This window comes from Pseudoalteromonas sp. AS84 (assembly GCF_038900255.1).
In the GTDB taxonomy this organism is placed as follows: Bacteria; Pseudomonadota; Gammaproteobacteria; order Enterobacterales; family Alteromonadaceae; genus Pseudoalteromonas.
Genome location: NZ_JBBMQY010000004.1, coordinates 57,672 through 115,342 on the forward strand (window position 1 = coordinate 57,672; position 57,671 = coordinate 115,342).

At 39.5% G+C, this 57,671-nt stretch carries 59 protein-coding genes and 1 tRNA gene (2 of these 60 cut by a window edge); 21 read left to right on the plus strand and 39 right to left on the minus strand.

The genetic code is table 11. The features are described from left to right. The 3 genes from WNY79_RS05975 to WNY79_RS05985 form a co-directional block, all read right to left on the minus strand. Positions 1 to 106, minus strand: partial view of an ATPase gene (locus WNY79_RS05975; protein ID WP_342875378.1) — the 5' portion only. Its footprint begins 344 nt before the window's first position; 106 of the gene's 450 nt are visible here — the first part of the coding sequence; it begins with the start codon at positions 104 to 106; the stop codon falls past the left edge of the window. Between the two features lie 87 nt (positions 107 to 193). Further along, positions 194 to 1,042: an alpha/beta hydrolase-fold protein gene (locus WNY79_RS05980; RefSeq protein WP_342875379.1), complete on the minus strand. Its 849-nt coding sequence runs from the start codon at positions 1,040 to 1,042 to the stop codon at positions 194 to 196. A 29-nt stretch (positions 1,043 to 1,071) separates the two neighbouring features. Then, on the minus strand, positions 1,072 to 2,082 hold the full coding sequence (locus tag WNY79_RS05985; protein WP_342875380.1) for an RDD family protein: 1,011 nt from the start codon (positions 2,080 to 2,082) through the stop codon (positions 1,072 to 1,074). 223 nt (positions 2,083 to 2,305) lie between these two features. On the opposite strand from WNY79_RS05985, the gene WNY79_RS05990 reads away from it, so the two are divergent. Together WNY79_RS05990 and WNY79_RS05995 are read left to right on the plus strand one after the other, a co-directional pair. Continuing rightward, positions 2,306 to 2,881, plus strand: a complete 576-nt coding sequence (locus tag WNY79_RS05990; RefSeq protein WP_342875381.1) for a hypothetical protein — start codon at positions 2,306 to 2,308, stop codon at positions 2,879 to 2,881. A gap of 17 nt (positions 2,882 to 2,898) precedes the next feature. Next, positions 2,899 to 3,447 (plus strand): hypothetical protein, encoded by a 549-nt coding sequence (locus WNY79_RS05995; RefSeq protein WP_342875382.1) that lies wholly within the window; start codon positions 2,899 to 2,901, stop codon positions 3,445 to 3,447. A 63-nt stretch (positions 3,448 to 3,510) separates the two neighbouring features. On the opposite strand, the gene WNY79_RS06000 is transcribed toward WNY79_RS05995, so the two are convergent. Continuing rightward, positions 3,511 to 4,599: an alkene reductase gene (locus tag WNY79_RS06000; protein ID WP_342875383.1), complete on the minus strand. Its 1,089-nt coding sequence runs from the start codon at positions 4,597 to 4,599 to the stop codon at positions 3,511 to 3,513. Positions 4,600 to 4,779: 180 nt separating this feature from the next. Between WNY79_RS06000 and WNY79_RS06005 the strand changes: the two genes are divergently transcribed. Together WNY79_RS06005 and WNY79_RS06010 are read left to right on the plus strand one after the other, a co-directional pair. Further along, positions 4,780 to 5,556, plus strand: coding sequence for a hypothetical protein (locus tag WNY79_RS06005; protein ID WP_170072151.1), 777 nt, complete (start codon positions 4,780 to 4,782; stop codon positions 5,554 to 5,556). Between the two features lie 67 nt (positions 5,557 to 5,623). Beyond that, complete coding sequence (locus WNY79_RS06010) at positions 5,624 to 6,148, plus strand: CIA30 family protein (RefSeq protein ID WP_342875384.1); 525 nt, start codon at positions 5,624 to 5,626, stop codon at positions 6,146 to 6,148. A 21-nt stretch (positions 6,149 to 6,169) separates the two neighbouring features. On the opposite strand, the gene WNY79_RS06015 is transcribed toward WNY79_RS06010, so the two are convergent. From WNY79_RS06015 to WNY79_RS06035, 5 genes are all read right to left on the minus strand, one after another. Next, a complete protein-coding gene (locus WNY79_RS06015; RefSeq protein ID WP_342875385.1) occupies positions 6,170 to 6,706 on the minus strand; it encodes a hypothetical protein in 537 nt (178 codons plus the stop codon). Positions 6,707 to 6,851: 145 nt separating this feature from the next. After that, positions 6,852 to 7,106 (minus strand): hypothetical protein, encoded by a 255-nt coding sequence (locus tag WNY79_RS06020; protein WP_076924816.1) that lies wholly within the window; start codon positions 7,104 to 7,106, stop codon positions 6,852 to 6,854. Between the two features lie 27 nt (positions 7,107 to 7,133). Then, complete coding sequence (locus tag WNY79_RS06025; RefSeq protein WP_342875386.1) at positions 7,134 to 7,613, minus strand: FKBP-type peptidyl-prolyl cis-trans isomerase; 480 nt, start codon at positions 7,611 to 7,613, stop codon at positions 7,134 to 7,136. A gap of 2 nt (positions 7,614 to 7,615) precedes the next feature. Then, the gene (locus WNY79_RS06030; RefSeq protein ID WP_342875387.1) at positions 7,616 to 10,051 is read right to left on the minus strand and encodes an AAA family ATPase; all 2,436 of its coding nucleotides are present in this window, start codon (positions 10,049 to 10,051) and stop codon (positions 7,616 to 7,618) included. A 77-nt stretch (positions 10,052 to 10,128) separates the two neighbouring features. Then, complete coding sequence (locus WNY79_RS06035; protein WP_024598225.1) at positions 10,129 to 10,587, minus strand: hypothetical protein; 459 nt, start codon at positions 10,585 to 10,587, stop codon at positions 10,129 to 10,131. 175 nt (positions 10,588 to 10,762) lie between these two features. Here WNY79_RS06035 and leuS point away from each other — a divergent pair, with 175 nt between their 5' ends. From leuS to lipA, 13 genes are all read left to right on the plus strand, one after another. After that, positions 10,763 to 13,351 (plus strand): leucine--tRNA ligase, encoded by a 2,589-nt coding sequence (gene leuS, locus WNY79_RS06040; protein ID WP_342875388.1) that lies wholly within the window; start codon positions 10,763 to 10,765, stop codon positions 13,349 to 13,351. A gap of 1 nt (position 13,352) precedes the next feature. Next, positions 13,353 to 13,844 carry an LPS assembly lipoprotein LptE gene (gene lptE, locus WNY79_RS06045; RefSeq protein ID WP_010554703.1) on the plus strand — a complete coding sequence of 164 codons (492 nt, stop codon included), beginning with the start codon at positions 13,353 to 13,355 and terminating at the stop codon, positions 13,842 to 13,844. Continuing rightward, positions 13,844 to 14,881, plus strand: coding sequence for a DNA polymerase III subunit delta (gene holA, locus WNY79_RS06050; protein ID WP_342875389.1), 1,038 nt, complete (start codon positions 13,844 to 13,846; stop codon positions 14,879 to 14,881). Before lptE ends, holA begins: the two co-directional genes overlap by 1 nt. A 21-nt stretch (positions 14,882 to 14,902) precedes the next feature. Beyond that, on the plus strand, positions 14,903 to 15,538 hold the full coding sequence (gene nadD / locus WNY79_RS06055) for a nicotinate-nucleotide adenylyltransferase (RefSeq protein ID WP_294120518.1): 636 nt from the start codon (positions 14,903 to 14,905) through the stop codon (positions 15,536 to 15,538). Positions 15,539 to 15,593: 55 nt separating this feature from the next. Next, positions 15,594 to 15,911, plus strand: coding sequence for a ribosome silencing factor (rsfS, locus tag WNY79_RS06060; protein ID WP_007585564.1), 318 nt, complete (start codon positions 15,594 to 15,596; stop codon positions 15,909 to 15,911). A gap of 37 nt (positions 15,912 to 15,948) precedes the next feature. Continuing rightward, positions 15,949 to 16,419 carry a 23S rRNA (pseudouridine(1915)-N(3))-methyltransferase RlmH gene (gene rlmH, locus WNY79_RS06065; protein ID WP_007585562.1) on the plus strand — a complete coding sequence of 157 codons (471 nt, stop codon included), beginning with the start codon at positions 15,949 to 15,951 and terminating at the stop codon, positions 16,417 to 16,419. Between the two features lie 9 nt (positions 16,420 to 16,428). Next, entirely contained in the window at positions 16,429 to 18,297 is a 1,869-nt protein-coding gene (gene mrdA, locus WNY79_RS06070) for a penicillin-binding protein 2 (RefSeq protein ID WP_342875390.1), read from the plus strand. After that, positions 18,294 to 19,400 carry a rod shape-determining protein RodA gene (gene rodA / locus WNY79_RS06075; RefSeq protein WP_342875391.1) on the plus strand — a complete coding sequence of 369 codons (1,107 nt, stop codon included), beginning with the start codon at positions 18,294 to 18,296 and terminating at the stop codon, positions 19,398 to 19,400. Before mrdA ends, rodA begins: the two co-directional genes overlap by 4 nt. After that, on the plus strand, positions 19,400 to 20,164 hold the full coding sequence (locus WNY79_RS06080; RefSeq protein ID WP_121954930.1) for a septal ring lytic transglycosylase RlpA family protein: 765 nt from the start codon (positions 19,400 to 19,402) through the stop codon (positions 20,162 to 20,164). Before rodA ends, WNY79_RS06080 begins: the two co-directional genes overlap by 1 nt. Positions 20,165 to 20,217: 53 nt before the next feature. Further along, positions 20,218 to 21,381, plus strand: a complete 1,164-nt coding sequence (locus tag WNY79_RS06085; RefSeq protein ID WP_024598218.1) for a serine hydrolase — start codon at positions 20,218 to 20,220, stop codon at positions 21,379 to 21,381. A gap of 175 nt (positions 21,382 to 21,556) precedes the next feature. Then, positions 21,557 to 21,835 (plus strand): DUF493 family protein YbeD, encoded by a 279-nt coding sequence (ybeD, locus tag WNY79_RS06090; protein ID WP_002958517.1) that lies wholly within the window; start codon positions 21,557 to 21,559, stop codon positions 21,833 to 21,835. A gap of 19 nt (positions 21,836 to 21,854) precedes the next feature. Then, complete coding sequence (lipB, locus tag WNY79_RS06095) at positions 21,855 to 22,508, plus strand: lipoyl(octanoyl) transferase LipB (RefSeq protein WP_010554695.1); 654 nt, start codon at positions 21,855 to 21,857, stop codon at positions 22,506 to 22,508. Next, complete coding sequence (lipA, locus tag WNY79_RS06100) at positions 22,505 to 23,470, plus strand: lipoyl synthase (RefSeq protein WP_002958515.1); 966 nt, start codon at positions 22,505 to 22,507, stop codon at positions 23,468 to 23,470. Before lipB ends, lipA begins: the two co-directional genes overlap by 4 nt. Before the next feature lie 80 nt (positions 23,471 to 23,550). Here lipA and WNY79_RS06105 read toward each other — a convergent pair whose 3' ends face one another. Further along, the gene (locus WNY79_RS06105; RefSeq protein ID WP_342875392.1) at positions 23,551 to 24,837 is read right to left on the minus strand and encodes a VCBS domain-containing protein; all 1,287 of its coding nucleotides are present in this window, start codon (positions 24,835 to 24,837) and stop codon (positions 23,551 to 23,553) included. A gap of 256 nt (positions 24,838 to 25,093) precedes the next feature. On the opposite strand from WNY79_RS06105, the gene WNY79_RS06110 reads away from it, so the two are divergent. Continuing rightward, on the plus strand, positions 25,094 to 25,333 hold the full coding sequence (locus WNY79_RS06110) for an RNA-binding protein (protein WP_007585551.1): 240 nt from the start codon (positions 25,094 to 25,096) through the stop codon (positions 25,331 to 25,333). A 106-nt stretch (positions 25,334 to 25,439) separates the two neighbouring features. On the opposite strand, the gene WNY79_RS06115 is transcribed toward WNY79_RS06110, so the two are convergent. Beyond that, complete coding sequence (locus WNY79_RS06115; protein ID WP_007585545.1) at positions 25,440 to 25,589, minus strand: hypothetical protein; 150 nt, start codon at positions 25,587 to 25,589, stop codon at positions 25,440 to 25,442. Between the two features lie 142 nt (positions 25,590 to 25,731). Between WNY79_RS06115 and WNY79_RS06120 the strand changes: the two genes are divergently transcribed. Continuing rightward, positions 25,732 to 27,351 (plus strand): M28 family metallopeptidase, encoded by a 1,620-nt coding sequence (locus WNY79_RS06120; RefSeq protein ID WP_342875393.1) that lies wholly within the window; start codon positions 25,732 to 25,734, stop codon positions 27,349 to 27,351. 35 nt (positions 27,352 to 27,386) lie between these two features. Here the strand turns inward: WNY79_RS06120 and WNY79_RS06125 are convergent, their stop codons facing one another. From WNY79_RS06125 to WNY79_RS06245, 25 genes are all read right to left on the minus strand, one after another. Next, on the minus strand, positions 27,387 to 28,334 hold the full coding sequence (locus tag WNY79_RS06125) for a PDC sensor domain-containing protein (protein WP_342875394.1): 948 nt from the start codon (positions 28,332 to 28,334) through the stop codon (positions 27,387 to 27,389). A gap of 232 nt (positions 28,335 to 28,566) precedes the next feature. Continuing rightward, entirely contained in the window at positions 28,567 to 28,782 is a 216-nt protein-coding gene (locus WNY79_RS06130; protein WP_076924807.1) for an EF-hand domain-containing protein, read from the minus strand. Between the two features lie 80 nt (positions 28,783 to 28,862). Further along, complete coding sequence (locus WNY79_RS06135) at positions 28,863 to 29,069, minus strand: calmodulin (protein ID WP_342875395.1); 207 nt, start codon at positions 29,067 to 29,069, stop codon at positions 28,863 to 28,865. A 170-nt stretch (positions 29,070 to 29,239) separates the two neighbouring features. Beyond that, complete coding sequence (locus WNY79_RS06140; RefSeq protein WP_024605574.1) at positions 29,240 to 29,452, minus strand: calmodulin; 213 nt, start codon at positions 29,450 to 29,452, stop codon at positions 29,240 to 29,242. Positions 29,453 to 30,067: 615 nt separating this feature from the next. Next, positions 30,068 to 30,283, minus strand: a complete 216-nt coding sequence (locus tag WNY79_RS06145; protein WP_294120501.1) for a TIGR02450 family Trp-rich protein — start codon at positions 30,281 to 30,283, stop codon at positions 30,068 to 30,070. Positions 30,284 to 30,355: 72 nt separating this feature from the next. Then, entirely contained in the window at positions 30,356 to 30,709 is a 354-nt protein-coding gene (locus tag WNY79_RS06150; protein ID WP_342875396.1) for a cupredoxin domain-containing protein, read from the minus strand. Positions 30,710 to 30,729: 20 nt separating this feature from the next. Further along, positions 30,730 to 32,976 (minus strand): heavy metal translocating P-type ATPase, encoded by a 2,247-nt coding sequence (locus tag WNY79_RS06155; protein WP_342875397.1) that lies wholly within the window; start codon positions 32,974 to 32,976, stop codon positions 30,730 to 30,732. Further along, positions 32,966 to 33,409 carry a MerR family transcriptional regulator gene (locus tag WNY79_RS06160; protein ID WP_076924803.1) on the minus strand — a complete coding sequence of 148 codons (444 nt, stop codon included), beginning with the start codon at positions 33,407 to 33,409 and terminating at the stop codon, positions 32,966 to 32,968. Before WNY79_RS06160 ends, WNY79_RS06155 begins: the two co-directional genes overlap by 11 nt. A 672-nt stretch (positions 33,410 to 34,081) precedes the next feature. Continuing rightward, positions 34,082 to 34,579, minus strand: coding sequence for a DUF2059 domain-containing protein (locus WNY79_RS06165; protein WP_024598210.1), 498 nt, complete (start codon positions 34,577 to 34,579; stop codon positions 34,082 to 34,084). Between the two features lie 130 nt (positions 34,580 to 34,709). Then, positions 34,710 to 35,042, minus strand: coding sequence for a Na+/H+ antiporter subunit G (locus WNY79_RS06170; RefSeq protein WP_024598209.1), 333 nt, complete (start codon positions 35,040 to 35,042; stop codon positions 34,710 to 34,712). Positions 35,043 to 35,051: 9 nt separating this feature from the next. Further along, positions 35,052 to 35,321 (minus strand): K+/H+ antiporter subunit F, encoded by a 270-nt coding sequence (locus WNY79_RS06175; RefSeq protein ID WP_007378493.1) that lies wholly within the window; start codon positions 35,319 to 35,321, stop codon positions 35,052 to 35,054. Continuing rightward, positions 35,315 to 35,851, minus strand: a complete 537-nt coding sequence (locus tag WNY79_RS06180; protein WP_024598208.1) for a Na+/H+ antiporter subunit E — start codon at positions 35,849 to 35,851, stop codon at positions 35,315 to 35,317. The genes WNY79_RS06175 and WNY79_RS06180 overlap by 7 nt, the downstream gene beginning before the upstream one ends. After that, a complete protein-coding gene (locus WNY79_RS06185) occupies positions 35,851 to 37,368 on the minus strand; it encodes a monovalent cation/H+ antiporter subunit D (protein ID WP_170072132.1) in 1,518 nt (505 codons plus the stop codon). The genes WNY79_RS06180 and WNY79_RS06185 overlap by 1 nt, the downstream gene beginning before the upstream one ends. Then, positions 37,365 to 37,718, minus strand: coding sequence for a Na+/H+ antiporter subunit C (locus WNY79_RS06190; protein WP_024598206.1), 354 nt, complete (start codon positions 37,716 to 37,718; stop codon positions 37,365 to 37,367). Before WNY79_RS06190 ends, WNY79_RS06185 begins: the two co-directional genes overlap by 4 nt. Continuing rightward, complete coding sequence (locus WNY79_RS06195; protein ID WP_024598205.1) at positions 37,718 to 40,510, minus strand: monovalent cation/H+ antiporter subunit A; 2,793 nt, start codon at positions 40,508 to 40,510, stop codon at positions 37,718 to 37,720. The genes WNY79_RS06190 and WNY79_RS06195 overlap by 1 nt, the downstream gene beginning before the upstream one ends. 216 nt (positions 40,511 to 40,726) lie before the next feature. Beyond that, positions 40,727 to 41,902, minus strand: coding sequence for a hypothetical protein (locus WNY79_RS06200; RefSeq protein ID WP_342875398.1), 1,176 nt, complete (start codon positions 41,900 to 41,902; stop codon positions 40,727 to 40,729). Next, positions 41,889 to 42,767, minus strand: coding sequence for a lipoprotein NlpI (gene nlpI, locus WNY79_RS06205; protein ID WP_024598203.1), 879 nt, complete (start codon positions 42,765 to 42,767; stop codon positions 41,889 to 41,891). The genes WNY79_RS06200 and nlpI overlap by 14 nt, the downstream gene beginning before the upstream one ends. 141 nt (positions 42,768 to 42,908) lie before the next feature. Then, positions 42,909 to 45,035 carry a polyribonucleotide nucleotidyltransferase gene (gene pnp, locus WNY79_RS06210; RefSeq protein WP_342875399.1) on the minus strand — a complete coding sequence of 709 codons (2,127 nt, stop codon included), beginning with the start codon at positions 45,033 to 45,035 and terminating at the stop codon, positions 42,909 to 42,911. Between the two features lie 395 nt (positions 45,036 to 45,430). Then, on the minus strand, positions 45,431 to 45,700 hold the full coding sequence (gene rpsO / locus WNY79_RS06215; RefSeq protein WP_002958490.1) for a 30S ribosomal protein S15: 270 nt from the start codon (positions 45,698 to 45,700) through the stop codon (positions 45,431 to 45,433). A 153-nt stretch (positions 45,701 to 45,853) separates the two neighbouring features. Further along, a complete protein-coding gene (gene truB / locus WNY79_RS06220; protein WP_342875400.1) occupies positions 45,854 to 46,813 on the minus strand; it encodes a tRNA pseudouridine(55) synthase TruB in 960 nt (319 codons plus the stop codon). Beyond that, positions 46,797 to 47,282 (minus strand): 30S ribosome-binding factor RbfA, encoded by a 486-nt coding sequence (gene rbfA, locus WNY79_RS06225; protein WP_342875401.1) that lies wholly within the window; start codon positions 47,280 to 47,282, stop codon positions 46,797 to 46,799. Before rbfA ends, truB begins: the two co-directional genes overlap by 17 nt. 157 nt (positions 47,283 to 47,439) lie before the next feature. Continuing rightward, complete coding sequence (infB, locus tag WNY79_RS06230; RefSeq protein ID WP_294117543.1) at positions 47,440 to 50,100, minus strand: translation initiation factor IF-2; 2,661 nt, start codon at positions 50,098 to 50,100, stop codon at positions 47,440 to 47,442. Between the two features lie 25 nt (positions 50,101 to 50,125). Next, on the minus strand, positions 50,126 to 51,625 hold the full coding sequence (gene nusA, locus WNY79_RS06235; protein WP_007585502.1) for a transcription termination factor NusA: 1,500 nt from the start codon (positions 51,623 to 51,625) through the stop codon (positions 50,126 to 50,128). A 39-nt stretch (positions 51,626 to 51,664) separates the two neighbouring features. Next, complete coding sequence (rimP, locus tag WNY79_RS06240) at positions 51,665 to 52,120, minus strand: ribosome maturation factor RimP (protein WP_024598198.1); 456 nt, start codon at positions 52,118 to 52,120, stop codon at positions 51,665 to 51,667. A 281-nt stretch (positions 52,121 to 52,401) separates the two neighbouring features. Next, positions 52,402 to 52,478 (minus strand) — tRNA-Met (locus WNY79_RS06245). Between the two features lie 432 nt (positions 52,479 to 52,910). On the opposite strand from WNY79_RS06245, the gene WNY79_RS06250 reads away from it, so the two are divergent. Both WNY79_RS06250 and WNY79_RS06255 read left to right on the plus strand, forming a co-directional pair. Beyond that, on the plus strand, positions 52,911 to 53,372 hold the full coding sequence (locus WNY79_RS06250; RefSeq protein ID WP_342875402.1) for a globin: 462 nt from the start codon (positions 52,911 to 52,913) through the stop codon (positions 53,370 to 53,372). Positions 53,373 to 53,814: 442 nt separating this feature from the next. Further along, on the plus strand, positions 53,815 to 55,371 hold the full coding sequence (locus WNY79_RS06255) for a cryptochrome/photolyase family protein (protein ID WP_342875403.1): 1,557 nt from the start codon (positions 53,815 to 53,817) through the stop codon (positions 55,369 to 55,371). Between the two features lie 60 nt (positions 55,372 to 55,431). Here WNY79_RS06255 and WNY79_RS06260 read toward each other — a convergent pair whose 3' ends face one another. The 3 genes from WNY79_RS06260 to WNY79_RS06270 form a co-directional block, all read right to left on the minus strand. After that, positions 55,432 to 55,878: an Hsp20 family protein gene (locus tag WNY79_RS06260; RefSeq protein WP_007585496.1), complete on the minus strand. Its 447-nt coding sequence runs from the start codon at positions 55,876 to 55,878 to the stop codon at positions 55,432 to 55,434. Between the two features lie 229 nt (positions 55,879 to 56,107). After that, entirely contained in the window at positions 56,108 to 56,638 is a 531-nt protein-coding gene (locus WNY79_RS06265) for a redoxin domain-containing protein (RefSeq protein ID WP_024598195.1), read from the minus strand. Positions 56,639 to 56,751: 113 nt separating this feature from the next. Next, positions 56,752 to 57,671, minus strand: the 3' portion of a protein-coding gene (locus WNY79_RS06270; protein ID WP_342875404.1) for a sigma-54 dependent transcriptional regulator. Its footprint extends 478 nt past the window's final position; only the last 920 of its 1,398 coding nucleotides appear in the window; its start codon lies off the right edge, out of view; the stop codon is at positions 56,752 to 56,754.

Here is a 57,671-nt window from a genome sequence, read left to right on the forward strand (position 1 = left end):
CTGCGGCTATTGTTAGCGCGTACACACTGATACCACCGAGTGTTGCTATTACAAACCCTATCCCCCAAAAAAAGCCCTTTATAGCCTCATTAAAATTATTACTCATTTAATTCCCTTTTAATTTTTCACTACTAAATTTCGTTAACGATATACCCAACCCCCCCTTTCACTAATCTAGTATATAAATTAAAACTTATTTTTGTAATAAGCTTTTTAAACCATAGTACCAACTAAGCGCTGCCACCGTGCCATGAGTTTCTTCTTCAAAGTAACGTTGATTTATATATAAACTGTTACTCGGGTGCGCTTTTAGTTTTTTAGCAAGCTCTAAGCCCCATTTATAATTAGCCTCTCCAATTTCACCAAAAGCTGCATTATTAGCAAAAGTAAAATATACATTGCCTTTAAGCTGCTTGTTTATAAGTTGTTGTTCGTCAAAATAACGATTGAGATAATTATTATCCCAAAGGTAGGTTGCATCAATAATTAAGTAATCAGTAAATAAAGAGTGATTGGTAAGTAAAACATAACTTGCGAACAAGCCGCCGAAAGATTCCCCAATTAATACCCGCTTATTTGATGTACGGTAATTTTTATTAATGAAGGAAATAAGTTCTTTTTCAAAAAAAGCGGTGTAGTTTGCGGCATTGCCAATGTTTTCAAATTTTTCGAGTAGCTTGCCGTTAAAAGTCCAATCGACATTGGTAGGGGTAAAGTCGCGCTCTCTTATCGCATTTTTACTGTTAGGAACAGCGACAATAATTGCTTGTTGAATTTGTTTTTCTAGCCGCTCAGTACTGAGTGCTTCAACAAGCCCCGCTAAGGCTTTTAAATGGGTTGTGTCGCCATCAAGCAAGTAAATAACAGGATATACTCGTTCGAGGTTTTGCTTGTAGCTTGGCGGTAAATAAACACTATAACTGCGCTGCTCACCTAAGATAATAGACTTAAGCTGATGTGTTTTTGCTAACACAATATTTTCTGACGCATACGAAGCTGTAATAAAATACAGATAACTAAACGCCATTAATAAAGCTTTCATAACCATCCTTGTAATTAATAAGAGCAAACTTAACTTTTTACAGTACCTTCTACCGTTTCAACGTTTACAACTTGATTCAAGTTACCTTTAATAACCACAGTGGCTGATATTTTATCTTGAATTGCTTGCCTGTTTGGGTCCCAATATATCTGCAGAAACCCCAATAACCCGGTAGCAAAACCTGCACCGTAGCCGCCGTAGCGACCAAAACAGTCTAATAAACCTAATGGCTCACCGCTTAGGGCGACAACACGGATATTACAAACCTTTTTACCCGGTGTTTGGCCGCGCCAAAGCAACGAGAACAACGTAAAGTAAACAGCAGCCCAACCAAAACCTAAGCCTAAGTCTTGAATAATGCCTTTGCTCCACTGCAAAATACTATTTGTGGTTGTTTGTGTAGGTTTTTCTTCTATTAACTGTGCAGGCTTTATTTCGTTATTTTCACTGAGTGCTAATAGTTGTAAAAGTACGGTAGCAAGTTGTGGGTTTTGTAGGTCATCCATTTCTGCTAATTTGGGAACTTCCCCTATTAAATTATCAAGTGCGTTTTGTTGGCAAGGTTGATCACAGCTGTCATCGGCTGTTTGCGCTAAATAAGTATTTACGCGTTGTTTTTCTGTGGCGGTAAGCTGAATTTCATCTTGTATTTTTACGCCCTGAACAGCCAAACCTTGATCAGCGTTATCGTCTTCTAGGTAATCTATGCCAATTGAAAGCATAGTAAGTGCGCTTACAAATAAAATACTTGCTGCCGTTACTTTTAAGATTCTTCGCCACACACTCGACATTTTTGGGAGGTATTGCTGAGCCGTACCTTTATAAAAAGCCATTGCAGCGACAAATGCTATTAAAGCCGCGCTGAGCTTGGCTGCTAAAAATATCAGTGCAACATCAATAATAATCGCTAATGCACGCCTACTAGGTGTAGCCAAAGGCAAGCCTAGTAAAGCACTGTCAATTTTAAAGGCGTAGGGTGTAATAACTTCTCGGGTTTCAGAATTTGATAATTCTAATTGTTCTATCTCTTTGGCTTTCATTTATTTTCTTGTTATTAAAATAGGTAACCCGGTTAACTTACGCGTTTTTTATTTTTTGCTCAAGATTAACTCTGCTTTATTTTGAAGAAAATCGACCTCACAAATACTAAAAGTTACAACCGTTTACAAATATAAAGTTAACATAATTTACAAAAGTAACTATTGAACATATATTGATGCTGAAACTGCTTTCACACTAAAAATTAAATATATGGAGTATATTTTGAAGTTATTAACTAACATGTTTTTCTTGTTTTCGGTCCTTATTTTGAGTGGCTGTGCTCACCAGATAAGTTTAAATCCAGACACTGAAAAACTTCAGGTTACAGAAAATAAATCAGCATCAGTTGTAGGTTATTATATTTCTGAAGATGATATAAAAAAACAAGTAAAAACACCTGGCGGTGGTGGCGATAATGTTAGTTACAAACCTTATAAAGACACAGAAGCAGCGCTGTATACTGTGCTTTCTAATAAATTTGAAAACGTCTATAAGCTTGAATCATTAACTGATAGTACATTTTTAAAAGATAAGAAAATTGAGTATGTATTCATACCGACAATAACCACGCAATCTAGCTCAGATAGCTTATTCACATGGCCTCCTACAGAATTTACCTTCACGCTAAACTGTAAAACTTTAAATAATAATGGTGATATAGCATGGAATAGTGAAGTTAAAGGTTTTGGCAACGCTGAATTTGATGAGTTTAAAAATGATTTTTCTTTATCTGCAAAACGTGCAACGGAAGAAGCATTTAACAAACTAGTTGTAGAACTTGATCAATCAAATTTATAAATAAGGACAGAAATAAAATGAAGTATAAAAGTTCACTAGGTTTAATCGCGGCTTTATTTTTAAGTGCATGTACCATTCAAGTTCCACCTTATAGTGCAGATATCAGCAACGTTTCTAAACTAAAAGAAGAGTCTAATACACCCGTCTCAGTCGGAACAATTGAATCTGAAAAAAAATTAAATAAGATATCACTTCGAGGCTCTCCTCTTGTTTCATCTGTAGGCAACAGTTATGGAGCATATATTGAGAGCGCTTTAATACAAGAATTAAAACTGGCTAAACTTTGGTCTGGCGTTGCTAAAAAGCAAGTGACTGGCAAGGTTATTGATCAAGATATTGATGTAACAGGGTTCTCAGAGGGGAATTCATTTATAAAAGTAAATTTTGTTGTTTCAGAAGACGATGCAATTTTATTTGAGAAAGTAATTTCAGCTGAACATAATTTCGACTCTTCATTTATTGGAGCAATTGCAATCCCAAATGGTCAACGAAGCTATGTAGAGCTTGTTCAAAAATTACTTAAGAACTTGTATTCTGACGAAGAGTTTATTACTGCAATTCAGTAAGTACTCTCTGTGCAATTAAAACAAATAAGGAGCTGTATGTTACAGCTCCTTATTTATATAAATTTAATTTGTAACTGGATAATCGGTATAGCCTTGCTCTGCACCACCAAACAAAGTGTCGGGGTTGTGGCTGTTAATAGGCTTGCCTTGCTTTAAGCGTGCTGGTAAGTCTGGGTTTGATACAAATGGGCGACCAAAGCCAATCATGTCGGCCCAACCTTCGCTAAGTGCTTTGTCTGCACGTTCTTTGGTGTACTTGCCTGCGTAAATTAATACACCGTTGTAGGCTTTACGAATGGCGTGTTTAAACTCAACACTCATTAAAGGTGCATCATCCCAATCTGCTTCAGCTATATGCATGTAACCTACGCTAGCTTTATTTAATGCCTCAGAAACCGCTAAATAAGTTTCCTCAGGGTTTTCGTCTACTGTGCCATTAAGGGTTGTTAACGGGGCTAGTCTTACGCCTACCTTGCTGCTATCAATTTCGTCGCTAACAGCATTTACGACTTCAATTAAAAAGCGTATACGGTTTTGCACGCTGCCACCATATTCATCGGTGCGAGCATTTGACTCTGAGTCTAAAAATTGGTTAATAAGGTAACCATTTGCAGCATGAAGCTCTATGCCATCAAATCCTGCATTAACTGCATTTTTAGCAGCTTGACGAAATTCGCCTATGACTTGCGTAATATCTTGTTTGCTCATCTCGCGTGGTAACTGAGTATCTACAAAACCCGGTGTGCCGTTTGTATCTACAAATACTTTTACGTCTTTTGCAGCAATGGCCGAGGCTGAAATAGGCTGCACGCCACCGGTGTTGTCACTGTGAGTTACACGACCAACATGCCAAAGCTGAGCAAACATCACGCCACCAGCGCTATGTACTGCACTTGTTACTTTACTCCAGCCTGCAACTTGCTCATTTGAATAAATACCCGGAGTCCAAGCGTAACCTTTACCAAGCTCACTAATTTGCGTGCCTTCGCTTACAATTAGCCCGGCACTTGCGCGCTGTGCGTAATATGCTGCCATTAAGTCGTTAGCTATATCGCCAGGCTGTGTTGAACGCGAGCGGGTCATTGGGGGCATAACAATACGGTTTTTTAATGTTTTACCTGCAAGTTCTATTGGTTCAAAAAGTAATGTCATAATGCCTCCTAAGTTTGATTGCGTTCATAATAACGTAACCAAGCACCTGCAAAAACAACAGAAACTGCAAAATAGTTTTGCTGTATCTGCAATAAAGCCACAAAGTAAAACACATTAACTTTAGGTGAACTAAATGTATTTTATTGACTCATAACAGCACTATTATGTTGAGGGTTTGATGTGAATAAAGGGAATGCATGGCCGTGGGTTATCTCGTTTTGTATACACGCTATTGTGTTGTACTTTTTGTTTTCGCAATCTATTAAAGTTGCGCCGCCAAAGGAAAAGGAAAGCGCAATAATACAGGCCTATGTTACAGTTAATTTAGCTAGCCTACCTAGGCCAAGCCCAGTTGTTACAACAACCAATGCGCCCGATATAAAACCTGTAAATACTAAAACAGATGCACCGAATGCAGTGACCTCTAACACTACACCTATAAAAAAAGATTCTACAAAAGCCAAAGTAAAGGTGACTAAAAAAATAAAAGCCAAAACCACCACGTTACAAAAGGCACAAACAGAGCTTAAAAATGACTCTGTTAAACCTACTGAACCCCAGTCAGCTGCGCCTTCAGAGCCTCCAACAAAAGCTTCTCAAACATTTAAAAAGCTAAATCCATATGCGCCGCTATTTGGCTCACCTGTAAATAATATGACTCATAAAAAAATGGTCTCCTTTGGTGAAGACAATGGCTCTGCAAGTGATGAGATAAACAATAAGCCGACTATTAAAACGCCAGTAAAATCTGACAACTCAGAAGTTATTAGCCAAAATACAACAGGCACACGACGGTTAGAAAAATTTAACGGTAAATGCTATTTAATTGATACTTCAACCGTATTTGGTAGTAATGGCATGCCTCAAGGTAGCGGTAAACCCTGTCCTGAGGATAAAACTGATAAAGAAATTATGTTTGAAAAAATCATGAAAAAATGGAGCCGTAAAAATAATTAGCTTTAAATAAGTGAACAAATAATATGTTTATTCGTATTGATAAGCTTAAAGTATTTAGGAGTAAGCCATGATCACCAAACAACTATCATCACTTTTTGTATTTAATTTATTAGTTGTAAGTGCACAAGCGAATGCAAACCAGCGCTGGTACGTTGTTAACGACTCAGTAATGGGTGGGGTATCAAATAGCCAAGTAAACCAAACTGCTAAAAGTTTAATATTTGAAGGGAATATATCGCTTGAAAACAACGGTGGTTTTGCATCAATACGTACAGAGCTAAATACACAAAGCCAAAATACTAAAGCTATAGCGGTGCGTGTTAAAGGCGATGGACAAACCTATCAGCTTAGGCTCAGAACTACCAATTACCTCGATGGCGCAGCGTACACCCACTCATTTAAAACAGTAAAAAATGAATGGGTAGATATAAACTTTGCTCCGAGTGATTTTATTTTAACGTATCGCGGTCGCGTGCTTGAGCAGCAGGTTATTATTGATCTTGACGATATAAAACAGCTAGGCTTTATGATTGCAGGCAAACAAGAAGGTAAGTTTAAACTTGAAGTGGGTAAAATTGAGTTTAAAAGCTAACCCACCAGCATGTTGGTGGCGCTAAATAGTATAGTCGTCGCCTCGCCTTTTCATTTCACTAATAACCAGCTCAACCATTTGTTGTTTTATTGCTGCTTGTTCTGACTTTAGCTCACCTAATTGCAGCTCAAGCCTATCGATTTGATCTTGCTGTTGCGTGTTTTTATATTTTTTTGCACCTAGGTGCACTGCATCTAAAGTTAAATTGGCATCACTTTCATTTATCTCATTGGCGCTACTATCTATGGTTAAACTACGTTGAACTGGGCTTTGTTTAAGTTTGTTAATTTGTTCTTGCAGCGCAATAACTCGCCCAGTGAAGTGCTTGTATACTTTTTCGAGGTTTTTATATTGATTGCTAAACGTAGCGTTATCTTCACTGTATTCTTGCGCTTTGGTATCTAGAAACTTTGATAACACATATTTTGGCTCTTCCTCATTTTCTTCCTCGCTCTTTTCTTCACTCGCTTTTTCAACAGCTAGTTTATCTGATTGCGCTAAAGGTTGAGTATTTGAGCTGTGTACTTGGTATGGAATGGGAGCCGCTGAAACCTTCATTATTTTGTCCCTAAAATAGTTTACCTTTTTTATAGGTATCGACCTCGTATTAAAATCCTTGAGTAAATTTTATTGTTAGCTAAAAGCAAAAAGCCCCACTTTATTAAAGTAGGGCTTATACCAATTTATTAAACTAACTCGTTGCTTACTTAGTGCTTTGGTTATCTTGTGAGAGCGCAATAAGTGCAAGTGCCGCATTTAGGCGGGTATTTAAATTATTATAAATAGTCATGCCAAACACACCAATAATACAAACCATTAAACCCATTTGTAGGTTAACGCTCATCTCTAGTAAAAAAACAGCTGCAACGAGTAAGCACAGCGCTAATGCATAAATAATAGATTGAAAGGTAAAGTTAATATCACCCTTGGCTATTTTAAGTAATTCGTCTTTATTCATAACTTACTTCCTTGTTATTTAATTTAATCACTCAGACTCAATTGCCAGTAACTCTACTTCAAAAATAAGTACTGAGGCAGGAGGAATACTCCCTACACGCTTTTCGCCGTACGCTAATTGGTGCGGTACATATAACGTGTATTTATCGCCCGGGCTCATAAGTTGTAAACCCTCAGTCCAGCCTTTAATAACTTGATGTAAACCAAAGCTAATCGGTGTTTTACGCTCTACTGAGCTGTCAAACACAGTACCGTCGATTAGTGTGCCGTGGTAATGCACGTTAACTATACTTGTTAGGCTCGGTGTGTTCTCACTCTTACCTTTTTGCACTATTTTGTACTGCAAGCCAGAAGTCGTTTCTACTACGCCCTCTACCTTTGCGTTAGCGGCTAAATAGTCTGCACCTATTTGTGCATTTATGCCTGCTTGTTGTTTTGCTTTTTTACTATTTTGAAATATTAAAAAACAAAAAATGGCGATAACTACCGCCAAAATTATATTAATCATCATTAACCTTTTTCGTTGTCTAGCTTTTCATTATCTGGCTCTTCGTCTTTTTCGTCATCATCGCCATTTACTATGTCGGCAATCTCTTTAAGACGAGCAAGCGCAATACCGTTTACTGAGTTTTCTGGATACTGGTCATCAATAATATCGCCAGCTTCTATATCCATTAATAAGTTAAGCGCTTGGTCTACGGTTTCAACTGCGTAAATATTAAATTTACCCGCATCAACCGCATTAAGTATTTCATCATCAAGCACTAAGTTAACTTGGTTTGATTTAGGAATGATAACGCCTTGCGAACCTGTTAAACCACGCATTTTACACAGTTTAAAAAAGCCTTCTATTTTTTCGTTTACGCCGCCAATGGCTTGTACATCACCATGTTGGTTAATAGAGCCTGTAAGCGCAATTGATTGGCTAATAGGTAGGCTTGTAATAGACGAAATAAGCGCACACAACTCTGCTAAAGATGCGCTATCACCATCTATGTAGCCATAGCTTTGCTCAATAGCAATATTAGCGCTAAGCGTTAAACTAAAGTGCTGCGCGTATTTATTTCCTAAATAACCGGTAAGCAACATAACGCCTTTTGAGTGAATTGCTTTACCAAGCTCAGCTTCGCGTTCAACATCTATTACGCCATCGGCGCCCGCATAAACCGTTGCGGTAATACGTGCAGGTGTACCAAACGAGGTATCGCCAATGTGCAGTACCGTTAGGCCATTCACTTTGCCAATGGCTTGACCGCTAGTAGCAATAAGTGTGTGGCCTTCTTTTATATCACTGAGCATATTTTCGCTAATTTGGCCGGTACGGTATTGCTTGCCTTCAATGGCTTCGTCAATATGGTGCGCGTCAATAACGGTTAATTTATCTTGTTTTGCGTAGTAACTCGCTTCTGCAATAAGTTCAAGCACATCAGCAAAACGCGCTGATAATTTATTTTGATGCTCAGCTTGGCGGTAACTAAATTTAAGTAAACGCACCATAGCAGCCTGCGTTGCAGTGCACTTTAATGTTTGCTCGCAATACTCGGTTACTTTAGTAATAAACTGATATTGCAATTTATCGCTACTTGGCAAGTAGTAATCAAAGTCGGCCAATACTCTAAATAGCTCTGCAAATTCTTCGTCATATTCACCTATGGTGTAGTACAACTCACGCGAACCTAATAAAATAATTTTAACATCAAGCGGTATAAGCTGCGGGCGAAGTGTAAAGCTAGTGCCTACTGTGCTGTCTTGATACGGTAAGTCGTTTTTAATTTGATGTGTTTTTAACGCGAGTTTTAAACCATCCCATACTTGTGGGTTTGCCATGATTTTTTCAGCGTCCATAATTAAATAACCGCCATTAGCACGGTGCAATGCACCGGCCTGAATTGAGCGATAACAGGTAATTAAAGAGCCTTGCGAAGTTGAGTACTCAATTTTGCCAAATATATTGCCAAATGTTGGGTTAGGCTCGTACACAACCGGTGCTGCGTCGTCCTCTTTAAACTCAACTAAAATATTAGGTGCAAAAAAGTCGGTTAGCATGCCTTTGCGATCAAAGTCTTCTTTGCTTTCTTCACTTTCATCTTCGTCATCGAGCCATTCAAGTACCGCGTCTATAATTTCAACGCGTATATCTTTTAAATAACGCAGTACGCCAATGTGAGTTGCGTATTTATGTTCTAAGTCTTTTAAAAGTGGTTTAGTGGCTTGCTCTGCAGTCGATTTTTTAAGATTGCGTTGTTTTTCTTTTGATTCGCGTTTCCAACGTGGTAGCTCTATTAACGCTTCTATTAGTGCATCTTCGAGTTTTTCTATTTTTTCAAAAAACTCTTCACGCAACGTTTCTTCAAGTTCGCCAAATTCACTGTCGCTTAACTGTTTACCATCAACAAGTGGTGCAAACCCTACAGAATTTTTTTCTTCGACTAACGCAACGCTTTGTTCAAGTGCGGCAATTTCTACTGCGGTAATAGCACTATCGTAGGCATCGTTAAACTCACGATCGATTGATTTTTTCTTACGCTGATACGCTGGGTTATCAAATGCCGCAGGAAAGGTGTCGAGTACTTCATCTAAAAATGAATCTATATCGTCACTAAGTTGCTTACTTTGGCCCGGTTGCATAAACAGCGCAATAGGTTCTCTGTGGTCATCGTAATTATTTACGTATAACCATTCGTTTGGCGTTGAGCGGTCTTTTGCGTGTTGTTTAAGTTTGTCTTTAACAAGCGTAAAGCGCCCGTGAGCGGCCTCGCCCATTACATAAACGTTGTAACCCGGCAGTTCCATCCCTAATGAAAAGTCTAAAGCACTTTGGGCGCGTTGTTGCCCTATAAACGTAAGTTGCTCTGGGTATGGATTGCTCATACACGTGTTTACGTGATTAGTAGAAATACTCGGTGCGAGCTTTGAAACAGATAGTGGCAGCAATTTTTTCGTCATTCTAACTTCTTTTTTTACCAGCATATTCGCTGGCCTTTGGGCGTATTAAGTGGCCCGCAGCCACTTAATACTTATATTTAAGGGTGCAGTGCCTTACGACTAAAATAGATTCCATCACATTCAATACACGGTGTAATTTGTGTAGCGTGATAAACATCGTAACTATGGGTGCAATTCTTACATACTAATGTGCCCATGGCTATCCATTCGCCTGCGTGATACACACCATTGTGCTTAAAATCTTGGCTAAGAGATTGCCACTCAAGTTGAGTTTTATCTTCTATGTGCGAAAGTTCAAACCAAAGAGACTCTTTAAGCTCTTGCCATGCAAGCGAATTATAGTGTGATTCGTTTTCTTGGACATGTTCTATATCGCGCTGTAAGTAACTTTTGTATAACCCGTACTTTTCTTGTCCTAAATCTTTAAGTGCCTGCTCAGATTCAACAAACCGAGTAACTGTATCTTTTACTTCGTGATCTTTTACATCTTTTAGCCAGTTGGTTAAATCGCTGAGCCATGCTTTATAATCTGCCATTTTATACTCCTTCAAAATTGCTGTTAAATCACCCTATAACTTAGATAAGTATAGGTTAACCTGAACTGAAGGTTATAATTTATCAAAACCGCGTTTTTGACGCTGTGAATAGCACTTTATTTGGGGTATCCTAATGGCAATTTTTTATTAGTTTGCAAGAAGTCTGGAACCATAGATGCAAGAGCAATATAACCCGCAAGATATAGAGTCAAAAGTACAAAGCTACTGGGAAGAAAACCAGGTATTTAAAGTCACTGAAGATGAGAGCAAAGAAAAGTATTACTGCCTTTCTATGTTCCCTTATCCGAGTGGTCGACTGCATATGGGTCATGTGCGTAACTACACCATTGGTGATGTTGTTTCTCGTTTCCAGCGCCTGCAAGGCAAAAACGTAATGCAACCTATGGGTTGGGATGCGTTTGGTTTACCTGCAGAAAACGCTGCTATTAAAAACAAAACAGCACCAGCTAAGTGGACATACGAAAATATTGATTACATGCGTACCCAACTTAAGCAATTAGGTTTTGGTTATGACTGGGATCGCGAAATTGCGACATGTCATCCAGAATACTACAAGTGGGAGCAGTGGTTTTTCACTAAGCTTTACGAAAAAGGCCTAGTGTATAAAAAAATGTCGACAGTTAACTGGGATCCAGTGGATCAAACCGTATTAGCTAACGAGCAAGTTATTGACGGTCGCGGTTGGCGTTCAGGCGCTGTGGTTGAGCAAAAAGAAATTCCACAGTGGTTTATTAAAATAACCGACTACGCACAAGAGCTACTTGACGATTTAGACAAGTTAGAAGATTGGCCAGAGCAAGTTAAAACAATGCAGCGCAACTGGATTGGCCGCTCTGAAGGGTGTGATATTGAATTTAAACGCACCGATAACGACGAAACATTTAGCGTATACACAACACGTCCAGATACCTTTATGGGTGTTACGTATGTTGCTGTTGCCGGTGGTCACCCTATTGCGCAAGAAGCCGCTAAAAATAGCGATGCTATTGCAATGTTTGTTGAAGAATGCAAAAACACCAAAGTTGCCGAAGCAGACATGGCAACAATGGAGAAAAAAGGCATTGCAACAGGCTTTTACGCCACTCACCCATTAACGGGCGAGCAAGTACCAATTTGGGTTGCTAACTTCGTATTAATGCATTACGGCTCAGGCGCAGTAATGGCAGTACCTGCACACGACCAACGCGACTTTGAATTTGCAACAGCGTACGGCTTAGATATAAAACAAGTCATTGCGCCTGCTGAAGGTTCAGATCTTGAAGTAAACCTAAAAGAATCAGCATTTACCGATAAAGGCGTACTTGTAAACTCGGGTGAATTTAACGGCCTAGATTTTGAAGCTGGTTTTAAAGCGATTGCCGATAAATTAGAAGCACTAGGCGTTGGTGAGCGTAAAGTAAACTTCCGCCTGCGTGACTGGGGTGTGAGCCGTCAGCGCTATTGGGGTTCTCCAATTCCAATGCTTAGCGATGAAGATGGTAAAGAACTTGCCGCAACAGAAAATATGCTACCAGTTCGCTTACCAGAAGATGTGGTAATGAACGGTGTAACGTCACCACTTAAAGCAGACCCAGAGTGGGCTAAAACAACAGTAAATGGCGCACCTGCGTTTCACGAGACTGATACGTTTGACACCTTTATGGAATCGTCTTGGTATTACGCACGCTACTGTAGCCCTCGCTACGACGAAGGCATGCTAGACCCCGCTGCTGCTAACTATTGGTTACCAGTAAACCAATACATTGGTGGTATTGAGCACGCTATTTTACATTTATTGTACTCGCGCTTTTTCCATAAATTATTACGTGACTTTGGTCTAGTAAACTCAGACGAGCCATTTGACCGCTTACTTTGTCAAGGTATGGTACTTGCTGAAACATTTTATCGTAAAGATGAAAAAGGCGGCGACATTTGGATTTCGCCAAGCGATGTAAACACCGAAACCGACGATAAAGGCCGCGTAACTAAAGCATGGCATAAGGAAGACGGCGAGCCGGTATTCTCATCAGGCATGAGCAAAATGTCTAAGTCTAAAAACAATGGTATAGACCCACAACATGTAATTGCCCAGTATGGTGCAGATACAGTGCGTTTATTCATGATGTTTACAGCACCACCAGAGCAAACGCTTGAATGGTCAGACTCGGGTGTTGAAGGCGCGCATCGTTTCTTAAAACGTGTATGGAAATACGCGGTAGACGTTAAAACAGTAGGTTACCAAGCACTTGATAAATCAACGCTAACTAACCCGCAAAAAGTACTACGTCGCGACTTACACAAAGCCATTGCTAAAGTGACTGATGATGTTGAACGTCGTCAAACCTTTAACACAGCTATTGCAGCTATTATGGAGCTTTCTAATAAGTTATTAAAAGCACCACTGAGCGACAAACAAGATGTAGCGATTGCTAACGAAGCACTTGAAGCATTAATTATTATGCTTGCACCTATTACTCCGCATTTATCGCATGAGCTTTGGAAAGAGCTTGGTAAAGAAGGTGAAATTTTAGATGCGCCATGGCCAAAAGTTGACGAGTCAGCGCTTGTTGAAGATGAAAAATTAATCATCGTGCAAGTAAACGGCAAGCTTCGCGCTAAGTTAACAGTGGCAGCTGATGCAACTCAAGAGCAAGTAGAAGCCCTTGCGTTTGCAGAATCTAACGTCACTAAATTTACTGATGGCTCAACCATTCGTAAAATCATTTACGTACCAGGCAAGCTACTTAACGTGGTAGCTAACTAATATGGCTGCATTTAACGCCATTAAAAATGGACTAGCCTTAGTGCTAGTCTGTTTTTTGTTATCAAGCTGTGGTTTTCATTTAAAAAAAGCCTCTAGCCTGCCTGATAACTTAAAACAGCTAACACTTGTAGGCGATGACGAAAAATCGACTTTATTCACTGAGCTTAAAAAAGAGCTTAAAGCGAGTAACGTAGAGTTAGTATCGTCAGCTAAAGATAAAGCCCAATTGTATTTACGCAAAGAAAGCATTGAACGCCAAACACTTTCGCTGTTTCAAAACGGCCAAGTTGCTGAATACGAGCTCGCTTATGGCGTATCGTATGTAGTTAAACGCCCAGGTGAAAAAGCGATAGAAAAACGTTTTGAGCTTTATCGTAATTACCAAGACGATCCGGATCATGCATTAGCAAAAGCAAAAGAGCTTGAGCTACTTATTAGCGAAATTCGTGAGCAAGCTAGTCGTCGTATTGTTAGAGAGCTGTCGCAACTATAATGCGCTGCTACGCTAATCAACTACCGAGCGAATTAAATAAAGGGCTAAAGCCCTTTTATTTAGTATTTGGAGAAGAGCCTTTTCAAGAAGCACAGTGCGTACAACAAATTCGCGACAGTGCTAAGCAACAAGGTTTTGATGAAGTAATTAAGTTTACTTTAATGCAAGGATTCGATTGGCAAGAAATCATAGCCCAGTACCAAAGTATGTCGTTGTTTAGCGCGCGCACTATTATTGAGCTTGATTTAAACCAACAAAAGCCAGGCGTTATTGGCAGCAATACCTTTAAAAAAGTGGTTGAACTCGTTAACCCCGATACTATTTTAATTGTTAAAGGCGCTAAACCTAGCCAAGAAGTACAACGTGGAGCATGGTTTAAAGCCCTTGATAAGCAAGGCGTATTTGTTCCTTGTTACCCGCTTACAGGCACGCATGTAAAACGATGGCTTGACGATCAATGCCAACGTTTATCGCTTAATGTACAAAACGACGCCAAGGTAAGCTTAATTAATGCCACTGAAGGCAACTTATTAGCGTGTTTCCAGGAGCTTGAAAAGCTCTCGCTACTGCACGGCAATGCATTAATTACTCAGCAATTAGTAATGCAAGGTCTGTTAAATCAAGCTAAATTTGATATTTTTGATTTAAGTGATGCACTGTTAAATGGCCACGCCAAACAAGCTATAAAAGTATTAAATAAACTTGCCAGCGATAACACTGAAGTCGTGAGCATATTGTGGGCTATAACTAAAGAGCTTAATACACTAATAAGTGTGCAACTTGGTTTATTAAATGGCGAACCTATCGCTAATTTATTTAAACAAAAAGCAATTTGGAAAAACCAACAAGGTCCAGTTCAAAACGCAATTAACCGTTTAAATATGCACACGCTTGAGCAAATAAACAGTGATGTAGCGTTATTTGATGCCAGTTACAAGCAAGGTAATTTAATTGCACCTTACCAAGCGCTTGCTCATATTTGTATTAAGTTTTGCCAGCCGCTCAACATTCCTATGCCGTGCCACGCGGTTAATTAATAAATAACTAATGGGTGTTAAATGATCGCAATTTTTGGTGGCACTTTCGACCCAGTCCATTTAGGCCATCTAAATATGGCGCAGCAATGCGTAAATGCGTTTAATTTAGATACGCTTTACTTTATGCCCTGTGCACTCCCTGCTCATAAAGCAGCTCCGGGTATTAGTACACAGCACCGAATTAATATGCTCAACGCAGCCATTGCACCTTATCCTCATTTTGAACTCGATTTAAGAGAACTTAATCGAACCGGTCCATCGTATTCGTTGCTGAGCCTGCAAGAACTTCGTAAAGAGCACCCCACTACACCTATTTTATTTTTAATTGGTATGGACTCATTTAACAACCTAGATAAGTGGTTTGAGTGGAAGGCAATAACGCAGCTTTGCCATATTGTGGTGTATCAACGCCCTGCTCAAAATTGCACTGTAAAAGGTGAGCTTAAAAGCTATATGCAACACGCAAATGCCAGCGAAGTAGTAACACTTAAACACTCACTTGCAGGTAAACTTTATTTTTTACCGGGCGAAATGCTCGATGCGGCCTCAAGTACAATTCGTAAGCAGCTGAAAAAAAGTAATAAAAAGAATGAACTATTACCCGATGCAGTGAGTCATTACATAGAAGTGCATCAGCTCTATCAAATTGATGCTTAAAAACTCCTAGCGTGTTAAAATGCGCGCCATTAAATTTTTAAATTGAGACAAAACCTTGGATTCAAAACAACTACTCGCCTTTGCTATGGACAAAATTGACGATATGAAAGCGCGTGACATCGTTCATATTGACGTAACTGGAACATCAGATATCACAGATTACATGGTAATTTGTTCTGGTACTTCTAAACGCCACGTACAGTCAATTGCCGATCATTTAGCAAAAGAAGCACGTCACGCAGATTCAGAACCATTAGGTTATGAAGGTGAAGGCGACGGCGAATGGGCACTGGTTGATTTAGGTGATGTGGTTGTACACGTGATGCAAAACGAAGCACGTAGCTATTACGATCTAGAAAAACTGTGGGGCTAAACGCTCACTCATTTTAGACAATGCTTGGAAGTAATACGTGAAAATACAAATGATTGCTGTTGGTACCAAAATGCCAGCATGGGTAGAAACGGGATTTGCAGAATATCAGCGCCGTTTCCCTAAAGATATGGCCCTAGAGTTAATTGAAATTCAAGCCGGAAAACGTGGTAAAAATGCAGATATAAAACGCATTTTACACATTGAAGGTGAAAAAACATTAGCGGCTATTCCAAAAGGCAATCGTATTGTAACGTTAGAGGTAACAGGGAAAGCGCTGGATACTCACCAACTTGCTAAAAATATGGAAAAATGGCAACTCGATGGCCGCGATGTAAGTTTACTTATTGGCGGACCTGAAGGACTTGCTCCAGAATGCATTGCGGCTTCTGAGCAAAAATGGTCGTTGTCTAATTTAACATTGCCGCACCCTTTGGTGCGTATAATTGTTGCAGAGAGCCTTTACCGAGGCTGGAGCTTAAATAACAACCATCCTTATCATCGCGAGTAACGCCTTGCCATGCTAAAACATAGACCCACTATTCGTGACCACTCCGCAGAAGCAAACTTATTTGCTAGGCGTGCATTCGTGGGTTTTGTTTTTGTATTAGGATTAGTCGCAGTATTGCTTTCTAATCTTTATACTATTCAGGTAGAAGATCACCAAGACTACCAAACTCGCTCCAATGATAACCGCATTAAAGTTATTCCTATTGCACCCAACCGTGGTTTAATTTACGACCGTAATGGTGTACTACTTGCTGAAAACAAACCTGTTTACAACCTTGAAGTCATCCCCGAAGAGGTAGATGACCTTGACGAATCGCTTGATCAAATAAGTAAAATAATTGCGATTACAGAGCAAGATAAACAAGACTTTTTAAAAGATATAAAACACACCCGTCGTTTTAAATCACAAGTATTAAAAGCCCGCTTAGACGAAACAGAAGTGGCGAAATTTTCGGTTAATCAACATAAATTCCCTGGTTTTAGTATTGAGGCACGTCTGGCTCGTTACTACCCATTTGGCGACACGCTAACGCATGCGCTTGGATATGTTGCCAAGCTTAATAGAAAAGAGCTAAACCAATTAGAACAAGAAGACCGTGCAACCAATTACCGTGCTACATATGATATTGGCAAGCTCGGATTAGAAAAATACTATGAAGAAACACTGCACGGTAAAGTGGGCTCACAACGAGTAGAAGTTAATAACCGTGGCCGTGTAATTCGCACTCTAAGCATGACCCAACCACAACCTGGTAGCGATTTAGTACTTACCTTAGACATTGGCTTGCAACAAATTGCACAGCATGGGCTTAAAGATATGCGTGGCGCTGTTGTCGTTATGGATGCAAAAGATGGCGGCGTGCTTGCCCTTTATTCAAACCCAAGTTACGACCCAAATTTATTTGTACACGGCATTAGCAGCAAAAATTATAAAGCGTTACTTAACCAAGACCGTCCGTTAATAAACCGTACTACGCAAGGTCGTTATGCGCCTGCCTCTACGGTAAAACCCTTAATGGCTGTATTAGCGCTTGAAGAAAATATAGTAAATGAAACAACATCAATGTGGGATCCAGGCTTTTTTGAAATACGAAACGTAGAGCATAAATGGCGAGATTGGAAACGCTGGGGGCATGGCCACGTTGATGTATACAAAGCGATTGAAGAATCCTGCGATACCTACTTTTACGATGCAGCTTATCGATTAGGCATTACTAAAATAAGCGACTTTATGGCGCGCTTTGGCTACGGTGATTTATCAGGAATTGATATTCACGAAGAAACCACTGCTATTCTACCTTCAAAAGAATGGAAAGAAGGACGCTTTAAAGAGTCTTGGTGGCCTGGTGACACAATTTCGGTAGGCATTGGACAAGGTTACTGGACTGCCACACCTATTCAAATTGCAAATGCAACTAACATATTAGTTAATCGTGGTATTAATCACCCCCCTCATTTGGTGCAAGTGATAAAAAAAGATAACGACATAACGCAAATTAACAACGAAGAAAAACCCCCAGTTATTTTAAAAGATCCGCGCCATTGGCAGGTATCGTTAGATGCAATGCATAACACGGTTAAAAAAATATCAGGCACAGCCCACAAAGCATTTAAAGGGACTAACTACGACTCGGCTGGTAAAACCGGTACCGCGCAAGTAGTTAGTATTGCCCAAGGTGAACGCTACGATGCAGAATCTCTTAAAGAGCGCCAACGCGATAATACAATTTATGTAGGCTTTGCACCTTATAACGATCCAAAAATTGTGGTTTCTGTTGTGTTAGAAAACAACCACGGCGGCATTCAAATAGCTCGCCAACTTATGGATTACTACTTTGCAGCCAACCCAGTTAATCTTGCAAGGAACGAGACGCCATGACCGCTTTGCACGATAAACGCTCTATTTGGATGCGTATGCATCTAGATTTACCATTGCTTATTGCATTACTTATAATGATGGCTGGTAGCATAATGGTTGTATACAGCGCCAGTGGTCAAGAATCCTCAATGATGATTAGACACATGACCCGTATGGCCGGCGCGATTGTTGCTATGGTTGTTTTAGCCCAGTTTTCGCCTGCCACATTAAAGCGTTTAGTGATCCCCCTTTATTGCGTTGGTTTATTAATGTTAGTCGGTGTACTTTTGTTTGGCGTAAGCTCAAAAGGCGCGCAGCGCTGGCTTGATTTAGGCGTTACACGTTTTCAACCTGCAGAACTAATGAAGCTGGCAGTACCGATGATGGTAGCTTGGTATATAGGACGTAATCACTTACCTCCTCGGCCAATGCACTTAATTATTGGTTTTATGATTGTAATGCTCCCTACATTATTAATTAAAGAACAACCCGATTTAGGCACCGCTATACTTATTGCAAGTTCAGGTATATTTGTCTTGTTTTTGTCTGGTTTAAGTTGGCGCTTAATCGGTTTTTTAAGCTCTATTGTAGCGCTTGCCGCATGGCCATTTTGGCACTACGGTATGCACGATTATCAAAAGCAGCGTGTACTCACCTTTTTGGACCCTGAGAGCGATCCGCTTGGTTCTGGTTATCATATTATTCAATCTAAAATTGCTATTGGTTCAGGCGGTATAGAAGGTAAAGGCTGGCTACTTGGCACACAATCGCAACTAGAATTTTTGCCAGAGCGCCACACCGATTTTATATTTTCAGTTTTAAGCGAAGAATTTGGTTTATTTGGCGTATGTGTTTTACTTAGCCTGTACTTATTTATTATTGGCCGTGGTTTATATATTGCTGTTAATGCACAAGATGCATTTGGTAAATTGCTCGCAGGCGCGCTCACCCTCACCTTTTTTGTGTATATATTTGTAAACATAGGCATGGTCTCGGGTTTATTACCTGTTGTAGGCGTACCTTTACCACTGATTAGTTATGGTGGTACATCGATGGTGACGTTAATGGCAGGATTTGGCATTATTATGTCAATCGCAACAGATAAAAGGATGCTTTTAAAATAATGCGACACACTAATCAGCTTATATTTACCACGTTATTAATTTTGCTTTTAAGTGCATGTAGTAGCGGCTCTAGTAGCCGTTATAGCATGCGCCATGATGCAGCACCACTTAGAGCACCGACCACACTTGAGATGCAAGACGCTATAGTTACCGAAGTTACTAAAAGTGCCAGCGCTAGCCGTCCGTATACAGTGCTTGGTAAAAGTTATTCGCCCATGCTTGATGAGACGGGCTTTAGCGAGGAAGGTGTGGCCTCTTGGTATGGTCGTAAGTTTCATGGTTACCACACCTCAAATGGTGAAACGTACGATATGTTTGCCATGACCGCTGCGCATAAAACGCTGCCACTACCTAGCTTTGTTAAAGTAACCAATACAGCAAATGGTAAATCGGTAATTGTGCGCGTAAACGACCGGGGCCCGTTTCATGACGATAGAATAATTGACCTTTCGTACGCAGCCGCTTATAAGCTTGGCTATTACACCCATGGTACAGCAAAGGTTAAGCTAGAGGCCGTTACGCTTGCGGGCGCAACTGCGCGTCAAACCTATATTCAGGTAGCTGCAGGTAGTACACTTGCTAACATTGAAGCACTTGCCAGCACATTGCGAGAGCAATACAAATTACCAACAAATATCGTTCAAAAAGACGATATTTACAGATTGCATTTAGGGCCAATAAAAGACACCCCTCATGCAGACGAAGTATTAAAAAAATTAAAACAAAATCAATTTCAAAACGCGTTCTTGCTTTACACTCAGTAAGACCTTTAGAATGGCGTAACGCGAATCTTTAACTTTAACCATTAATGAGTATGATGAAATCTATTAAACAAAAAATCCTCAAAGGTGTATGCGGCCTAGTTTGTACAGCCGCCGTATTTTCAGCCAGCGCCCAAATTATTCCGGCACCACCTCAAGTTAATGCAAAAGGTTATTTTTTAGTCGACTTTACAACTGGTAAAGTAATTGCTGAAGGTGAAGCCGACACACAGCTAGCACCTGCAAGTTTAACTAAAATGATGACCAGTTATGTAATTGGTACTGAAATTAAAGCGGGTAATATTGCCACTACCGATATGGTAACGGTAAGCGAAAAAGCATGGGCTAAAAACTTCCCAGAATCTTCAAAGATGTTTATTGAAGTAGGTAAGCAAATTAGTGTTGATCAGCTTAACCACGGTATTATTATCCAATCAGGTAATGATGCATGTGTTGCAATGGCTGAGCATATTGCTGGAAGCGAAAGCGCATTTGCTGATTTAATGAATGCCCATGCTGCTAAATTAGGTATGAGCAACAGTCACTTTATCAACAGCCACGGCCTTGATACTGACGAGCACTTCACAACTCCTCGCGATATGGCGACACTCGGTGCTGCACTTATTCGTGATGTACCAGACGAATACGCACTTTATAAGCAAAAATCATTTACTTATAACGGTATTAAGCAATATAACCGTAATTCATTATTGTGGGACGAAAGCTTAGATGTTGATGGCATTAAAACTGGCCATACATCAGAAGCAGGCTACAGCCTAGTTACCTCAGCAACTAAGAACGATATGCGTTTAATTGCTGTTGTTATGGGTACTTCAAGCGAACGCGCTCGTAAAGTAGAAAGCAAAAAACTACTTAACTATGGTTTTCGCTTTTATGAAACAATTACTCCGTACAAGGCAGGCGATAGCTTTGCAGAGCAACGTATTTGGATGGGTAACAAAGAAAATGTATCTTTAGGTATTTTAGAAGATACACCAATTACTATCCCACGTGGTCAGCATAAAAACCTTAAAGCTAACTTTGAGCTAGATAACACGCTTGAAGCACCCCTTGCTAAAGGTACTAAAGTAGGTACGTTATTCTTACAACTAGAGGGTGAAGATATTGCTCAATACCCACTAGTCACACTTGAAGAAGTGGAAGAAGGCAGCTTCTTTAGCAAAATTTATGATTACTTACGCTTACAGATAATGCAGTAATTTATAGCTCCCCTATTAACTAGGGTAACTAATTTAAACGTCTCCACTGTGAGGCGTTTTTTTTTGCTTGAAAAATGTTAGAATGCGCCCCATATAAGCAAGACTGCTAATTGCCTATCTGTATTAAGCTTCAAGCTTGCATAGAGTCCACACTTTTGTATGAGGAGTCACCGTCGTGGTTCAACCTGTTAAAGATACTAAATTTGATGAGTACCTAGAGTACCCTTGCCCATTTACATTCAGAATAATGGGTTTAGCTAATGTAAACTTAACTGATCAAATTTTAGCTAAGTTACAACCAATAGCACCTGGCGATTACGCCCCTAAAGTAAAACCAAGCAGCAAAGGTAATTACGAGTCAGTAAGCCTTGTAGCAACGGTTACTAGTGGCAAACACATTGAAGAAATTTACAACGTGATCAGCAATATTGATGACGTACGCCATATGCTTTAAGCCATAGTTGAGATTTGTTGTGAACGAAAACACTTTGATCGTACGCCAACTGGGTCGTCAGCGTTATATGCCAATTTGGCAAAAAATGCAGGACTTTACCGACACCCGTGATGAAAATACGCCAGATGAAATTTGGCTTGTAGAGCACGAGAGTGTATTCACCCAAGGTCAGGCTGGTAAGGACGAACACTTACTGGCTCCCGGCGACATTGAGGTGATTAAAGTTGACCGTGGCGGACAAGTAACTTATCACGGCCCTGGCCAGCAAATGATGTATGTATTATTTAATCTACGTCGTTTAAAAATTGGTGTACGTGAACTGGTTACATGGCTTGAAGAGTGCATTATTGAGTCACTCGCCGAGTATGGTATTGAAGCTTACGCTAAAGCTGATGCACCAGGTGTTTACGTTAACGACAGCAAAATTGCATCCCTTGGGTTAAGGGTTCGTCGTGGTTGCTCGTTTCATGGCTTAGCATTAAATGTTAACATGGACCTAAGTCCATTTTTACGCATTAACCCATGTGGTTATGCGGGCATGAATATGGTGCAAACTAAAGAATTAGATGGTCCTCAAAACCTAGAAAGTGCAGGTGAAGGATTGGTGAAACACATGATCAAGAAGCTTAATGCAACACAGGTTAAGCATACTGAAGGGTTTGAAAACGAATGAATAAACCAGTCAAAATGGAACCAGGTGTAAAACTACGCGACGCAGAAAAAATGGCGTTGATCCCAGTAAAAGTTTTACCTACAGAAAAAACTGAAATGTTGCGTAAGCCAGAATGGTTAAAAATTCGCTTACCTAAATCAACCGATCGCATTGACGGCATTAAAAAAGCGCTACGTAAGCATGGCTTACACTCGGTATGTGAAGAGGCTTCGTGCCCTAACCTATCTGAATGCTTTAACCACGGTACAGCCACCTTTATGATTTTAGGTGCTATTTGTACTCGTCGTTGCCCATTTTGTGATGTTGCTCATGGTCGCCCATTAAAACCTGATGCCACTGAACCTGAAAAGCTAGCACTAACTATTAAAGATATGAAGCTAAGCTACGTTGTAATCACTTCGGTTGACCGTGATGATTTACGCGATGGTGGTGCACAGCACTTTGCCGATTGTATTCGCGAAATTCGTAAGCACAATCCAACTATTACTATAGAAATTTTAGTACCTGATTTTCGTGGTCGTATGGACCGCGCACTAGAGATATTAATCGAGACGCCACCAGATGTGTTTAACCACAATCTTGAAACTGCGCCACGTTTATACAAACTAGCTCGCCCAGGTGCTGACTACAAATGGTCATTAGAATTACTTCGTCGCTTTAAAGAAGCTCACCCAGAAGTTAAAACTAAATCAGGCTTAATGGTAGGTTTAGGTGAAGAAATTAGCGAGATTGAAGAAGTACTTCGCGATTTACGTGCACACAACGTTGACATGCTAACTGTAGGCCAATATCTACAACCTTCTAAGCATCACTTACCGGTTAAACGCTACGTGCCACCAGTAGAGTTTGACGGTTTAAAAGCGTATGCAGACGAAATTGGCTTTACTCACGCGGCTTCAGGTCCGTTTGTACGCTCAAGCTACCATGCTGATCAACAAGCAGCGGGTAAAGAAGTAAAATAACTACTTTTATCAAAGAACAAAAAAAGCCGTTAATAATGCATAATTATTAACGGCTTTTTCATGCTAATTGATCAAATAGCTTACTGCGCTAACTTACCTTTAGTGATAGAAAAATCAGTAAACCTAACACGTTCTTCATCAATTCGAAGACTGTCGGTTTCAACAATTGAGCGGTATATTCCCCACTTAGGACGAGCAAAATCATCATCACTAAAGCCGCGCCATATATCTATGTTTTGCTCGCTTATATTAAATATCACTGCGTTGTCGCTTAAGCGCGTTAATGTCATATCAAGCTTACCACTTTCACTAAATGTAGCTTGTACAAACACCTCGACCCATTCATCTGTAATTAAAGACCAGTCGGTTTCAATTAAGTTTCTATCAAGACCCGTACTGTTGCCGTTTTCATCAAACCCCGCGCTATATCGAACCTGTAGTTGATTACCTGTACTATTTTTTTGTGCACCTGAGAGAGTGATAATAGGCTGATCGTCATTACCATTGGTGTTGTCGTTACTCTCGTTACGGGCTTTTATTTGAAAAAAATGGCTAAACTTACTCGTAAGCTCAAGCTCGCTACTTACTTTAAATTTCCAGCTGTATTGAAATGTCTCGCCCTCAAACGCCAGTGTTTGTTGTGGTGATTTATCGTAGGTTTTTATTTCATTACGTTGTCTGTCACTTGCACCTTTGTCTTTATCTTGGTCATCATCTCGGTGGGCTAAAAATATAAAATGGTTGCCAATTATCGTATCGGTATCTTCGATAATATGGACAACACTTTCATGATTGCCAACGTATAAGTCTGGAGATTCAATTGACCCTTCGCCGAATGCATTTTCAATAAGTGTATATGCGTCAAGTCCCGAATCTACACCATCTGATTGTAATAACACGTTCGAGATGTTCTCAAAGCCATCAGCTTGAGCTATTGGTGCACCTACAATTGTTATGATAATTTGTGCGCTAGTACCATCTACAGAGTTTACTGTTATTGTGTCTTGCAGTGTTTCACCCTCATTGAGAGATGTTATTGAAGTATTTAAATCATCAAGTGTGTATGACCAATCTCCACCAGCATTTAAGCTAAAAAAACCATAGCTTGTAGCGCTATTTTCTTGTGCTATAAAAGCAGCCTCGCCGGGTTGTTGATCAGTAATAGTTAATGAGCCTGTTATTGCATCATTACTATTACTAATAACTTCGCCTCGGCTATTGCCACCAATTATTGCAGGAGTTTGTAAAGTAATCGCTTCATTATTTTTTATCGTAGAATCAGAGCCCGAGCTGCCACAACCAACAACTAAACAATATAGAAGTGCGGTTGTAATTACATTACACAGTTTAAGATTATATTTAGGCATTGTTAGCTTTATGGTTAATAGTAAGTTAATAAAACATAAACTTACCAATTAACTATGCAAATAACCACAACTCAATTACCAATTAACATGACCAATTTGATGGCAATCTATTTAAAATTATAAAAGCTATGTTTTTTCAGTGCGATACAAACAATTATTCCTATAGAACGTTTATTTATATATGTTTTAAAATAAAATTAGGTTAAAGCTGAGTTACTTGAGATAATTAGTACTGACATAATTATTTAGGTTCATTATGAAACTATTAGTTCGTAACTTGTCTCGTGCTACCACTGAGCATGAGCTTCGTACTTTATTTGCAGAGCACGGTAAAGTGACTACCTGTAACTTAGTACTTGATAAAGAAACTGGCCAATCTAAAGGCTTTGCCTTTTTAGAAATGCCAAACGACATAGAAAGTAAAAGCGCCATTAAAGCACTTAACCAATCTACTGTTGATAAAAGTAAGATCCGCGTAAAGCTTGCAGACGCATAAAGCTAACTGCAACTTATACTAAAAAACCAGCTAATGCTGGTTTTTTGCTTTTAGTGCCAAGTATTGTATTTAAGCTTTATATTTAACTAAAAAAACTAAGCGGTTATTAAGCCGCTTTTTTTATACTTATAGTGCCCAATATTATAAAAGAAGCAGACAACACAAAAAATGTCTCCTGCTCAGCTAATATTGCAGCAGCAAAAAATGCAATGCCACTAGCTATAAATAAATACCCACTTTTTTTACATTGGCTCATTATGTGCTCCTTTAGGTTGTTCGTTATTTATACACCTTATAAAATCAATCTGCAATTGAATGAAAAGTTCTCTATAAAAATTCGACATCGCTGCGGTGCTTCCTTTATATTGAAAGCCTAATTAAATAACAATATGAAGACTATGGCATCTACTCTTTTAAAAAGCGCTAGCCTAAGCCTGCTAGTTGCACTATTTGGCTGCTCGGAGCCTGCAAGCGAACACACCCCATTAGAAAATACAGCCGGTGTAAGCCTTAGCAATATTAAACAGCATATTAAAACGCTAGCCTCTGATGACTTTCAAGGCCGAGGCCCGCTTACTCATGGTGAAGTGAAAACTGTAGGCTACTTAAGCGAGCAATATAAAGCGCTGGGTTTAACCGGCGCTTATAAAGGCAAATACTTACAGCCTGTAAAAATGGCAATGGTGACAGCTGATCAGGATATGCAGTTAAAGGTAGGTGATTTGAGCTTTGAATCAGGTAAAGACTTTACCGCACGTACCGAGCAACTTCAGCCATTAATTGATGTAAGAAGCTCTGACGTTGTATTTGCGGGCTACGGTATTAATGCGCCAGAATATAACTGGAATGACTATAAAAATATTGATGTAACAGGTAAAACAGTGGTTGTGCTAGTTAACGACCCAGGCTTTGCTACTCAAAATGATGCCCTTTTTACTGGTAATGCAATGACCTACTACGGTCGCTGGACTTATAAATATGAAGAAGCCGCCCGCCAAGGTGCAAAGGCTGTATTTATTGTTCATGAAACCGCACCTGCAGCATACCCTTGGGGCGTAGTTGAAAGTTCAAACACCGGCACCAAATACACGTTAATGGATAACAATTTAAACGCGTCTAAATTACCGGTTATGGGCTGGCTAACACTTGATGCGACTGAAAAAATGTTTAACGCCGCAGAGCTAAACTATCAAGATTTAAAACAAGCAGCATTAAATGATGACTTTAAAGCGACGCCACTTAACTTAAAAGCAAACCTTGCCTTTAAAAACGAAGTATCTCATGCAAAATCACATAACGTAGTTGCACAAATTACAGGTAGCGAATCACCTGACGAATACGTTGTTATTAGCGCGCATTGGGACCACTTTGGTACTAAACAAACTGATACTGGCCCTAAGATTTATAACGGCGCAGTAGATAACGCTTCAGGCACTGCAGCCACGCTTGAAATAGCACGCATCATGAGCAAAATGAACAAGCAAAAACCATTTAAACGCTCAATTATTTTTGCTAACTTTACAGCAGAAGAAACGGGGTTAATTGGTTCTGAAGAATTTGCATCGGGTGCGGTTGTACCTACAAAACAAATGGTCGGTCTTTTAAATATTGATGGCATGAACGTGCTTGATGGCACTGACTACATTTTACAATACGGTAAAGATTTATCGACAATGGAAAACTATTTAGCAAAGGCTGCAAAATCACAAGGCCGTGTTGTTAAAATGGACCCTCGCCCGCAAAATGGCTTGTTTTTTAGATCAGATCATTTCTCGCTTTCTAAGCAAGGCGTGCCTAGTTTATTATTTATGAGCCTGGGCGATACAGATCCTGAGTACATTGCGCATAAGTACCATAAAGAAGCAGACGACTACTCAGCTGATTGGTCGTTAGGTGGTGTTAAGCAAGATATAGATCTTATTGTTGATATAGCCACACAGCTTGCAAACAATGGCGATTGGCCAAAGTGGACGAGCGAGTCTGACTTTAAAGCCAAACGCGCGCAAGATAAGCAATAAATAACTATTAATAGTTATGTAATATAAAAATCCTCCTACTTGGAGGATTTTTGTTTTAAACGAGCCCGCATTAATAGCGTTTCGGCCTTTGCCCCTAAATAAACATAAATAGCCAGTGCAATTAAAAGCCCTACCACTGCAAGCATCATCGCTATTGCAGGCATTAAATACTCCGATTGCCCCAGCGCCGCTTTAAACATAGTTAACAGCGCCTCAATTGATATAGCAATTAACACGGTAGATATAAACCGTGTAATAGTGCGCCGCGTAGATGAGTGCCTAAAAATATCCTTATGCATAAGGATTTCTTCTTCGAGTATTGTTTTACCTAAATCGAATACTGCTAATGCTAGGGTGATGTAAATAATGATACTAAAGGGTTCAAGTGGGTCTGATGAGGTATCTACATGGGTTAATAGCGCGTATATATCATTAAAAACGATATTCAGTAAAAATAATACTAAGCAAAATAAGCACGCAACAATAATACCGTAACCCGCTTTAAAGTAAGGCGACATATTAGCGCGCGCAGTATCACCCATTACAAACTCAATAAGCTGCGTTAAGCTCACATCAACGACCAAGTAATGTTGATTATTAATTGGTTTTTTTAGTTCTTTAATCGCCGATATACATAAATGGTTAGTCGCTATAGAAATGTAGGGATCAGTAAAGCACACTCTATCACTTGTTTTAGCGTTCAAAAAATAGGGCCGCTCGCTTAAGTCTTGTTGATTACCACTTTCACCCAGTTGTTTGCTATATGCCCGTTTGAAGCAGACATTATTACCCTGTTGCAAACCTTCTGCATTTAAACAATATTGTAATTCTAAAAATGGGTACTGCTTAATCAGGTAGCGAGTATCACGCTCTTTAGTTAACCCATCCTCAATACTCATCAAGATAGATTCAAGTAAACTGTGTATTACATGCTCATATTCGTGGTAGCGCTCAATACTACTGATATAACTCATCCGTGCCATTTTAAACACTCATTAACCTAAGTTATCAATAGATTTGCAAGTTTAAAACCAACAATAAAATAACTTAATAATCATCAGCTTAATCATATTCAAACTTGAGTTTTGCACTACTTTGGTGAATAAATAATAAAATATTACATTAAATGCACAAAAAAGCAGCTAAGTATTAATTACTTAGCTGCTTTGTGAGTATGATTAATAAGGTTTAAACCCGACTCAAATCTAGAGCCTGTTACTGAACCTTCGAAAACTCTTCTTTAGATAACTCGCCATTTCCGTCTGCATCTAATTGATCAAAAAGCTGTACTAGCTGCGAGTTGACTTGAGCTTCTGTTTTACTAATTACACCGTCGCCATCAGCATCAAAAGAATCAAAATCTACCGCAGCAAACGCTGCTGAAGAAGAAGCTAGGGCTACAAGTGCTAGAGTTTTGTGTAATGTTTTCATAATCGTTTCCTTAGGCTTTGAGCCTGATTGTAGGTAAGAAGTCCTTTTCAAAGATCCTTTAGGAGTAAAGTGTCTGTAAATTAATATTCAAAAAAATCATTTTCTGTCGGCCCACCGCTACTTTGAACATTCAGCTCATCAAATTGCTCTTTCACTTGCACCGGCTCTACAGCCTGACTATCTGAGGCGTTGTCGGTTGTGTCTAGAGTTTCAAAGTTTGTGTTTGCAAATACGACTGATGAAGAAACAATCGCCATAAGTACAAGTGTTGATTGTAGCTTTTTCATAATATAATCCTTCAATAGTATGCGATGTCCTGATATAAATTTGCTCTATAGTGCTCTCTAGTCACATCCTTGTTATTCTTTTTAATAGGCTCCCTTGCCTATTTAGGTTGTCTTTGGCAACTCAGAATTTAGATTACATCACAGAGCATTAACTACTTAAGGCTCTGAAATTAGGCCTCAGAGAACTCATCTTCTGATAACTCACCATCTTGGTTTGTATCGAGTTCTTCAAATTTGCTTAAAAGCTCAGCATCTACTGATGCTTCGGCTTGGCTAATTGCGCCATTACCGTCTACGTCTAGCGTATCAAAATCTGTTGCTGCAAAAGCCGCTGATGAAGAAGCTAGCGCCATTAGTACTAGTGTTGATTGAAATGTTTTCATAATAGTATTCCTTCATTGGGTTGTTGCGATTAGGCCTTTGGCTTTCATCACGTTTTGCTTAATACACTCTAGGTATTACAACTTCGGTGCCACTTTTTATTTATTATTTAAAAACAATGGGTTAAATGGTATGAAGTAAGAGAATCTCAATCTGGGGAAGTATTTTTGTTGCTATTTAGCAACAGTCATTTAACTAAAAATAGTAAACCATTATAAATCAATTAGTTAACTTTAATTAAAAAGACACACTTTCGCTAAAAAACCAACAAAGAGGGTGTTTGGGCTAATTTTCAAAATAAACTGAATATGAACATGGAAGTAGTTTAGGATTTATTCGCAGCTATTAAAAAATTAATTCATTTATAATTAGTCAGTTATATTATTTTTGAGATTTATTATAAAAACTTTGAAAGGATATTTTGAAATTAACTGTTTTGTTGCCAAATGGCGAATTTCTCAGGAAGAATGTGCCATATGAGCTAAGTTATAGCATTGAGTTCATAACTTAATGCGCCGTAAAATATAGGTTCGCTTGAGTTAAGCAAACCTACATCGTGTATCAGCTATCTGCAAAAGTGCCGCTATTAGAGAGAGGTAAAATTACATAGATTTAAACTACTTCCACCCTTGTAGCCACTTTTGGTTATCTTTTAAATCTCGCCAACTAATTGGATATTGATTTTTTGACATAACAGCCTCGGTAATACATTCAGTTACATTGCCGTCTTCATCAAATTCCACATCAACAATAATGAAGTGTTTTTCTTTATTTATAGCAGGTGTTGCGGTCCATTTACTATTCAATAATTTTTTAGGGTTTAATTTATTCATTTAATAGTCCATCGCCTAATTCATCAAAATTATATACGCAACTGTACGACCCCAACACCTACTTAGTTCAAGTTACTGCGCAACTAGTTTGCCTTTGTACATTTGCATTTGACAATGAAAGTCATAATCACCGGCTTCAAGCGCAGGTAGTTTAACTGTATTGCCATCACCCATTGCTAGAGTTTTACTTATATCAAGCTGGGGAAATACCACTGTTTCGGCGCACGGTGCGCTGTCTTTTCTATCAAAAGTAAGTACAACCTCTTTATTGGCTGCCACTTTAATATGGCCCGGTTTATAAACGCCGTTATCAACCACTATCGTTACTTTGTTGTCATCACTTTGTGTTTGCTCTGGTTTGTATAGCCAAAACCAATAAATAATTGCGGCTATTAACAGTGCACCACCTATATTAATCATCAACATAATGTACTCCTTAGCTTAAATTACGATTTATTTGGTTTGAAAAAACGTAAGCGATTAGCGTTACTTACCACTGTAAGCGATGAAAGTGCCATAGCTGCACCTGCAACAACAGGGTTTAGTAGTATTCCAAAAAATGGATACAACACGCCGGCTGCAATAGGAATACCCGCCACGTTATAAATAAAGGCACCAAATAGGTTTTGTTTAATATTTGAAATAGTTGCATTACTCACTGCAATTGCATCAGCAAGGCCATGTAACGAACCACGCATTAGGGTAATGTCTGCACTTTCTATTGCAACATCGGTACCTGTGCCAATTGCAAACCCTACATCGGCTTGCGCAAGTGCGGGGGCATCGTTAATACCGTCACCTGTCATACCCACTATTTCACCGTTTGCTTGGCGCTTTGTTACTTCGTTTACTTTGTCATCGGGCATTACTTCTGCAATAAAGTCATCAATACCAACTTGCTTAGCAACGGCTTGTGCAGTGGCTTTGTTGTCACCTGTTAGCATAACTAAGTGGATACCTTTATCTTGCAGGCGTTTAATAGCTTCAACTGAATCCTCTTTAATAGGATCTGCTACTGCAATAATAGCTTGGATCTTATTATTACTTGCAAAATACATGGGCGTTTTAGCATCACTGGCAAGTGTTTGAGCTTGCTCGGTTGCATCATCAACGGCTACATCATATTTATCCATGAGCGCTTTATTACCAAACAACAATGTTTGCCCGTCAACACTGCCAATTACACCTTTACCTGTAATTGCATCAAAATCGGCTACTTTACTTAAAGTTAAGCCCTGCTTTTTAGCGTATGCAGTAATTGCTTCAGCTAATGGATGCTCTGAGCTACTTTCTAGGCTTGCAACAAGTTGCATTACTGTATTTTCATCACTGTTGTTAAAGGTAACTACATCGGTAACTTGCGGTGTGCCTTGAGTAATAGTGCCTGTTTTATCTAAAATCATGGTGGTGATTTTAGATGTCGTTTGCAGCGACTCACCATTTCGAATTAATATTCCTGACTCAGCGGCTTTACCAATACCCACCATAACCGACATAGGGGTTGCGAGTCCTAACGCACAAGGACAAGCGATAATAAGTACCGTAGTTACTGCAACAACGGCATAAGCAATTGATGGCTCAGGTCCAAAGTTTAACCATGCAAGCCCTGCAAGTACCGCAATAATCATGACTGTTGGTACAAATATTCCTGATATAACATCGGCTAAGCGCCCTATTGATGGCTTAGAGTTTTGTGCACGCTTTACCATATTGATAATATTGGCAAGTGTGGTTTCGCTACCAATGTGAGTGGCTTTAAATAATAAAGTACCACTTTTATTTATACTTCCGGCAACAACTTTATCGCCCGTTTTTTTGCGGACGGCCATTGGCTCACCAGTAAGCATTGACTCATCAACTGTACTACTGCCTTCAATAACATCGCCATCCACAGGGATTTTTTCACCCGGGCGTACGCGTACTTCATCATTTTTTACAACATCACTAATGTCGATGTCTTGCTCTTCGCCACCACGAATTACGCGTGCAGTTTTTGGTTGCAGGCCAATTAAGCGTTTAATTGCTTGTGAGGTGCGCCCACGTGCTTTTACTTCAAAAGCGAGCCCTAAACTAATTAAACCGATGATCATCGATGATGCTTCAAAATATACGTGTCTTGCGACTTGTGGTAATAAGTTTGGCGCTATTACGACAAACATTGAGTACAACCACGCAGTACCTGTACCAAGTGCTATTAAAGTATCCATATTGGCAGCATGGTTTTTGAATGCCTGCCATGCACCGTTGTAAAATTGTTTACCTGATATAGCCATAACCACGAGCGTGACTATACCCACTAAAAACCATGCTATTCGTTGTGTATCGGTGGTCACACTCATGTCAAAAATAAGCCCGTATATCATTAACGGCGCACCGACTCCTAACGCTAATATCATATTACGCATTAGCTTTTTGTAATGTGCCTCGTCCGACTTTGCTTTTTCATCAAGTGCATCTTGATCAGACTCGTTACTCATCGGTTTGGCTGAATAACCAATATTTTCAACTGCTTTAATAAGCGTACTTTCGTCAGCTTTACCTTCTACGCGTACAGTACGCTCAGCAAAGTTCATTTCCACGTTTTGCGCACCTTGCACGCTATTAAGGGCTTTTTCAATTTTGGCTACACAACTGCCGCAATTAGCGCCTTCAATAATAAAGTTTTGCGCGGTGTCTTTTGTATTAGTCGTCATTACGCTGCTCCTTATTTACGGAATCGTTTATTGGATCAACAAAAGATTCTATTAAACTACACACGTCACTGGCATTTGCACCATCGGCTGATGTATCCCATTGCTCAAGGGCTGCATGCATTCTGTTTCGTAGCTTTAATGTTTCTTGAAATAGTGCTTCGGTTTCTTCTAGGCGTTTAGTAATGAGTTTGCGTGTTAAAGGACAAGGACAATTTCCCTGCTCTGACTCGCCTATAATGTGTTGAATATCTTTGAGTGAAAAACCAAGTTGACGAGAGCTAATAATAAACTTTAAACGCTGCTGGTCTTGCTTTGTATATTCTTGATAGCCATTTTCTTCACTGCGTATTGGATTAAGTAACCCAACACGCGTGTAATGACGAACAGTATCGGCAGTCACGCCCATTAACTTGGCGAGTTGTTTAACATACATAATTTGGCTCCGTCGTGTTTCAGTGGCTTCATAATAAACCTAGGTGCAACACATAGGTCAATGACTATTTTAAAGCTAATAAAATAATACCAATTCGCTTAATTAAGTGACCTGTTTGAGAGAATAAAATCGTGTTGATAACAAGGCAAAGATTTTATTATTTAGTTGTTATCACTAATTGCCTTGCTTCCACGCACTCGTATATCAAAATGATTAAGTATTATTGATCATCGGCATAATGACACAAACAGAATTAACTTAAGCTGATACCGGCGCGTATTATCAGGAGGGGGGAATTCAGGAGAGAAGCGCCTAAGTAAGGCGCGTATTAATCTAAGGGCCTGTTGAACATTAGTGGTTTAACTTACAGCAGACTGTTTGGTCTTTAGGCAAGGCAGAGCCTATTTAAGTGGTTATTCCCCATAAGTAGGCGATAACGCAGCATTAATACCAAACATGCGCTGCCCTTTGGGTTCCCTCTAACTCTTTGTTGCCTACATGGATGTAGATCAGGGGCGTGAGCAGGACGCGGAAGCTTTGCTCGGTTTTTGCTTATTCTTACATGGATGTATAACGCAGGAGCAGTTACCGAGCCCACTAGGTTACAAACCTCGCGCCGCAATTTAATCTTCCTTGGATTGAATAAATTCAATCCACAAGGCTCTACATGCCCTAGTTTGATTCGCTACGGCTTTGCTCTAATTCGTCGCTTAGCTGCTGCGCTAAAGTTTGTATTTTAGGCATAGCATCTTTCATTAAGCTTTGAGACATTTGCATAGACTCTTGCATTACAACAGGCATTTTTTCAAGTATTTTTTGCCCGGTATCTGTCTTATAAAATGCTAACATATCAGCAATCTCTTGCTCACTAAAATGTTTGTCGTACACGCTAATCATCATCGGCTGCATTTTGGCCCAGCTCATTTCGGTTTTTAATACCGTCGTCATGTCACCATAGTATTTATCAAAAATTGCCTGTTCAGAAGGCTTAACACCCATTTGATCAGACATACCTTTCATCATACCTTCAACCTGGCCGTACATAGAATCAACCATTGAATCTAAGTTCATTACACTAATAAGTTCATCTATTTTTTGCTGTTTTGTATTTTGCTCAGCATATAAACTGCTAGAAAAAATCAGTAATGATAAAAGTAGTACCTTACCCATAATAATATCCTTTAATATAAATAATCGTTTTATAGTCACATGATTAATTAGTATTGTAAAGGGGACAGGTAATCATTAAAAAAGCCGAATAAATCGCGTTTATTCGGCCTTTTATTAGTGCGCATTTGCGTTAATCGTCCTCTACATTATCGAGACCTTTAGTGCCTTCTTTAGCTTTTAGCTTATGATGAATAGCTGATTTTATTAGCATGTAACCACTAATCGGCGCCGTAATTAGTAAAAATATAGTAATGAGTATTTCTCTAACACTGAGTCCATGGCCTGAATTTACAAAATAAACCATAGCTGCGATTAACATACTTGCCATACCCAACGTTGTTGCCTTCGTTGGTCCATGCAAACGCATAAAAAAGTCAGGCAGTTTAATTAAGCCTATCGAGCCAATTAAAATAAACGTACCACCAAATAACAATAGTATTGATACAACCCATTCGCTGATCATGTTTTCACCTTATTCAATTATATCGCCGCGTAGTAAATACTTACACACTGCAACTGTACTTATAAAACCAAGCATGGCAATAAGCAGTGCTGCTTCAAAGTAAAGCCCTGTGTCCATACTTATACTGTATAAAATAATCAGTGCAATAACATTAATGTACATTGTATCGAGCGCTAAAACACGGTCAGGCACTGACGGACCAATAATCAATCGCCATAAATTAAGCAATAACGATAAGCCAATCATCGAAAAAACAATGAGTAATACAGTGTCTAACATTGAAATATCTCCTTCAGTGGAGCTTCGTAGCGTTGTTTTATTTGTTTGATAAGTGCTTCTTCATCTTTAAGGTCAAGCACATGTATTAGTAAGTAACGTTGTGTTGGCTCTTCACCTTCAGGTAACGATTCTGCAATTGGATAAACCTCTGCGCTCACTGTACCGGGTGTAAGCGATACACTACTGGCCAATATAGTAATTGGCATATCATGAGTTAAATCAATCGGTACTTTTATAAAGGCCGGGCGTAAGTTTTTAGATGGCCCAAGTATAAGTAAAGCCACCTGTAGATTTGCAACAATAATATCGTAAAGAACTATAAGTAACTGCTTTAATGCTAGTCCAGGCCTTAAAATAAGCGGTTGAGGTTCGCGAAGTGAAAAGCTTAATAGGGGTATAAATATAGCAAAAATAGTCGCTAGCACTAAGTGTCCTACCGACACGCTATTATTTAACAATAACCATACCATAAACAAAAACAGGCTACGAAATGGTGTTGGTAACCAACGAAAACGGGCTTGTAATCTCATCACATGCCTCCTTTAAGTACAGCATTAATACCGCCGCTTATATCATGTAACTGAGTAGCAGCACCTAGCATGTAGTCACTTATTGGCCCGCCAAAAATAACTAGCAATGGCGAACAAGCAAGTAAACCTATAATTACAGTTACCTGCAACGGGTGTGCATTTGCACTATCTGCGTTTTCGCTTTTTTTACTTTTATGCTCCCAAAATAAGGTCGTGCCAGCACGCGAAAGCGCTACTAATAACGCAAAGCTTGTTACTAAATATACAGGCCAAAATAGTAAAGCTTGCTCACTATTTAATGTGGCTTTAAGTATCCAAATTTTACCTACAAAGCCTGATAGTGGCGGCATACCAACTACTGTTAAAGCCGCAACAATAAAGCACACACCTAATAAAAATGGTTGTTTAACGCAGCGACCTGCTACTAGCCTGTCGCCAACTTTACCGCGCTGGATTGAAACTAAGTCTGCTAATAAAAATAGTGCGGCACTAACAAGTGTTGAATGAACTAAATAATATAAAAGTGCAGCAGTGGCATTTACATTTTGTAATGCGATTAGCGCAACCAACGTTCCCACTGATACCAATACTAAGTTAGAAGTGAGTTTACGTAAGTCTTGCGCTGCCATAACACCAATAGCACCCACTATAATCGTGGCAATTGCTAAGCCCCAAAGCCAAGGCTGCGCCATATGTTCAAGCGCCCCTGCTTGTTCGCCAAATATCACAGTGTAAACACGAAGCATAGCGTAAACGCCTACTTTGGTCATAATCGCAAATAATGCAGCAACCACAGGTTTAGCGCTTGAATACGTATTTGGAAGCCATAAATGCAGAGGTAATAATGCGCCCTTTAATGCAAATACAATGAGTAGTAATAAACCACCAGCCTTTGCTAGGTATACATCATCGCCCGTAAGCTCGGATACTTTTTGCGCCATATCTGCAATATTAAGCGTACCAAGTACACCGTACAAGATACCCAAACCGATTAAAAACACGCTTGAGCCAACTAAATTCAATATTACATATTGCAGTGCAGCACGAGTGTTTTGTTTATCACCTGCATGCATTAACAATGCATAGGATGCAATCAGTAACACTTCAAAAAATACAAATAGGTTAAATAAATCGCCCGTTAAAAACGCGCCATTTACACCCAATATTAAAAAGTGGACAAGTGGATGATAAAAGCTTCCCTTTTCATCATCGCCAGCACTACCATATAAAATAGCGCCCAAACCTAAAAGTGAAGTTAACGTAACTAATAAGGTAGATAACATATCAGCGACTAAGACTATCCCAAATGGTGCAGACCAATTACCAATAGCGTAAACATTAATACCCGTATTATTAATATGTACCAGTAAAAGCACACTAATGGCAAAAGTAGCTATTGCCATTACAATTGAAACTAAGCGGCGAATTTTGACGCTTTTACCACATGGCGGCAGTAATAAAATAACTGCCGTCAGCATAGGTAATAAAATAGGTAGCGAAGCTAAATGTTGGATCATTTTTGCTCCTTATTATCTGCAGAGGTATTAGGCACATAACCATCAACATGGTCACTACCTAAATCGGCGCGCCCACGTATTGCCAAAATAACCACAAATGCGGTCATCGCAAAGCCGATTACAATAGCGGTAAGCACTAAAGCTTGAGGTAGAGGATCTGCATAATCTGATCCTGTGCCAAGCACTACTGCTTTATTAATAGTAAGACGACCTGCTGAAAACAAAAATAAGTTAACAGCGTATGAAATCATAGTAAGCCCAAGTACTACAGGGAATGTACGAGCTCTCAGCAGTAAAAACACACCGCAACTGACCAATACTCCAACGCAAGATGCGTACAATAATTCCATTAAATATTTACCTCTTTTTTCTGGGTATCTGCTGTCATATTACCTAAGCTTGCTAAAATCATTAACGTAGCGCCTACAACTGTTAAGTAAACACCTAGGTCAAATGCAATCGCGCTGGCAAGCTCTGTTTTACCGACAAACGGAATATCAAAGTAGTCAAACCAAGTTGTTAAAAATGGCTTATCAAAGAACCAACTACCCACACCTGTAAACAAAGAAATACCAATGCCTGAAGCTATAATTTTGCGATAATTAACATCAAAACGTTCGTTAATCCATGCCGTACCATGCGCCATGTATTGCAAAATAAACGCGATTGATGTTACTAACCCAGCAATAAAGCCACCACCAGGTAAGTTATGCCCACGTAAGAAAATATACGCAGAAACCAATAAGGCAAGCGGCAATAAACTTTGTGAAATACTCGCCAGTAATATTGGGTGACGCTCTTTAGCCCATGGGCGCCCTTCACTGTCACTTGCAGGCATAAATAATGGGATTCGAGAAAGTACTTTAAATATACCTAATGCGGCAATACCTAATACGGTAATTTCGCCAAGCGTATCAAAGCCCCTAAAGTCGACCAAAATAACGTTAACTACGTTAGTACCACCGCCACCAATCTTAGCGTTAGCAATAAAGAAGTCTGAAATTGAATCTAATGGACGTGTAAGTAATGCATAACAAATACTCGCTATAACTACACCTAGCGTAGAGGCTATGCCTAAATCTCGAAGTACGCGTAACGAACTTGATTCTTTTGGCGTATGCTGCGGTAAAAAAAACAATGCCAGCATAAGTAAAATAATAGTAACAACCTCAACGGTTAGTTGTGTAAGTGCTAAATCAGGTGCAGAAAAACGTGTAAATACAACCGACACCATTAACCCTACAATTGAGAGCATTAACAACGATACCATTCGAGAGCGATGCCAAATAACGGTAGCAAGTGCACCAATAATCAACAAGCCAGCTCCAATTGCATTGTGCACATCAACCGGCGTAAGTGGCATGCTACCGGCAAGCTGTTGCATTTCAAATAATGGCCAACCCGCACACAGTAGTACTACTGCTAACATAATTACAAGATAGCGCTGTAGGGAACCATTTTCTGTACTATTTACCTTTGATTGACACCAAGCAACGATACTTAAAATTACACGTTCAAAGGTTTTTTTAGCATTGAGAGGTGGTAGTGATGCTTGAAATTGAAATAGATATTTACGATTAATGTAAATAAATAAGCCGCCAGCAATCGCCATTGCACTCATAAGTAGAGGTAAGTTAAACCCATGCCAGATAGCTAATTCGTACACTGGCATTTCTTTTCCAAGTACAGCTAAAGATGCCGCAGATAAAATACCGTCAATTGTAAAGTGCGGGAACATGCCCACCAATAAACAAATCACAACGAGTATTTCTATTGGTACACGCATATAACGTGGTGGTTCATGCGGCGTTCGAGGTAAATCAATCGGGTCGCCATTAAAAAATACGTCGTGAATAAAGCGGGCTGAGTACGCTACAGCGAAAGCACCTGCAACAGTTGCCAATACTGGAATTAACCACGACATAGAACCAAGCACTTGTTGATGCAGTGTTTCTGCAAAGAACATTTCTTTCGATAAGAAACCATTAAGTAGCGGAACGCCAGCCATTGCCGCTGCCGCGACCATTGCAAGTGTAGCTGTGTAAGGTAAGTATCGCCACATGCCATTTAATTTACGCATATCACGCGTGCCCGTTTCATGATCAATAATACCAACTGCCATAAATAACGATGCCTTAAAGGTTGCATGGTTAATTATATGGAAAATAGCAGCAACGGTCGCAAGCTCAGTATCAAGTCCTAATAGCAGCGTTATTAAACCTAAGTGGCTTATTGTTGAATAGGCTAACAATCCTTTTAAATCGTGTTTGAATAATGCTATGTATGCACCAAACAATAGCGTTGCTAAACCCGTTAACCCTACAAGTAAAAACCAAGTATCCGTGCCAGCTAAAGCAGGATGAAAACGCGCTAACAAAAATATACCGGCTTTTACCATAGTTGCAGAATGTAAATACGCACTTACTGGAGTAGGTGCTGCCATTGCATGAGGAAGCCAAAAATGAAACGGAAATTGTGCCGATTTAGTAAACGCACCTAATAGTACCAATACCAATGCTACTTCGTATAAATCGTGAGATTGAATGATTGCTTTGCTTGCTAAAATAACATCTAGGTCGTAACTACCAACAATGTCTCCTAATAACATTAAGCCAGCAAGTAGTGCTAAGCCACCCGCCCCTGTTACTGCAAGCGCCATACGTGCGCCCTTACGCGCTTCTGACTTATGCCACCAAAAACTAATTAATAAAAATGAACTTATACTCGTTAATTCCCAAAACAGCCACAATTGGATAACATTATTAGACATAACAATGCCAAGCATTGCGGTCATAAATAGCATTAAGTAACTATATAACTTAGCCATTGAATCGTTAGCACTGAGGTAGTAACGCGTGTAGAGGATAACGAGCAGGCCTATGCCTAAAATCATAAACATAAACAATAAACTAAGACCGTCTAACCGCAGAGATAAGTCGAGTCCTATTGACGGGATCCAAGCTAAAGAATAACGAATTGTTTCGCCCGCTAAAACTGCAGGTGCATGGTATAGAGTAATCCCCAAAGCAGTCAAAGGCGCAAGAGCCGTTAAACTAGTGCTTAAATTACGGGATAACTTACCTGTGCATGCAGAAATAACACTGCCAATTAAGGATAACAAGGGTATCCAGAGCAAAGTCATAATGTAGGGCCTTTTATAATCATAAGTTTATCAGGGCATCTCTTTTTTAATACTAAGTGATGCTTTTACTGCCTGTTTTTAAACGACATTAATGACTATAGTTATACTGAAAAACACTTATTTTGTCTATAAAAAGCGGTTCTATATGGACATTTTTCAAACAATAACTAACAATTTATTAAGCCTAAAAAAACAATTAATTAATAGTGATAATTGTTAGTTTAATATAGTCTTATTTGCAAATGTAAGCGCGCTAGAGTGACGATGAAACTTACCATTGGTCGTATCTAAATGTTTCAACCAAAGTTGCCTATACTGCGCTGAGAGACCTAACTGCTGATATTGCATAATGGACCAATTTTCACTGGGCTTATAAGCAATGCCTCCTTGCTGACAACTCTTTGCCTTATGCCAATCTGTTGGCGGCGGCTCACCATGAGAAATAAATAGATTAGGCGCAACAAAACCTGTTTTTGCACACAACCATGCTTGCTTAGTTTTAGGCAAAGCGTATTCATCCTCAAAACCGTTAAAATGCATCAGCTCGTGCAAAAATACACTGTATTTTGCTTTTGAGTTTATTAGCATTGTTCCCTTCGTGACATTAGCCGTACCGTCTTTAGGCATCATCACTATAAAATCATAATTGTTAGGAAGCTGGTTATTAAGTTTAGATAATTCCCAGTCACACTTTGCTATTTTACTAGTGCTACTTTTGCACTCAAGCATACCCGCAACGTAAACTGGTTTTGAAAAGCAAAAAATATTTTCACGGGGCTCTGGCTGTTTATTATAAGTATTAATAAACTCTGTAAGTTTATATAAGCCACTACGATGATCGCTCATAGTCAGTACGTTAAACATACATTGCTTATTAGGTTTGCTTATATTTCTTAAAGATGAAAAACCAAGATTGTGGATAAACGCAGTAGATACTTTACTCTGTGGTGTTTTTAACTGAAGTTTTAGATGATTTAGCACATCCCCTGCTGGTAATTTGTTTTTACTAGCGAGTAGTTTTAAATCCCCCCAACGTGATTGCTCAAGCAACTTTGCTGCTAATATTTTACGCTCTGGGGTTGTTAAGTCATTTATAGCGGAGAGCCAAAATGGTTTTGCAGTTTCACTCTGACTGCTTTTAATAAGCTTAAGAGAATACATATATTGCGCTGAGGAAATTTGATTGCGAGCGAGTATAGCTAAAGAGGTCTTTGGTAACTTCTCTAGGTGATCTGAAAAGTGAACGGGTGAATTCCAATAACTTTGTAGAACATTGGCTTTTGTATTTAAAACATGCCAAAAGCCAATAGCGCCAAGGTGATTACTCGAGCCTGTAATTAACAAACAACATAGTAATACACCTATTAACTTAAAACGCTTAACTTGCGTCAACACCTTCCATCAACTCAAGTTCTAAACGCGCATACTTGTACTCAATAAACTCGTGTACATTGGTTGCTAGCGCAAGCCTAAAATAGTCTGATGCTAAATACAGCTCACCAGCTGCTTGATGCATTTTGGCTAAGTAAAAATAAGCTTCACATAAACGCTGCGCATATTCTTGCTCGGTTCTAACACCATCACTAATGCCAGATAAAAATGCATACTCAGTCATATCCCCCGTATAAAGAGAAATTAACTGATACGCCCATTGCGATTCATCAAGTGCTGTTGCATTAGTTTTAAGTGATTCAAGCGCTGCTGCTTTATCTTCTTGTGCACTGGCTAAGTAAACCCATAAAACACGGTATGGATCATTTGGAGAGCGGGCTAAAAACTCATCAAAGTCGTTTTTAGCAAGACCTGCTCTATCACCGTAATAAAGGGCTATGCCTCTATTTAAATAAGCATATTCATGCTCTTCATCAAGCTCAAGGGCTGAATCAAAAAACTCATAGGCTTTTTCGTATTGCTGCATAAGCGTATGTTGAATACCTAGAAAGTTATATACTTCAGCTAAATCAGGTTTAAGCTTTACTGCGCGGTTAAAATCAATACGCGAAAGAGTGGTCATACCTAAACTATCAAAAAGTACACCACGGTCATAATAAAGCTTAGCTTGTTGCTCTTCGCTTAAGTCAGCTCTATTCAATAATTCTGAGTAGCGTGCAATGGCAATTTCACTTCTAAAGTCAGAAGCTAAAGGTGCAGTAAATGGCACATTAACAATCGGGGTTGGTTCTGATTCGGTTGTAGTTTGGCAAGCGCTTAAAGACAAAATAGCAAAAGATGCCAAAGCTAAATGTTTGAGTATCATTAAAATCCTTAATACCAAGATATATCGCGATTAATATAAGACAGACCTTGTCCAATAAGGTTTCATTAAAGCATAAAAAAAGGGGCTAAACAGCCCCTTTTTTATCATCTAGCTAATATAACTAGATTAATAAGTTAGCAATTACGCGTCAGTTGGCGCGTCAACAGCTGGTGCTGCAGATTCCATTGCTTCTTTAATACTTAGACGTACACGGCCTTGGCGATCTACTTCTAGTACTTTAACTTTAACTTCTTGACCTTCAGAAAGGTGATCAGCCACGTTGTTAACGCGCTCAGTACTAATTTGAGAAATATGTACTAGACCATCTTTACCTGGAAGAATGTTTACAAATGCACCGAAGTCAACAATACGTACAACTTTACCTTCGTAGATAGTACCTACTTCTAGTTCAGCTGTTAATTGCTCAATACGGCTAATGGCATTAGCTGCACTTTCGCCATCTGTAGCGGCAATTTTAATTGTACCGTCGTCACCGATTTCAATCGTTGTACCAGTTTCTTCAGTAAGTTGACGAATAGTTGCGCCACCTTTACCAATAACTTCAGCGATTTTCTTCTGTGGGATTTTCATCGTGTAGATACGAGGAGCAAACATTGATAGCTCTTCAGAAGGAGCAGAAATCGCTTCGTCCATCACTTCTAGAATGTGTAAACGTGCAGCTTTAGCTTGTTTAAGCGCAATTTGCATGATTTCTTGAGTGATACCTTCAATTTTGATATCCATTTGAAGTGCAGTAATACCCGCAGCAGTACCCGCAACTTTAAAGTCCATGTCACCTAAGTGATCTTCATCACCTAAGATGTCAGAAAGAACAACGAATTTTTCGTCTTCTTTAACTAGACCCATCGCAATACCCGCAACAGATGCTTTAATTGGAACGCCAGCATTCATAAGTGCAAGTGAAGTACCACACACAGAAGCCATTGAAGATGAACCGTTTGATTCAGTAATTTCCGATACTACACGGATTGAATATGGGAATTCAGTCAGTGTTGGCATTACAGCAGCAATACCACGCTTAGCAAGGTTACCATGGCCGATTTCACGACGCTTAGGAGAACCAACAAAACCAGTTTCACCTACACAGAATGGAGGGAAGTTGTAGTTAAGCATAAAGTGGTTTTTATGAGTACCAGTTAAATCGTCGATTAACTGTGAATCACGTTCTGTACCAAGTGTAGCTGTTACTAACGCTTGAGTTTCGCCACGAGTAAAGATAGCAGAACCGTGAGTACGCGGTAATACGCCAGTCATTACATCTAGTGCACGAATCATATCTGGTTCACGACCATCGATACGTTTTTCGCCAGAAGCGATACGGCCACGAACGATTTTCTTCTCAAGTGAACCGAAGATTTTACCAACTTCTTGCTTGTCTAAAGACTCGCCTTCAGCAAGTTCAGCTGTTAATACTGCAACAACTTCGTCCTTCGCTTCGCCAAGTGCTTCTTTACGCGCTACTTTATCAGTGATTAAGTAAGCTGCGCCTACTTTATCAGCAGCAATTGCTGCTACTTTATCTTCTAGTGCAACGTTTTTAGCTGGTGCAGTCCAATCCCAAGTAGGCTTGCCTGCTTCTGCTTTAAATTCTTCGATTGCAGTGATGATCGCTTGAGATTGCTCATGACCATATACAACAGCGCCAAGCATTACGTCTTCTGCAAGTACGTTAGCTTCTGATTCAACCATAAGTACCGCTTTATCAGTACCGGCTACTACTAAATCAAGTTGGCTTTCTTCAAGCTCTTTCAATGTAGGGTTAAGTACGTATTCGCCGTTGATGTAACCAACGCGAGATGCACCAATTGGACCACTGAACGGGATACCTGAGATAGCAAGTGCTGCTGAAGTACCAATCATTGCAACCATATCAGGTTGGATTTCAGGGTTAACAGAAACAACAGTCGCAATAACTTGTACTTCGTTTACAAAACCGCTTGGGAAAAGTGGACGAATTGGACGGTCAATAAGACGTGCAATAAGAGTTTCGCCATCGTTAGGACGACCTTCACGCTTCAAGAAACCACCTGGGATACGACCAGCAGCGTACATACGCTCTTGGTAGTTAACAGTTAGTGGGAAAAAGTCTTGACCAGGTTGTGCTTCACGCTTACCAACAACAGTTACTAAAACTGAAGTGTCGCCAATGCTTGCAAGTACAGCGCCGTCTGCTTGACGAGCGATTGCACCAGTTTCTAGAGTCACTGTATGTTGACCTAGTTTGAATTCTTTAATAATTGCTTGCACTTAAAATATTCCTTAAATGTATTCTAATAAGTTGTCATCAAAGTACCAATTACAGTACATAATTGTATTCAGTTGGAAATCAATTAAGTACTACAATTGGCAATGATGTGAATAAGCGTAGATAAACCTTTTTATCTACGCGCATAGTATATACCAAAGCTACTTCAAAATGCGAGTCTAGGGTGTGTTGATCTTTGCGGGTTGAAATTTGTTCAATCTAACTACTAGATTTCAGCTGGGCTTATTTAGCGGTTAAATACAAAAGCTCTCGGTAAGCTATGAAATGGGGGGTTTATATTGCAATTCAATAGGTTTAAGAATTTTCTTAATTTGAAAACACAAATTTCAGGCACAAAAAAAGGAGCTAAAAAGCTCCTTTTTCTATAATCTAGTTCTTAGCGACGTAGGCCAAGTTCTTTGATTAACGCAGTATAACTAGTGATGTCTTTACCTTTAAGGTAATCAAGTAGTTTACGGCGAGTGCTTACTTTACGAAGCAGACCACGACGTGAGTGGAAGTCATGCTTGTGATCAGCAAAGTGACCTTGAAGCTTGTTGATATCATAAGTAAGTAATGCTACTTGTACTTCTGATGAACCTGTATCGCCTTCTGCACGTGCAAATTTAGCAATGATATCGATTTTTTCTTGATTGCTTAGTGACATAGTAACTCCAAAAATTAAATTTAAAAGGTGTCTTAGCCGATCACTAATTCAGCCAAAACGATTAAGCGGGCGTATTCTACCAACTGTGGGAATAACTACAAGTTAATTATCCCCATCTACAACTATTAAGCCATTGTTAGGCACATTAGTTGCTTATTCCGGTTTCACGTAATCGTCTTGCTGACTAGCAAGACCACGTTTAACCTTTAAATGACCATTTGAGTTACGCTCACCGGTTCCAATAAACACACCATCAGCAACTACTTTAATAGCACCTTCAGGCAAAGGTTTTGGTAACTCAACTGCTTGTCCGTGGCTAAATACCCAGCCTTCGTCTTTTGAAATTTCAATGACAGGTAAGTCAGTTAAAGCAGTATCAATTGGTAGTAGCAGCGAGTCTAAATAAGTAGAAGGTGCAAGCTCTTCTTCTTTCGCTTTAGCAAGTAATGCTTCAATTTCATCAAGCGAGACCATTTTATCTGCCGGATACTGACCAACAGCAGTTCTGTGGAGCATAATAACGTGTGCGCCACAGCCTAGATTTTCGCCTAAATCATCAACTATTGTACGAATGTAGGTCCCTTTAGATACATGGGCCGTCATTTGTAATACGTTGCTTTTTTCATCAAATTCGTCAAACGATAAGCTAAACACATTTATTTTTCTGCATTTACGAGGCACTTCAATACCTTCGCGCGCATACTTATATAATGGCCTGCCTTGGTATTTAAGTGCCGAGTACATTGACGGATATTGATCAGACTCACCAACAAAAGCAGCTATTTCTTTTGTTAGCTGTTCACGCGTTACGTTCACATCTTTAGTGCTAACAATTTCGCCATCAGAATCTGATGTTGTTGTACGTTCACCCAGTTGTGCACGAACGATATAGGTTTTATCTGTATCGAGTAAAAACTGCGTAAACTTAGTCGCTTCACCAAAGCAAATTGGCAGCATACCTGTAGCAAGTGGATCTAAAGCACCCGTATGCCCAGCTTTTTGCGCAAAATAAACGCTCTTTGCTTGCTGTAATGCTTTATTTGATGAAATGCCTTCAGGTTTGTTTAACAACAAAATACCGTCAACTGCACGGCCTTTACTGCGCTTTGCCATCTGTATCAGTGCCTTCTTCGCTATCTGTATCGTCTACGTGCTCAGTACCTTCTTCGCTAACTGAAATATCAGCAGCATCAACACTTTCTACGTCTTCATCAACATGCTTTGCGTTATCTTCGCGGATAATAGAATCCACTAAATTAGAAATACGCATACCTTCCATTAATGAGTTATCAACTACAAACTTTAACTCAGGCATTATACGTGCACGGATACGCTTACCAAGTAAGGAGCGAATATAGCCCGTTGCTTCATTAAGTACCTTTGCGCTTTGCTTTGCTGCGTCTTCATCTTGTGTGTTAAACACAGTAATGAAAATTTTGGCATAAGATAAATCGCGCGATACTTCTACCGCTGACACTGTCACCATACCTAAGCGTGGATCTTTAATTTCGCGTTGTAAAATTACAGCAATCTCTTTTTGGATTTGCTGTGCAACACGATCAGTGCGAGAAAACTCTCTCATTATACTTGTCCTAAAATAATAACTTATTGAAATTAAATAATAAGTTAACTAAATAATGGATATGCAAATGGGGGCTAAGCCCCCATTTAAAATCTTAGCGTAGGGTGTGTAGAATGTTCGGGCGTTAACCTGAGCGTTCAATACTCCCTAGTAACAATTATAGAGTACGTTGTACTTCAACTGTTTCAAATACTTCGATTTGGTCACCAACACGTACGTCATTGTAGTTCTTAACGCCGATACCACATTCCATGCCGTTACGAACATCAGCAACATCGTCTTTAAAGCGACGAAGTGACTCAAGTTCACCTTCATAGATAACCACATTTTCACGTAGTACACGGATTGGAGCGCTACGTTTAATAACACCTTCAGTAACCATACAACCAGCGATTGCGCCAATTTTTGGAGACTTGAATACGTCACGAACTTGGGCTAGACCAATGATTTCTTGTTTAAACTCTGGCGCTAGCATACCTGACATGGCTTGCTTAACTTCTTCGATTAAGGCATAAATTACGCTGTAATAACGAAGGTCTAAGTTTTCAGTATCAATAACTTTACGAGCTGAAGCATCAGCACGAACGTTAAAGCCAACTACAATTGCGTTAGACGCTGCAGCGAGTGTTGCATCAGTTTCGGTAATACCACCAACACCTGAACCAACAATCTTCACTTTTACTTCATCAGTAGAAAGTTTAGTTAGTGAATCAGAGATTGCTTCGATAGAACCTTGAACGTCTGCTTTAAGTACCACGTTAACTTCAGAAACATCGCCTTCAGTCATGTTAGTAAACATGTTTTCAAGCTTAGCTTTTTGCTGACGCGCTAGTTTAACATCGCGGAACTTACCTTGACGGTATAAAGCAACTTCACGCGCTTTACGTTCATCTTTAACTACAGTCGCTTCGTCGCCTGCAGCTGGAATACCAGAAAGACCTAAAATTTCAACTGGAATAGATGGACCAGCTGACTTAATGTCTTTACCGTTTTCATCGCGCATTGCACGAACACGGCCATACTCAAGACCACATAATACAATGTCACCTTGGTTAAGCGTACCAGATTGAACAAGTACTGATGCTACTGGACCACGGCCTTTATCAAGACGAGATTCAATAACAACACCCGCAGCCATACCTTCAGTAGGTGCAGAAAGTTCTAAAAGCTCAGATTGGTTCAATACTGCTTCAAGAAGGTCATCAATACCTAAGCCAGTTTTAGCTGAGATATGAACGTACTGCGTATCGCCGCCCCATTCTTCTGGAATAACGTCAAGTACAGCAAGTTCGTTTTTAACGCGATCTGGATCTGCGCCTTCTTTATCCATTTTGTTTACAGCAATGATTAAAGGAACGCCAGCTGCACGTGCGTGCTGTACCGCTTCTTTAGTTTGTGGCATTACACCATCATCTGCTGCAACCACAAGGATTACGATATCTGTCGCTTTAGCACCACGAGCACGCATTGAAGTAAATGCAGCATGTCCTGGTGTATCTAAAAACGTGATCATGTGACCATTTACGTCTACGTGGTATGCACCAATATGCTGTGTAATACCACCAGCTTCGCCAGAAGCAACTTTCGCAGAACGAATGTAATCAAGAGTCGATGTTTTACCGTGGTCAACGTGACCCATTACAGTTACTACTGGAGCACGCGGCTCTGACTTACCATCTTCATGGCGGTCATTAAGTACTGTTTGCTCTAATTCGTTTTCTTTAACAATGATAACCTTGTGACCCATTTCTTCTGCAACTAGTTGTGCAGCTTCTTGGTCGATCACTTGGTTAATAGTAACCATGTCACCCATTTTCATCATTGTTTTAACAACTTCAGCGCCTTTAACTGCCATGCGTGATGCAAGCTCAGCTACTGTAATTGTTTCGCTAATACGCACTTCATTTTTCACATCAACAGTTGGTTTTTGGAAACCATGTTGTAATGATGCTGGTGCTTTTAACTTAGACTTGTTACGGCCTCTTGACGCTGCAAATTTATCTTTTGCTGGCGCTTTCTTCTTTTTCTTAGCACGGCGAGTACCTTGCTCATCACGAGCATCGGCAACATCTTCTGCTTCACGTGCATAAGTAGAAGTCGTAAGATGGTGATCCGCTGTTTCTTCGCGTTTCTTACGTTCTTCTTCTTCTTTCTTCCAGCGTGCCGAGTTCTCTTCAGCTAGCTTTCTTGCTTCTTCTGCTTGACGTTTCGCTTCTTCTTCAGCTTTCTTCAATGCGGCCTCTTCTGCTTCTTTTTGCAGACGCTCAGCTTCTATGCGATCTTTCTCAGACTTAGCACTTTGCTCTGGGGTCATCTGCTTTTGTTTCGCTTTACGCTCTGCATCAGCTTTGCGTTTAGCTTCTTCTTTGGCTTTACGGTCAGCTTCTTCTTTCGCTTTGCGCTCTGCCTCTTGTTTCGCCTTTAATTCTGCAGCTTCTTGGTCAGCTTTTTGCTGCTGTTCAAGACGCACTTTTTCTTCTGCAGCTAAGCGTGCTTGCTCTTGTTCTTGTTCCATTGCGCTTTTTTTCACGTATGTACGTGTTTTGCGAACTTCAACTTGAACGTCTTTAGCTTTACCCGTAGAACCCGTTACACTTAAAGTGCTTTTGCTCTTACGTTGCAAAGTCATGCGCGCTGGGCCATCTGAACCTGCGCCGCCATGATGCTTGCTTAAATGATCAAGTAACGTTGCTTTTTCAGCTTCTGTTACGTTATCAGTTGCTTGCTTAGTGATACCTGCTTGTGAAAACTGCTGTAGCAATTTATCAACAGTTGTACCTATATCGCCGGCTAGTTTTTCAACATTTACTTCTGCCATAGTGTGTAATACCTCCGTTAATAAATTACTCGTCTGCAAACCAACAAATGTTTCGTGCAGCCATAATCAGTTCACCTGCTTTTTCAGATGAAAGTTCTGTGATATCAACTAATTCGTCAATACCTTGCTCTGCCAAGTCTTCAAGTGTAACAACACCCTTGCTTGCCATAACAAATGCTAAGTGACGTTCTAAGCCTTCAAGCGCAAGTAAGTCTTCAGCTGGCTCTGCGCCATCTAAGCTTTCTTCCGTTTTAAGTGCTTTAGTTGTCAATGCATCTTTTGCGCGTGAGCGCAGTAAATCCACAGTCTCTTCATCAAGACCATCAATTTCTAAAAATTCAGACGCTGGCACATACGCCACTTCTTCAAGTGTCGAGAAACCTTCGTTGATAAGTAATGATGCAAACTCATCATCAATTTCTAAATTTTCAGTGAATAAGTTAAGTAACTTATCAGATTCAGCTTCATTTTTAGTACGCATGTCTTCAACAGTCATTACGTTTAGTTCCCAGCCAGTTAACTGGCTTGCTAAACGAACGTTTTGACCATTACGACCAATTGCTTGCGCTAGGTTATCAGCTTCTACAGCGATATCCATTGAGTGAGTGTCTTCATCCATTACGATTGAAGCAACTTCTGCTGGCGCCATTGCGTTAATAACAAATTGTGCTGGGTTGTCATCGTAAAGTACGATATCAACACGTTCACCACCAAGCTCTGACGATACAGCCTGAACTCGTGCGCCACGCATACCAACACATGCACCAATTGGATCAATGCGTTTGTCGTTAGATTTAACGGCAATTTTAGCGCGTGAACCTGGATCACGTGCAGCGGCACGTAATTCAATCATCTCTTCGCCAATTTCTGGCACCTCAATGCGGAATAATTCCATTAGCATTTCAGGTTTAGAGCGCGTTACAAATAATTGTGCACCGCGTGCTTCTGGCTTAACTTCATATAAAAGACCACGGATACGGTCACCCGGGCGGAAGTTTTCACGTGGTAACATGTCATCACGGTAAATTACCGCTTCTGCGTTGTTACCTAAATCAAGTACGATTGCATCGCGAGTTGCTTTTTTAACAACACCCGTTACTAGCTCGCCTTCTTGATCTTTGTATGCTTCAACAACTAAAGCGCGCTCAGCTTCACGTACTTTCTGTACGATAACTTGCTTGGCCATTTGTGTTGTAATACGGTCAAATTTGATTGAGTCGATTTGCTCTTCAACATAATCACCCATTTGCAAATCAGGTTCTTCAACCTGCGCTGCTTCTAGAGTGATTTCGCTGTAAGGATTCTCTAAAGAACCGTCTTCTAATACAGCGGCAATCTGCCAACGACGGAACGTGTCGTAATCACCGGTTTTACGGTCAATTGCTACACGCACTTCAATTTCGCCATCGTGTTTTTTCTTTGTCGCTGTCGCTAAAGCGAACTCTAGAGCTTCAAAAATCTTTTCTTTTGGAACCGCTTTCTCATTGGAAACGGCTTCAGCAACCAATAATATCTCTTTTGCCATGGGTAATGCCTCGCTTGCCCTATTCCTTCGCACTCGAATTTAAAACTTCGCGATTAAATTCGCACGTTCGATGTTACTAAGCATGATCAGATGCTCTTCACCATCGCTAGATAGTGTGATCATATCGCTGCTAACTGCTACTAAGTCGCCTTTAAAATTACGACGACCATCCTGTGGAAGTTTGGTACGCACGCGTACTTCCTCTCCTTGCGCCTGCTCGTAGTGATCTTGTTTGAATAATAGACGATCAACACCAGGAGACGATACTTCCAAATCATATTCATTTGTAATTGGGTCTTCGACGTCTAAAATCGCACTAATTTGGCGACTTGCATCCGCACAGTTATCAACTGAGATCCCATCCTCATGAGCAATATATACTCTTAAGGTAGAATGGCGACCCGCTTGCACAAATTCAAGACCATGCAACTCAAAGCCTAACATTTCTACCGCAGGCGTTAACATGGTTACTAAATCTTGTTCAAGTTTTGTCACGAAAATCCTCCATACAAACAAAAAAAGGGCTTATAGCCCTAAAATACTGAGTTTAAATTTTAATTTGATGACAATTGCCACAAATCATAAGGTGCAGATACAACAACGCCCCGAACCAAGCGGGGCGTCACACCAATAAAGCATAAAACTGTGTGGCCTAGGGCCAAGCTTGGTTGCGAGTCAGTAAACTGACCTAATTAAACTACATAGCCTAAAACGCAAAACGCGCATTACTTAGAATGCGCGATATAAATTAGTAAGGTAATACCTACTAGTAGAATTGGTTGCGGGAGCCGGATTTGAACCGACGACCTTCGGGTTATGAGCCCGACGAGCTACCAGACTGCTCCATCCCGCGCCAATAGATATCAAACCTTAAATTTAATATCGCTGTTAGCTGTTTTACAACATGCTAAACAATGGCCGCTATTATAAGGATGTGTGGGCTAATTAGCAACTATAATACGCAATTAGTTTATAAAATTTCCAATTCGTCAAGATGCTAATTTAATGTATGTGTTAGTAACATAAGTAATCAGTCAGTTTTATAAAATGTTCATCGTCAAAATGCTAAATATTGCAGCTTACTATTTTTGAGTGAGAATCAAACCAACTGAACTCTTGCAACTGCATAGCCTCCTACATGCTTGCAATTTACCAGAAAATAAATTGATATAACTAAAACCCATACTTTAACACTAAAAAAACGTGCAGAATTTTAACTGCCCGCTATAATCAATTTTATGCCACTTGATAATAATAGTTATTACTCACTGCAGAGAGATAAAAAATGAATCAACAACAATCAGCATTGTTAAATAACTTAACAATTATTAAGCCAAATTTTCATGCATTCACGGCTCGATTTCACAGTAAATTAGCTGAATCTAGCATTGAGATGAATTACCCAACAGCCTTACAATTTAACGAAAAGAGTTTTACCCTTTTTTGTGTGCTAGAACGAATTGTTAAACATTTAGATAAGCCGGCATCGGTAGCTCCTTTTTTAGCACATCATTTAATGTACCTAAAAAACAGCAGTGTTTCACAAGGTGACATTGCAATTTTATCTGACGCTTTTTACGAAACTCTTAAGGAGCACCTTGGTAAACACTTTAATGCTGAGAGCCAACTTGCTTGGAAAAAAGCGCTCAGATATTTTGAAAGCTTTGCAGGCAATGTTTTATTTAATGTATCTAATGTGGTTTCGTTACAACAAAAAATGCTACAAAAGCAAAGTAATAAACTTTAAATATATAAGCCTTAAAAGTGGTTAAATTACTTATTTAACCCCCTCACATCAAGCTCATTTCAACACCATCGTCCAACGCGTCTTTATTGATTTGATAATCGGTTAAGCTCTGCTGCTAACGACACAACATATTGGTTTCCTATCACCTACATTTATTTTACTAACCCGCTATTAAACGCAACTTCCTTATTACTATTAGCTTGCTCGACAAATCAGCTTTATAAGTGACTCTAAACTTAATACAGGCTCTCATTACTTTTAAATTTCCCAACTTTGGGTTTTTAGACAAGGTGGTTGACCAAACAAGAAAAACAGCTAATTCCCAGTATTAAAATCAGCACATTTTTAAAGTAAAGTATTTTGTAGCTCCCATTCACTCACCGTTAAATAGTAAAACGATCGTTTCATGAAATATGTCCGTATAAAAAAATTTGGCTTTACTATGACCAATCACAAAACACTCAGACTAATACTAGGCGATCAGCTAAACCCATCTCATTCATGGTACAAACAAAAAGACGACGACACGCTTTATCTGATCGCTGAACTAAAACAAGAAACCGACTACGTTAAACATCACATTCAAAAACTGTGTGCTTTTTTTAGTGCTATGGAAAACTTCGCAACTGCATTAACCACGGCCGGTTTCAATGTTTTGCATTTAACACTTGATGATACCGATGACGACAAAGACTTAATTGAATTACTCAAACGAGTTGCCGATAAATACCAATGTGACTCTATCGAATATCAATACCCTGACGAGTTTAGGCTTAAGTCTCAATTAGCTAAGTTTAAAAGTGATAGCTCATTAAATGTAATTGCTACAGATACTGAACACTTTTTATTACCGTTCACCGATATAAAAACACGCTTTACAAAAAACAAGCATGTAACAATGGAGCACTTTTATCGTGCTATGCGTAAGCAATTTAATATATTAATTGATGATGCAAAGCCAACCGGTGGCAAATGGAATTTTGATAGTAATAATCGTAATAAATTTTCCAAAAAAGACTTAGCAGATATCCCCGAACCTAAGTTATTCAATACTGATGTTAGCAGCATTATTTCTCGTTTAAATAAACACAAAGTCGCTTATTTAGGTGAAATAAATCAACATTCACTGGATTGGCCAACAACGCGTAAACAAGCGATTGAATCTCTTGAATACTTTTGTGAGCACTTACTTAGTCGCTTTGGTCACTTTCAAGATGCGATGACAGATCAAAGTAAAAACAATACCAGCCTGTACCATAGCCGTTTATCGTTTGCCCTAAACGCAAAAATACTCCACCCGCTGTATGTAATCAAACGTGTAATAAGCGAATACGAACAAAGGCCCAATGAAATATCCCTCTCGCAAGTAGAGGGTTTTACTAGGCAAATATTAGGCTGGAGAGAGTATGTACGTGCCATTTATTGGATTAACATGCCCGACTACGCAGTTAAAAATCAATTACAAGCCAAAAATAAACTGCCATCTTATTTTTGGAACAGCTCTACAAAAATGAATTGTCTAAGCCACTCACTCAAGCAAAGCCTTGAAACCGCTTATGCTCATCATATTCAGCGCCTAATGGTTATTGGTAACTTTTGTATGCTCACAGGAATAAACCCTGATGACGTAGATAACTGGTACCTAGGTGTTTATATAGATGCCATAGAATGGGTAGAAATGCCTAACACCCGAGGCATGAGTCAGTTTGCCGATGATGGAATAATTGCAACAAAGCCTTATGCTGCAAGCGGTAACTACATTAATAAAATGAGCGATTACTGCAAAAGCTGTCAGTACGATGTTAAACAAAAAGTAGGAGATAAAGCCTGCCCGCTAAATAGCTTGTATTGGCATTTCATGAATAGACACAGAGACAGGCTAGAGAAGAACCCACGTATTGGTATGGTATATAAAAACTGGGATAAACAAGATAAAACACTTCAAGAACAAACGCTGCAACAAGCAATCTACTACCTTAATAATTTAGAAGCGCTTTAAACAAAAAAACCGCCTCAAACGAGGCGGCTAAATAATCAGGGGAATATGTACTTTAGAAGATTATTTACCTTCTATTAGATTGCTATTACCAATTTCTATTTTACGTGGTTTAAGTGCTTCAGGAATTTCACGCTGTAACTCTATGCTCAATAAGCCGTTAGCTAAATCGGCACCAAGTACTTTTACATGGTCTCCAAGCTGAAATTTACGTTCAAAGTTACGCTCTGCTATACCTTGATGAATAAACTTACGTTCATTATTTTCATCTTTGTTAGCTTTAATACCTGCAACTTTTAACGTGTTGTTTTCTGACTCAATGGTCAATTCACTATCACTAAAACCAGCAACGGCCATAGTGATTCTGTATTTGTCTTTATCGAGTGCTTCTATATTGTAAGGAGGAAAACTCGGCTGCTTGTCTGTATTAGCCGCCGCATCCATAAGTGATGCTAAATGTTCGAAGCCGATAAATGAACGATAAAGTGGTGATAAGTCTACTGTACGCATAATAATATCCTCATATTTAAGCGATATTTTGCATGTGCTTTTCTATTGAACAAGCTCAAGCAAAGTTTAATTAATAATATAAATTTCAATTGTTTAAGTTTAATTTAGGACCCATCAGGCGTCCTACTTAACTATATATGGACGGTAAAATTGTTTTCAAGTAAATTTATTAAAAATAAATAAAAAAGGCACTGAAGAGTGCCTTTTTTGAAACCATGTAGAATAAATACTATTTAATAAATGTGCCCCGGATTGGATAGTCGTTTTCTCTTGAAAACTTAATCCCACCTAGCAGTTGCTCTAAATCAGGACGAACAAACGGACTGTTTGATATATCGACCATTTGAAGCTGATTTTTTTCATTAAGCACATAGATTCCTGGTTCAGCAAATGGATGGTCAGTTTCTGCATCACTGCGAGGCTCGCTAATATGTAGCCCTAAATCAGTCATTTGTTCGATTGTTAAACCATAGTAAATCGGGAAGTTAATATCTATCTTTTCAAGATGCTTATTGAGCTGTTCATGACTATCACCACTTACAGCAACGACTTCAACTCCTGCTTCTTTAAAATCCTTATGTACTTTAGCAAGCTCGTTGAGTTGCGCAGTACATTTAGGGCAGTGCTGGCCTCGATAAACAACAATCATTTTCCATGGGGAATCACTTATTCTGTCGACTAAATCTATCTTTTTCTCGTCAACATCACTCACTACTAGTGATGGCATAATATCCGCAGGTTTTAAACTAGTGTTACTCATTGCGATCTCCTTTTACTGTTCCAGATTAAAAATTAATTTGCTCTTACCCATAGAGCTTAGGGTAACTTTTATTAATTCAACCTGAAAAGTGTAATTAAAAATCAATTATGACTTTAAGACCACCCTTTTATTTTTCTATAAATGGTAGATGCACTTACCCCTAAATAAGCAGCAGCAAGAGGAATATTGTCTTCGCAGCTTTTAATTGCATCTTCAATCGCCCTTTTTTCAACTTGCCATAGAGGTTCTATGTCGTGAACAGACATAGGAGATAATTGAACACTCTGCTCGTTTATATTGTGAATTGACTTAGATGAGCTCGAGTGCTTTACAGCACCTAGACCAAATGAATTTGGTAACATGTCCCTTTCAATTACATCGCCATCATTAATAACGACTGTATTTTCAATTACATTTTGCAGTTCGCGTATATTTCCTGGCCAATCATAGTTACAAAAAAGCGCTTTAACTTCATCAGAAAAGCCAATGAAATGCTTAGCGTTACTATCGCTTTTCTGTTTTAAGATATACTCAGCCAACAGTAATATATCATTTCCGCGCTCTCTTAAAGGCGGTAGCTTTACGGGGATAACATTTAAACGATAATATAAATCTTCTCTAAAGCGCCCTTCCGCAACCTCTATTATTGGGTTTCTGTTTGTTGCACATACTAAGCGAACATCGCTGTGTAATACTTCACTACTGCCAACCTTATTAAATATGCCTGTCTGTAAAAAGCGTAATAACTTAGCTTGTAAGTTAAGCTCCATTTCACACAACTCATCTAAAAATAACGTTCCACCGTTAGCTACCTCAACAGCGCCTTTTCGATCGCTTAGCGCACCACTAAATGCCCCTTTAACATGACCAAAAAATTCTGATTCAAATAACTCTGCAGGTATCGCAGCACAATTTATAGCGATAAATGGTCCTTTATTTCGGGGACTCGCATCATGAAGGGTCTGCGCACAAACTTCTTTACCTGTTCCACTTTCACCTGTAATAAATACACATGCTTTGCTTCTCGCGGCGC

What these genes read in the sequence shown, in the direction of transcription:
- WNY79_RS06175 (WP_007378493.1), bottom strand. Translation starts at nt 35,321, where the DNA reads ATGTTAGACACTGTATTACTCATTGTTTTTTCGATGATTGGCTTATCG.
- WNY79_RS06255 (WP_342875403.1), top strand. Translation starts at nt 53,815, where the DNA reads ATGACCAATCACAAAACACTCAGACTAATACTAGGCGATCAGCTAAAC.
- WNY79_RS06115 (WP_007585545.1), bottom strand. Translation starts at nt 25,589, where the DNA reads ATGAGCCAATGTAAAAAAAGTGGGTATTTATTTATAGCTAGTGGCATT.
- WNY79_RS06265 (WP_024598195.1), bottom strand. Translation starts at nt 56,638, where the DNA reads ATGAGTAACACTAGTTTAAAACCTGCGGATATTATGCCATCACTAGTA.
- rbfA (WP_342875401.1), bottom strand. Translation starts at nt 47,282, where the DNA reads ATGAGAGAGTTTTCTCGCACTGATCGTGTTGCACAGCAAATCCAAAAA.
- WNY79_RS06035 (WP_024598225.1), bottom strand. Translation starts at nt 10,587, where the DNA reads ATGGCAGATTATAAAGCATGGCTCAGCGATTTAACCAACTGGCTAAAA.
- WNY79_RS06120 (WP_342875393.1), top strand. Translation starts at nt 25,732, where the DNA reads ATGGCATCTACTCTTTTAAAAAGCGCTAGCCTAAGCCTGCTAGTTGCA.
- WNY79_RS06250 (WP_342875402.1), top strand. Translation starts at nt 52,911, where the DNA reads ATGAATCAACAACAATCAGCATTGTTAAATAACTTAACAATTATTAAG.
- leuS (WP_342875388.1), top strand. Translation starts at nt 10,763, where the DNA reads ATGCAAGAGCAATATAACCCGCAAGATATAGAGTCAAAAGTACAAAGC.
- rpsO (WP_002958490.1), bottom strand. Translation starts at nt 45,700, where the DNA reads ATGTCACTAAGCAATCAAGAAAAAATCGATATCATTGCTAAATTTGCA.
- nusA (WP_007585502.1), bottom strand. Translation starts at nt 51,625, where the DNA reads ATGGCAAAAGAGATATTATTGGTTGCTGAAGCCGTTTCCAATGAGAAA.
- WNY79_RS06130 (WP_076924807.1), bottom strand. Translation starts at nt 28,782, where the DNA reads ATGAAAACATTACACAAAACTCTAGCACTTGTAGCCCTAGCTTCTTCT.
- WNY79_RS06105 (WP_342875392.1), bottom strand. Translation starts at nt 24,837, where the DNA reads ATGCCTAAATATAATCTTAAACTGTGTAATGTAATTACAACCGCACTT.
- WNY79_RS06150 (WP_342875396.1), bottom strand. Translation starts at nt 30,709, where the DNA reads ATGTTGATGATTAATATAGGTGGTGCACTGTTAATAGCCGCAATTATT.
- lptE (WP_010554703.1), top strand. Translation starts at nt 13,353, where the DNA reads ATGGCTGCATTTAACGCCATTAAAAATGGACTAGCCTTAGTGCTAGTC.
- WNY79_RS06125 (WP_342875394.1), bottom strand. Translation starts at nt 28,334, where the DNA reads ATGGCACGGATGAGTTATATCAGTAGTATTGAGCGCTACCACGAATAT.
- truB (WP_342875400.1), bottom strand. Translation starts at nt 46,813, where the DNA reads ATGGCAAAGCGCAGTAAAGGCCGTGCAGTTGACGGTATTTTGTTGTTA.
- WNY79_RS05985 (WP_342875380.1), bottom strand. Translation starts at nt 2,082, where the DNA reads ATGAAAGCCAAAGAGATAGAACAATTAGAATTATCAAATTCTGAAACC.
- lipA (WP_002958515.1), top strand. Translation starts at nt 22,505, where the DNA reads ATGAATAAACCAGTCAAAATGGAACCAGGTGTAAAACTACGCGACGCA.
- nadD (WP_294120518.1), top strand. Translation starts at nt 14,903, where the DNA reads ATGATCGCAATTTTTGGTGGCACTTTCGACCCAGTCCATTTAGGCCAT.
- WNY79_RS06260 (WP_007585496.1), bottom strand. Translation starts at nt 55,878, where the DNA reads ATGCGTACAGTAGACTTATCACCACTTTATCGTTCATTTATCGGCTTC.
- WNY79_RS06155 (WP_342875397.1), bottom strand. Translation starts at nt 32,976, where the DNA reads ATGACGACTAATACAAAAGACACCGCGCAAAACTTTATTATTGAAGGC.
- WNY79_RS06080 (WP_121954930.1), top strand. Translation starts at nt 19,400, where the DNA reads ATGCGACACACTAATCAGCTTATATTTACCACGTTATTAATTTTGCTT.
- WNY79_RS06170 (WP_024598209.1), bottom strand. Translation starts at nt 35,042, where the DNA reads ATGATCAGCGAATGGGTTGTATCAATACTATTGTTATTTGGTGGTACG.
- WNY79_RS06010 (WP_342875384.1), top strand. Translation starts at nt 5,624, where the DNA reads ATGATCACCAAACAACTATCATCACTTTTTGTATTTAATTTATTAGTT.
- WNY79_RS06160 (WP_076924803.1), bottom strand. Translation starts at nt 33,409, where the DNA reads ATGTATGTTAAACAACTCGCCAAGTTAATGGGCGTGACTGCCGATACT.
- WNY79_RS06085 (WP_024598218.1), top strand. Translation starts at nt 20,218, where the DNA reads ATGAAATCTATTAAACAAAAAATCCTCAAAGGTGTATGCGGCCTAGTT.
- rodA (WP_342875391.1), top strand. Translation starts at nt 18,294, where the DNA reads ATGACCGCTTTGCACGATAAACGCTCTATTTGGATGCGTATGCATCTA.
- WNY79_RS05995 (WP_342875382.1), top strand. Translation starts at nt 2,899, where the DNA reads ATGAAGTATAAAAGTTCACTAGGTTTAATCGCGGCTTTATTTTTAAGT.
- WNY79_RS06000 (WP_342875383.1), bottom strand. Translation starts at nt 4,599, where the DNA reads ATGACATTACTTTTTGAACCAATAGAACTTGCAGGTAAAACATTAAAA.
- WNY79_RS06195 (WP_024598205.1), bottom strand. Translation starts at nt 40,510, where the DNA reads ATGACTTTGCTCTGGATACCCTTGTTATCCTTAATTGGCAGTGTTATT.
- holA (WP_342875389.1), top strand. Translation starts at nt 13,844, where the DNA reads ATGCGCTGCTACGCTAATCAACTACCGAGCGAATTAAATAAAGGGCTA.
- infB (WP_294117543.1), bottom strand. Translation starts at nt 50,100, where the DNA reads ATGGCAGAAGTAAATGTTGAAAAACTAGCCGGCGATATAGGTACAACT.
- WNY79_RS06140 (WP_024605574.1), bottom strand. Translation starts at nt 29,452, where the DNA reads ATGAAAACATTTCAATCAACACTAGTACTAATGGCGCTAGCTTCTTCA.
- WNY79_RS06180 (WP_024598208.1), bottom strand. Translation starts at nt 35,851, where the DNA reads ATGAGATTACAAGCCCGTTTTCGTTGGTTACCAACACCATTTCGTAGC.
- mrdA (WP_342875390.1), top strand. Translation starts at nt 16,429, where the DNA reads ATGCTAAAACATAGACCCACTATTCGTGACCACTCCGCAGAAGCAAAC.
- nlpI (WP_024598203.1), bottom strand. Translation starts at nt 42,767, where the DNA reads ATGATACTCAAACATTTAGCTTTGGCATCTTTTGCTATTTTGTCTTTA.
- WNY79_RS06110 (WP_007585551.1), top strand. Translation starts at nt 25,094, where the DNA reads ATGAAACTATTAGTTCGTAACTTGTCTCGTGCTACCACTGAGCATGAG.
- WNY79_RS06020 (WP_076924816.1), bottom strand. Translation starts at nt 7,106, where the DNA reads ATGAATAAAGACGAATTACTTAAAATAGCCAAGGGTGATATTAACTTT.
- WNY79_RS06030 (WP_342875387.1), bottom strand. Translation starts at nt 10,051, where the DNA reads ATGACGAAAAAATTGCTGCCACTATCTGTTTCAAAGCTCGCACCGAGT.
- WNY79_RS06025 (WP_342875386.1), bottom strand. Translation starts at nt 7,613, where the DNA reads ATGATTAATATAATTTTGGCGGTAGTTATCGCCATTTTTTGTTTTTTA.
- WNY79_RS06135 (WP_342875395.1), bottom strand. Translation starts at nt 29,069, where the DNA reads ATGAAAAAGCTACAATCAACACTTGTACTTATGGCGATTGTTTCTTCA.
- WNY79_RS05980 (WP_342875379.1), bottom strand. Translation starts at nt 1,042, where the DNA reads ATGAAAGCTTTATTAATGGCGTTTAGTTATCTGTATTTTATTACAGCT.
- WNY79_RS06145 (WP_294120501.1), bottom strand. Translation starts at nt 30,283, where the DNA reads ATGAATAAATTAAACCCTAAAAAATTATTGAATAGTAAATGGACCGCA.
- WNY79_RS06165 (WP_024598210.1), bottom strand. Translation starts at nt 34,579, where the DNA reads ATGGGTAAGGTACTACTTTTATCATTACTGATTTTTTCTAGCAGTTTA.
- WNY79_RS06015 (WP_342875385.1), bottom strand. Translation starts at nt 6,706, where the DNA reads ATGAAGGTTTCAGCGGCTCCCATTCCATACCAAGTACACAGCTCAAAT.
- WNY79_RS06185 (WP_170072132.1), bottom strand. Translation starts at nt 37,368, where the DNA reads ATGATCCAACATTTAGCTTCGCTACCTATTTTATTACCTATGCTGACG.
- WNY79_RS06190 (WP_024598206.1), bottom strand. Translation starts at nt 37,718, where the DNA reads ATGGAATTATTGTACGCATCTTGCGTTGGAGTATTGGTCAGTTGCGGT.